Source organism: Ruminobacter amylophilus, from assembly GCF_900115655.1.
GTDB classification, from domain to species: domain Bacteria; phylum Pseudomonadota; class Gammaproteobacteria; order Enterobacterales; family Succinivibrionaceae; genus Ruminobacter; species Ruminobacter amylophilus.
Genome location: NZ_FOXF01000009.1, coordinates 1 through 57,671 on the forward strand (window position 1 = coordinate 1; position 57,671 = coordinate 57,671).

The following is a 57,671-nucleotide window of genomic DNA, read 5'->3' on the forward strand; positions in this document are numbered from 1 at the left end:
TTTTATAACAAAGCTGGACGTTTGGATAATTATATAAAAAACTAACATGTTATAAAATAATTCTATAGCAATAATTTTTTCTTAGAACATTGTTTACGTGGAACCTGCCGGAATATTAAATTTCCTCGTCAATTTCACTGTCATCGGAAAGAAGACAGTTTTCCGGCAGAGCATCCTTAAGATAACTGATGTAGGTATCCACCAGAGGGTTTGGAGTTATATCCTTGTGCTGCAGAATAACAATGTCCATATACCCCTTCTCAACCAGCGGAATAGCCTTGATTTCAGGATTCAGCTCCTGCTCAATAACACCTGATGAGATGGTATAACCGTTAAGACCTGTCAGCAGGTTGAACAGAGTTGCACGGTCGCTTACTCTTATCATTCTGCTGCCCTCAGGGTTTTTCATTACTTCTTCGGAGAAGTAGTCGGCACTGTAACCGCCCTGTTCAAAGCTCAGGAAAGGCATGTCCTTAAGATCCGCAAGTGTAACGTAGGGACGGGTACAGAGACTGTTTTTATTGCTGATAAACACGTGAGGAGTAAGTCTGGCCAGGGGAGTATAGGTAATGTTCTGTTCCTTGAGCAGTCGTTTCAGCAGACGGCTGTTGTTCTTTGAAAAGTAGATAATCCCCACATCAGCACTTAAATTATGAACGTCCTGAATGATGTCCCTGGTTCTGGTTTCGCGCAGACAGAAGTCATACTTCTCCATACCGAACTTTTCCACCAGACGGATGAAGGAGCTTACCGCGAACGAATAGTGCTGGGCGCTTACCACAAACTTTACCGTTGAATTCTTTTTCTTTTTGAAATGCTCCTTCAGCAAATCGGCCTGAGCAAGAATCTGTCTTGCATACCCCAGAAATTCCATGCCCTCATTTGTAATCTCAATACCGTGATTCGTGCGATTGAAAATTTTTGTGTCTACTTCCGACTCTAAATCCTTTATCGCCGTGGAAATGGTCGGCTGAGTCACGAAAAGCGAGGCAGCAGCTTCATTAATTGATCTGAAACTGGCCACAGCCAGGACATATTTAAGCTGAACTAAAGTCATAGGAACTCCGGAACTAATGAATCAAGTGTTAATCAAACCTTTTATATAAATATGTATGACATCATACCAAATTACAGCGATAACAAGCACAAATATTATCTTATAAAAAGAATTTTATAAATTTTTTAAATATTTTTCACAAAAACTTAACAATTTTTACAAATCTGATGTATAATGGTCACAACTTAAGCATACTTCTGTATAGAATGTTTGAGTTCGTTATTTATTTTTCATTTTTCCTCAAATGTTGATGATTTGCCGCCAGTTCACCTGGCGGTTTTTTTTATCCTTTTACACTCCTCAGAAAACGAAATACGCTCTGATTTCATGTTAGCATAAACCCCGGGTTCAGTTAAAACAATCCGACGGCACCCTGTTTCCTCCCCATTCAGCGACAGACGATCCCTGTTTTTCCGATATCAGTATTCCGGTAAATGTCTTTATCAATGACAATCTTCAGACCTATCCATAAAATATAAGTTATTCACAATACTTTATACACAATTTATATTATTAACAGATCCATTTCTCTAAAACCTGTATGTATATACAATATAAACGGTGTATATCAACTATATAATCTGAATAATTTAAAAGTTATCCACAATTTATTACTTTAATCTAAACAAATTATATTTTTATCTGAAAACAAAAAAGGTTTTTCTTTCGAAAAACCTTTTTCTGAAAAATCACTGATTACAGGTTATTTGTCCTGAATAACGGCATCGGTAATAGCCTTTAAATTGTAATTCATGATACCGAGATAAGTTGAGCACTCCCCGCCTGGAGCCAGTGTATCGGCATAAAGTTCCACATTAGAGATCTTCTTGTCTCCGGCAAGCTGATCAAGAATGGCATTATTACCGTTCTTTTCCATAAATACAGCCTTGACCACACCTCTGCTTATGATGTCCTTAAGCTCGGCAATTCTCCTGGCGGACGGTTCAGAACCTGTACTTAAACCGAATGGTGAAAGTATGCGCAGGTCATAGTGACGTGCCAGATATCCGAATGCATCATGGGTTGTAACGAGAACTCTGTTTTCCTTAGGTATTTTCTCAAAAATATCTTTGTACTTCTTATCCAGTGCGGTCAGACTTGCAGCGTATTTTGCGGCATTGTCCCTATAATAACTGCAGTTGGCTTCATCTCTGATGCACAGGGCTTTAGCAATGTTTTCAGCATAAATGACACCGTTCAGCGGATTCTGCCAGGCATGAGGATCTGTTCCGCCATGGTGGTGATGGTGATGATGACCGTGATGGTCGTGGTCGGCATCGTGGTCGTGGTCGACATCGTGGTCATGGTCGGCATCATGGTCATGGTCGGCATGATCGTGGTCCGCATCATGATGATGCTTTTCATGCTCTTCCTTAAAAGCCTGCTTCTCAATACCGTCTGAAACAACAACAATCTTCTGCCTGTATTTTTCCTGAGACAGGTATCTTTCAAGATAACCTTCAAAAGACAGACCGTTGATAATAATCAGATCGCTCTTTTCCATGTCAATCATATTGGCAGGAGTAAGATTATATGCATGAGGATCACTTCCTACAGGAACGATAACCTTTACATCCGCCCTGTCACCTGCAACATTTTCAGTAATATCCTGAATAATGCCGAAACTTGTCAGAAGTGTCATTCTCTCTCCTGCTTCAGCGGTATTGCCAAGCACCATGGCACTGAGCAGCGACATTCCAAACAGCCAGACTTTTTTATTCAACAGTCCTGATTTCTTTTTCATCTGTAATCTCCTTTAAAAGCAGTACTAAAACCTTTATACATACTGATACACGATGATGACCTGCCCGATTTCATGACATACACATAATTATGATTTCTGTGCATATCCAATAAAAAAACGGACCAACAATTCTATCACAACCAAACATGACGGGATCACACCGGATCTGAAAATAATTATGAAAAAAAGAATCCGACTCTGTATGAAGAATCGGATTCGTTTTCATTCAGCATGAGTCAGATTCGGTCTGACATCTGTCTGATTATTACTTCTTTTCCTTTACGATACGTACTTCAGCAGTGCTTAAAGCATCGTCAACTGACTGGCGGCCTGTAGTAGCGTTCTTGAGAGCAGTCTGCAGAGAACTCCAGAATCTGTTCATTTCAGGAACACTAGGCATGATATCACCCATCTTGGCGTTTTCCATGGTGGTGGCAATTCTAGGATCTGACTCCAGTTTTGCTTCATATGACTTTAATGCGGCTGCACCTAAAGGCTTGTCGTTGTTAACCTCTTCTAGACCTGCATCGGTGAGCAGATAGTTGAGGAGGAATTCCTTGGCCAGGTCCTTGTTAGGTGAAGCATGATTGATGGCCATACCGAGTACACCTACAAATGGCTTGCCTGGTTTTCCGTCGAGAGTCGGGAACGGATTAACACTGTAGTTTACCTTGCTGTACTGACCCCATGCCCATGCACCGTTGATAATACAGCCAACCTTGCCGGCAACGAAGCTTGATTCCATGATACCGTAATCGGCTCCCTTAGGAATATGCCCCTTCTTAACCATGTTTACAAGATAGTTAAGACCCTTCTTGGCGCCTTCATTGTTAACACCGGTCTTGGTTACGTCATAAACACCTTTTGCATCGGTTCTGAATGCGAAACCGCCGTTTGCTGAAAGCAGAGGATAGGTAAAGTATGCATTGTTGTAATCCCACATAATGGCATGCTTGCCTTCCTTCTGGAGCTTGGTATCGAGTTCGGCAAGTTCTTCGAAGGTCTTTGGAGCTTCAGGAACAATGTCCTTGTTACAGATCATGGCAATTGCTTCAATTGAAACCGGATAGGCATAATACTTGCCGTTAACCTTCATTGCATCCCATGCAACCTTCTGGAAACGGTTAAGTTCATCTTCAGTAGGAACGATTTCGGTAAGAAGACCTGCCTGAACCCATTCACCAAAACGGTCATGAGCCCACATGAAAATATCCGGACCGTTACCTGAAGCAGCATTCTGCTGGAACTTAACTTCTACCTGATCAGGATGACCAACGGTAACCTTTACACCGGTAGCTTCAGTAAAACGAGCACCTACCTTGGCGATACCGTCATAGCCCTTATCACCGTTAACCCAGATGGTTAACTGACCTTCTTCAATACCGGCTGCTGATGCCACAGAACTAACACCGAGAGTAACAAGGCCGATAATTGCGGATAAAATTGTCTTTTTCATTAGTCTTTCCTTAAATGATGAATGGGTAAATCCCCGAAATATTCAGTCAGGCGGATTGTGTCTTTTTTATATTTGTATTATCTTGAACCTGCGGTTGACACGATAAGTTTAAGCCCCGTTTCTGACATAGGCTATGTTAAACTTTTTAAGATTGATTGTGGAAGCCAATCATGATTTTTTGAAATTAAGTCTCATAATAACAAATATTAATGTTTATTTTATGTTAACAACACCTGTTTATTTCATGTTTTTAAATATAATAATTATCCTTATGTCTTTAACTAATTTCCTTATTCACGAACGCCTGATAAAAATAACAGACTTTTTCTAAAGAATAATCCGTAAATTCAAAAAACATGGAATAACGGCATGTCATAGAATTGTTATTTTTCTGCCGCTGTCTGAGTATGATTAAGCAGCATTAAGATGCAGGTACATCCAGATCACCAGAGGAATGGTGAATATGCAGAGAAAATCCGTAATGATATTCACTCCGGATGCCGTGCGGTAATCCTGATTGCTTATAAGTGCAAGCTGAGAAACTATTACAGCTGACGGAGCCGAAGTGGAAAGAAGAAGCGTGGTAAACACAAGTCGGTACTCACCCGCAATCCAGTCTTGAGGCCACAGAGAAAACAGCAGCATAATCAGAACCGGTATGCATAAAAGTCTCATTGCGGAAACCATAAAATTCCTGAATCTGAAGATGTCCGACAGTCTGGAATTTCCCAGCATCACGCCAATGGAAAACATTGCCAGCGGCCCGATGGTTTTGCCCATGCCGTTAAAAGCCGTCTGAAGAGGACCGCCGATATGTATACCGCAGAAAAAGAACACCAGCCCCAGTGCTATGGCAATGGTATTAACGTTAAGCAGTAGTTTTTTCCAGGTAAATCCGGAGCTCCCCTTAACCATCGTAAAACAGTGCGTCCAGATCAGAACCGTCTGAACGACAAGATATGCGCTGGCATACATGACGGCTCTCGGCTCCAGCACACTCATCACCAGAGGGACGGTAAGATTACCTGAATTTGTATAAATGATACTTGCCTGCTCAACATTGGAAAGTTTCATGGCAGGAGCCGCAAACCTTATGCCGAATATAGCCGCGGCATGAACCAGAACGGCCGCGCCGAAAGCCAGCAGCAGTCCGCCCGCCACATCAGAACTGTATTCAGTCTGATACGACATAAGAATTACGCATGGAGTTACCACATAAAGAAGCAGTCTGGTTATGCCTTTGGTCTCCTCGGTACCGATTATTCCGGCCCGCACTGAAGCAAAGCCCATAAGTATCATGATGAAAAAGGCACAAATCTGCTCTGCAAGCAGAAAAGGTAAATCCGCATTCATGGCCAAATCCTAAAATAATTATCCGTCACTGACACAAACATACTAACGGAATCCAAATAAAAAGAGCATAGCTCCGCTCAGTATCCTCAGTAAATTTCAGTCTTGCGGCCGGCAGCGCAGAATGTACTGCCGGCAGAAATCACGGAGCCAGACGGCTTATGTCCCAGCCTCCTTCGGCGTTTCTTTCATAAATGAAACGATCATGAAGTCTGCTTGGACGTCCCTGCCAGAATTCCACGCTGTCAAAACGAACCCTGTAACCGCCCCAGAAGGTAGGAATAGGCACTTTTCCTTCCTTGAACTTCTGCTTCAGCTCCATGAACTTGCTTTCAAGTGCGGAACGGGCTGATATTTTTGAACTCTGATGTGAAGTCCACGCCCCGATCTGAGAATCCCTCGGTCTGCTGGTAAAATACTTTACCACCTCGAGATATGACAGTCTTTCAGCTGTACCGGTAAAGGCAACCTGGCGTTCAAGCAGAAACCAGGGGAAAAGAATTGATACCTTTGGATTCTTTTCAATATGCTGAGCCTTGCGGGAACCGTAGTTGGTAAAGAATATCAGACTGTTTTCCTCATAGTTCTTCAGAAGAACCATTCTTGAATACGGCTGACCTTCCGGATCCACGGTAGACACAACCATGCCGTTCGGATCAGGCATTCCTGAATCAATGGCCTGCTTCAGCCATTTTTCAAACAAATCTATGGGTTTTTCAGTTAAATCGTCACGTGAAAGTCCGCTTTTGGCATAGTTTTCACGTAAAACCGATACATCAATCATTTAAATCTCCTCCATGCCGCTTCTTCTCTCCGGCGGCTTGACACAACTATATCGGACTGTAGGAATTTATGAATTCACACTCAATCCCGAAATGTTCGGCAACAATGTCGCCTAATGTCCTTATGCCGCACACTTCAGTGGCATGATGTCCGCAGACAAAGGCGGTAATATTCTTTTCCACCGCCAGATGATAATGCTGTTCGTGAACCTCACCGACAATCACGGCATCGATATTTTCCGGATTCTCTTCAAGCATGAAACCACCGCCGCCTGAACACACGGCTATTCTTTTCACGGTTCTGTCTTCATTCCCCATGATAAGAGGTGTTTTTTCGCAGAAGGAGGTCAGAGCCTGATTAATGGAAGCCACGGTTACAGGTTCGGCAAAAGTTCCTATCATTGCCACGCTTGAAGGGTCTCCGGGCTTGAGATAACTTTCAAATTCAGCTCCGACTGACTGCATCAGCTGAATGTTGTTTCCCACCACCGGATGCAGATCCAGAGGCAGATGATATGCGGCAAGAGACATTCCCTTAAGAGCCGTTACTCTTTTACCGAGAATTCCCGTAAGGCGCGGATCACCGCCCTTCCAGTAAATGCCGTGATGAACCAGAACCATATCTGCGCCTTCTGATTCAGCCCGGGAAATAAGATCCAGATTACCGGTTACACCGGTAACAATCTTACGCACCTCCTGACGACCTTCAACCTGAAGACCGTTGTAGCTGTAATCACTTATTTCTGAAACACGCAGATAGCCGTTAATGAATTCAATAATATCTTTGAGAGAGGCCAAGTTACTTCTCCTGTATAAAAGGACAGTCCGTGATCATCACGGACTGAAACAAAAAACAAAGGATTATCTTGATACGAGAATTGAATTGACCGAAGCGGCACTGTCTACGCGGGGCTTAACGGCTCTGAGAATTCCGTCCCTTTTTGCAGGTCCGACCAGAACGGTAAAATTACCATTGTTCGGAACAACCTTGTAACCGAATCCAGATCCAAGATCATTGATATATTGCTTAGGCACGCCTATTTTGGCTGCCTTCAGTCTGTTTCGAACCTCGTTAGCCTTGGCCAGCGTACTGAATGTGCCAATCTGCAGATAACGGCCTGAAGGAGTTGAATCGATCTTGCCGGCCGGAGCTGCTTCAGCGGCTCTCTTTTCAGCTTCAGCTCTGGCCTTTGCCTGGGCTTCAGCCCTGGCTCTGGCTTCCGCTTCGGCTCTTGCCCTGCGATCAGCCTCAGCCTGAAGTCTTGCAGCTTCCGCCTTTGCCCTGCGATCAGCTTCAGCCTGAAGTCTTGCGGCTTCCGCCTTTGCCCTGCGATCCGCTTCAGCCTGAGCTTTCGCGGCATCTTCCTGCGCCTTGCGTTCAGCGTTCAGGCGGGCTATTTCAGCCTGTTTTTCAGCTTCGATTCTTCTCTTTTCAGCAGCCTGAAGTTCCGCCTCTGTTACTGATGGATTCTGCTGTTCCGCATTCTGTGTCTTTCTGGCCTGTTCAGCCTGTTTTCTGGCGACATCCGCAGGAGTATTGCCGGTAACAGTCGGATTAGGCACGAATCTGCCGTTCTGTTTTACGTCAGCCCCTACTACAACGCCTGATTTTATTGATGCATCGGCATATTCTGCCGGTGCACTAGAGCCCTCATCTTCAAGCAGACTGCCGTAACCGAAATCCTCATCCATGGAATCATCCTCATCCACGGCATCTTCCGCATTACCGCCGTTGTTCTGATCCTGAGAATCCTTCTTTACGGGCTGATCAACAATCTCTCTCGGCTGACGGTGGTCACTGGCGTTATCATGAGGAAAGAACTTAGGCACGGACCATGCCAGCAGAATCAGAAGGATTACGGATCCTACCAATACCCGGGTAAACTGATTAATCACTTTATAGTACTCTTATGCAACTTGTAATTTATTAATTTTCACTGCTCTCTTGCGGCAGCTGTTCTACTCTGTATATTAAAACAGAATTGACTGAAAAAATCATTACCGCAAAATAAAAAATCTCATTTTTTAATGCCATGCCGTAAGCCTGACAGAAAGACCGCGGCATGGCTGAATATCATTTAAGCTTTCAGTTTTTTCAGCAGTTCCTCGGCGGTAACAAAAGAACCGCATACCACCAGCTCGCTGTCTGAAGGCAGATCGCCGAGAGCGGCGGTATACGCCTCATATGCGGTATCATAGGTTCTGATATCACCTTCAGACATGCCTGTTTTCAGAAGATTTTCCTTAACATATTCAGATGTTGAACCTCTTTCTCCCGGAAGAGAACAGATGTATATTCTGCTGAATACTCCGTTCAGCTCCTTGAGAGAACTGTATATATCCTTATCCTTAAGCATGCCTATTACGGCATATCTTGTTCTGCTTCCTCTCTGTCGCAGCATGCCTGCAAGATATTTCATTGCCGGAGGATTGTGGGCGACATCCAGAATCACGGTAGGATTCTCTGAAATTATCTCCACTCGTCCGTGAAGTCTGGTGGTTCTGATTCCTTCAAGAAGTCGTGACAAATCAGGATTAAGTCCCATCTGTTCCATAATGAAAAGAGCAGCCGTAAGTGAAAGAGGCGCATTGATAAGAGGCAGAGCCGGTACATGAACACCGCTTACGGTAAAAGGTTTAATAAGATTGAAGTGAGTACTGTCTGTAAACTCTACTCCTATTTCCTTTTCGAGACTTAACACAGCTGATTCAGGCAGACCGCGGTCCCTGACCTCCTTCATGATGGTGTTTCCGGCTTCATCACTTAAGTATCCGAGAAGAACACGGGCTGTTCCGGATTTTATGATACCGGCCTTTTCATGAGCGATTTCAGCTTCGGTGTTACCGAGAATGGCGCAGTGATCCATACCGATGCTTGGAATTATGGCGATATCACAGTCAATTATGTTTACGGCGTCAAGACGTCCGCCCAGTCCTACTTCAAGTACAACAACCTGACATTCAGCCTTTTTAAACACATAAAAAGCCGCGAGGGTCGTATATTCAAAAAAGGTCAGACTGATGCCCGTAGCCTCTACCGCATCATAAACGGCTGAAAAAGCTTCACACAGGGAATCCGAATCCGCATTGACGGAATTAACGGCAATGCGTTCATTGAAATTCAGTATATGGGGAGATGTGTACAGACCGCATTTTATGCCGGAGGCGGATAGTGCCGAGGCAAGCATTGAAGCGGTTGAGCCCTTGCCGTTGGTTCCGGCAACGGTTACAACCCTGCTTTTCGGAAAAGAATCAACTCCCATGTAGGAAGCAACCTTTCTTATACGATCAAGTCCGAGTTCAATCCTGTTCGGATTGATTGCATAAAGATATTTTTCCCAGTCCTGCAGACTGACAGGTTTTACGGATAATTCACTGCTACTCATTTTTTAATCAAATCCTGTCAACAATCAATATGAATGCAAGATGCGGGCAGTCATTTCCATGACTGAACATGGATTTGCCTGCCCGCATCGTTTAAAAACAAACTTTTGCCGTATGAACCATGCTCATACGATATGGTGATTAGAGCTTCTTGTCTCCTGCCTTTTCATCAACCTTCATCAGTATGGAGATAATGTTGGCCAGACGGTCACGCATTTCACGTCTGTCGATAATCATGTCCACTGCCCCCTTCTTGAGAAGGAACTCAGAACGCTGGAAACCTTCAGGAAGCTTTTCACGTACGGTCTGTTCAATTACACGAGGACCTGCGAAACCGATTAATGCCTTCGGTTCAGCAACATTGATATCACCAAGCATGGCCAGTGACGCACTTACACCGCCCATTGTCGGATTTGTAAGAACACTGATGAACGGAATACCTGCTTCAGAAAGCTTCTCAAGAGCTGCGGAAGTCTTGGCCATCTGCATCAGTGAGAAGAGAGATTCCTGCATACGTGCACCGCCGGAAGTGGCGAAACAGATCAATGCACGCTTTTCGTTAAGACATTCTTCAACTGCTTTAACAAAGCGGGCTCCCACAACAGAACCCATTGAACCGCCCATGAAGGAGAATTCAAAAGCGGCACAGACAACAGGCAGACCTTTAAGATTACCCTTGATAACAACCAGCGCGTCTTTTTCGTTGGTAGTCTTCTGGGCTGCACTGATACGATCCTTATAACGCTTGGTATCCTTGAATTTCAGAATATCCTTAGGTTCAAGATTTTCACCAATTTCAATGAGATCACCATTATCAAGAAATCTTAAAATTCTTTCTCTGGCTGCTATTCTCTGATGATAGCCGCACTTAGGACATACATTCAGATTCCTTTCAAGTTCAGCACGGTATACCATCTGATCACAAGATTCACACTTAGTCCAAATTCCCTCAGGAATATTGTGACGAACAGCCTTTTCCTTATTAGGAGTTATAATTTTTTCAAGCCAGCTCATTAAACAACCTTGTCAAATTCGTAAACAAATCTTAAAAATTTCGTCTATTATAATTCAATAAAACGGCAGTTGCACTCTATTTGTGATTTATACACGGGCCGTAACTTTAAATTAAGACTGACATCATTATTTTTAGTTCTTACGGTTAACTATTAACCAGTCAAAAACGCGTACTGCATCAAATATTTTCGTTCCTGCTCATACATTAACGTACATTTGGACAAAACAGTAAGGAAAAACTCTTCATTATGAACAAAATGCGAAACTGAATGTTTCCACTTACCGGCATCCTCGCCAGCGAAAAAGACGTAACGGCAGAAATACTTTATCACGGTTAAAAACGATAACTGGTTAACAAAAGAAAAACAAATTGAAGCATACCGTCCATTAATGAAAGATAACTCACAAAGTCCCAAAAATAACATGTGCTATCATTTCAAAATGCATAGGAATCAGAATTGTTTCTATTCTGTTCTGATTCCTATGAAAAACGCTGAAACAGAAGTCGCATGAGACGAAGCATACGTCCGACTGCGGATAAATAATAATTATTAAAGGATTTTTATATGGGCTCTATTATTGCGCTGTACAGAAAGACCCCGCTTATTATCAAACTGGTTCTCGGTCTTGGTATAGGTGGTATGCTTGGTCTCTTGGCACCAGAACGGTTCATGTGGGTAAAGAATCTGGGGTACATATTCATAAAGGCTCTGGAATACACTGCTCCGATACTGGTATTCATACTTCTTATAAACGCAATCACCAATTCCCACATAGGTGAAAAAAACGGCAGTACATACGGACTCAAGCGAGTAATACTGATGTTCGTAGTCAGTGCCGTAGCCGCCTCAGTACTCTCAATTCTGGTATGTTCGCTTTACAAGGTATCGGTGCCCCTGCACGACAATCCGGTGGTGAGAGACATTACGGATAAATCACTGTTTACCACATTTATCAAGGAAATCGTCTACAATCCTATAGAAGCTCTCATTCACGGCAAGTATCTTGCCATCCTGCTGTGGGCTGCTTTCATCGGTATATTTGTGCGCCAGACTGAAGCAACAACAAAACAGGTTGTAAACGATCTGGCCGCCATAGCAACAAAAATCACCAGGGTAATCCTTGAACTGGCACCTTTCGGCGTAATGGGGCTGATGTTCCACGACATGACCTCTGCAACCTCATCATCAGGCACCTCTCTGCTGATGTACAAGGATCTGATTATTCTTTTCCTCGTAATATCCGCAATCATGTTCTTCATTGTCAATCCGCTGATTGTAATGGTTCTTACCAGAAGAAACGCATTCAGACTGATGCCTGCTCTGGAAAAGAGTATCATCTATTCATTCTTCACCTGCAGTTCAGCAGCAAACATTCCTGTAAATCAGCAGATTGCCGAAGAAAAGAATGTAACCAGACAGCTCAGTACCGTAGCCATACCGCTCGGTGCAACCATTCACAAGCCGGGATCAATCATCACCATCAACATGCTTGCCCTTGTAGCCCTCTTCAGCTACAACCCTGCGGCAGACATAACCGTCATGCAGTATATTGAACTCGGGATTGTTTCCGTTATATCCTCAGCATGTATTGCAGGCGTGGCAAACGGTTCGCTGATGCTCATCCCTATCGCATGCCGTATTTTCGACATACCGGATCATATGATTCTCAGCATAATTGAAATCAATGTTCTTCTGACCTTTATTCGCGATTCATTTGCAACCACCCTGAACAGCTCTTCAGACCTGCTGTTCACTCTGGCCGTAGATGAACGTCACAAGACCAATACTGATGCTCTTGTTGACAATATCATCAATGCAAAGCACATCAAGCGCCGCGAAGAAAATGAAAATGCCATCAAAAAGGCTCTCAACGCATCTCAGAATACCGCTGCGGAAGAGGAATCAGACAAGTAATTCATACTAATGGATTAAAGGCTTTTAACAGAAATGTTAAAAGCCTTTTTTATTGTTTTCCAGAAAACAGATCTATGAATAAACACAATATCTATCACAAAAACCTATTAAAAAACTCAAAATTCTGAACAGTTTTCACACATTCATTCATAATTGTCCTTTGTTAAATAAAGTACAGACAATACTAGTTCAGCCCGTTAAAAGAGACTTCATCATGGCATACTGCAAAAAATGTGGCACAACTTTAAAAAGTTTTCCTGAAATATGTCCATTGTGCGGAACACCTACCGGAATGCAACAGCAGGTTGCAATCAGTTCGCCCCGTCTCTCCCGGACTCAACCAGACCATAAACTGAGCACCGCCAATCAAAAATACACGGATGAACCACAGAGAAGTACTGAATCAACAATACCCAATCTGAACGGAAACAAAGAAAATCCAGACTCAGCCGTGAGAAATTCTGACGTTGATGACAGATTCTTCATCTATCCAGACCTGGATAATATCAGGGACAATCGTAAAAATTCCTTGTTCAATAATGAAGATTTCAACGAAGAGTACTCCAACGACGATATCACTGATCAATCCGCCCAAAAACAAAAGAATAGTAACAAGATTTTTTCCGGTCATGCAGAAGAACAATACGACCTGCATGCCGTCAGGGACAGATTTACAGACAGTACGAAAAAAAATATATTCGACAGACAGATAAATGAGTTCGACAGAGATCCGGTAATTCTTAAAATGCTTGGAAGTATCAGAGTATTAAGAATTTTCATCATTATGAATATTATAGCCGCCGTAATTCAGGTTACACTTTTCATGGCTGTAAATGTACTGACAGTACTTTACGGATGCTTTGCCTGCTTAAAAGCCGATCTGTATGCGCAGACATCCAATAATAACCTGCTGAAAAAGTTAACTTCACAGTGTCGGAGTTTATTTCTGTGGCAGTTATGTCTAATGATTCTATCTTCAGTGCTCTTCTACTTTTTTCATTCTCAGGACACGAAAATTGACGGTTTATTATTCTTTTTGCTGTTTCTTATTCATTTGGCTCTGTTCCCTATGGTTTTTGCCACTTACGCAAGAGCCTTTACACTGTATAAAATGTTAACGGCTATGAGATATATGTCTGATTTTTCAGAACTTATAGATATTAACTATAACTATACCCGTCATCTGTTAGTTTTTTTATTGATAGTTTTTGGAAATTTTTTTACTCTATACCTGATTGTACGATAAATATAAGACATATCATATATAATAGCAGAGATTTTTCATTTGGACGGAAAATAACTGTTTTATCCTTCCTGCATAAAAGTTAAAGACCGTTACAGTGAATGCCGCCTGATGTCTGTCTTAAATTTACGGAGCAGACTTCAAAAGAGATTAAGATTGGAAAAGATAATGGCTTATTGCAGAAAATGCGGAATAACTATATCAGAGAATTATAAGAAGTGTCCGTTATGCGGCAGTCCTCTTGAGCCGAATGTTCCCGCCAGTCTGAGTCAGCCGGGAGGACTGGAGAATTCAGACTCATCAAAAGAGACATTGACTGAAATTACAATTGAGAGCTATGTTCCTGATCATAAAAAGAAAAATCAGTTTGCTGGTCCGGATTTTCTTACAATTCCGGAAATTCTGGAATTAAGCAAGGACCCCAATCTTCCGCGCATTCTTAAGATGCTCAAAATTATTACCACACTCATTACCATAAATATTTTTTGCTTTGTGTTCTTTATTCCGGTATTTCTGATAATCAATATTCCTGTAGCCGTTGCAGGATTCTTCACCACCTACAGCATTTTTAAACTTGTAAGAAAATACCGCATCAGCAATTACAAATTCGTTCAGCATATCAGAGAAACCTTAATCGAATACGCAGCACAGTTGATCATCATGATCCTGACAGCCTGCCTGCTGTATTTCTTTATCGAAATTCACAGGAGAGGCGATAATCATATAATCGCAGCGCTGTTGCTTACCGTGATGCTGAATATGTTTTTCATGCCGGCCCTGGCTCCTTTTTCATGGATAAACACTTTTAAATTAAAGGTAATTCTCAACACGGTTTATCTGAAGGTAAGATACACTGATACACGTGTCCCCGGTGAATCCGTAATATTTATAGTCCTGACCTGCACTGCATCATGCCTTATAAACATGTTTCTGCTGATGTTATTCACTTAGGAATCGAAACTGCATTAACCGATAGAAAACTCAGCATCTTTCAATCTTGCCTGACCTGTCACTTTAATTTTTTGTCATACCCGCGATAATAAGCAGTATCTGATTGAAACTCGGGATTGTGAAATTATGGCTTACTGCAAAAAATGTGGTACAACTTTAAAAAAATACAGTGAATTCTGTCCTCTGTGCGGAGCTCCCACCGGAATGAATCCGGAAGATTTTTCGGAAAGCGAAAAAAATAAATCCGCCCATGATTCCTCCGGGAAACGGGGTTTCAGAGAATTCTATCAGAAGTCCTATAAAAGCAAAAAGACTGATGACGTCAGAAAATCAAAAGTGTCAGACTATAGCAGCGATAATATTCAGCAGACTGACTTTCCTCAGAAAAAACAGACATCACAACCTGCATTTCAGGAAAAATCAGCTTCGCAGACCGTGCATCATGAAACACAGTCTCAGTCCGTTTCTGACAGTGGCAGATCATACAGTCGTACCGGCAGTGATTATTCAAATCAGCCAAAAAATGAATATCAGTCTGTTTTTACCGAGGACCATACATTCTCCAGTATTGATGGCGTTACCTCACAGACCGAAGAGTCCGGATACCATCAGCATTCTTTCAGCTCTGAACAATCCGGACATTCACAGAAAAAAGAAAATACCCGCATCTCTGGAGGCAGCAGTGATTTTCAGCAGACGAAACAATGGGATAACGGGTACGGAGAGTTCAGTCAGAACACCGGTTACACCTCTGAATTCCAAGATGCTCAAACAGATTACTCACCCCGGTATGACGAACATAACAGAATGAATCATAAAAACGCCGGTGCTGACAACACCTACCGCCGGCCGAATACCGAAAATCCTCACTACAATTATGTGCGTGCAGAGGACAGGGAAGAATACGAAAGACTTCTTAAGGAAGACAGTTTTCGCAGGGAAGCCTATCGCCACCATCCTTACTTCAGAACAACCGTCAGCAAGTTTCAGACCCTTTCGTTACTTATTATTTTTGATATATTATTCCAGTTCATTTTTCCGCTGTTTATTCTCTTTAATCCTTTTGTGGCGATATATGGATATCTGACGACAAATTATGCCTACAATTTCATGAATTCAGGATATATCACAGAACTGCGTAATGAGGTCTGGATGGTAAAAAACTTTTTTATCGCCCAGATAGTACTCATGGCCGTCGCATTCCTGTGGATAATGATCCCTGATCAGAATCCTTTGGATACCAACAGTGCTCCTATAATCATTCTGCATATCATTCTGTATATTCTGACACTGATAAACTGGCTGAAGTGCAAAAAGCTTGCCAAAATATTAAAGAAACTTCAGGAAAAACCTGAAATAACCGAGCCGGAAAAAGGAGCCTTTGACGGCATTGTTATTCTGGTGATATTTATGGGATTTATTATTATTGCTTCAGGTATCATAGTACTGGCAGCAGGAGATTAAAAGTGCCCGAAATCCATCTTGGAAGTAACAAACATGACAGTCTGTATATGTTGCGGGACAGCACTTATGATAATGACACTGTCTGTCCGAAATGCGGTAACCATATAAATGGTGACACGAATTCAGAAATTAAATAAAGAAACAACCTTTCCCCGTAAGAACTGACTGAAGATTCCGCCGTTTCCGACAAAACAATTCTGGACAGGCTTTATGCGGATCATGTAGACAGAACAGTTATATGGAAGGCTTTACCTTCTTCCTAATGTGCGAAAAAATACGACTGTCTCTCAGTAGATCCCCAACACACTGTAAAATCCGTCTGCCGGAAATTTCCGTTCCGGCAGACAAATCCGCTGCAAACAGTTTTTTCCGAAAACAAATCTTTTTTGCCACTTAAGCCTCAAATCCGCCATCTGATTATTGTCAACAGCGCACATGACTGACAGAATAGCGCGATTTTTATATACAAACGGATACTGTAAAGCCATGGCCTACTGTAAAAAATGCGGAACAACTTTAAAGAAAGTAACAGACTTCTGTCCTCTGTGTGGAGCTCCTGTAGGTGACTCTTTTAAAAATTCCGGCGAGAAAGAAAACAATAACCGGGCTGAAGAATCCGTTAAACATGATTTTCTCAATAATACCGGGGATATCTCCGCAGATTATGAAGATTTCAATAATGATTCAGCGGACACCACTGATAATTCAGGTCAGTCTGAAATAGATAATTCATATACAAGAACTGAAGAATTTGAAAAGCTTGGGGAAAAATTTTTTAAACTGGATAAATTTTTTGATTTTTCTTTTCTTACCGCGCTGTTTCTGCCGCTTTTTTTCATATACTTTCTGGTGTTGTTCATATGTAACGTAATCCTGCACTGCAAAGCGTATAAATACCTCAAAGACAAACCGTATTCCCGCATGAGCAAACTGATTAATGTGAACATATGGATGTTTGCCGTAATAATCATCCTGTTATTCGCTTATGGTGTAACGTTTGAAAAAGATATATTCACTGATTACATCTTGATTGAATTGCTTATAGTTTCGATTCCGGTTTATATCATACACAGCCACATTACCGAAATCTGCAGACAGTTCCGGGACAAGTCACCTGACACTGAATACAAAATAAAAAGCTTTATAAGCCATTTTGCAGAAGAACACACACTGACAGGATCTTTTGTCTCAGCAATCGTATTCGTTTATATGTTCCTGATCGTAGTATCAAATCTGGTGATATTCGCTGTGATAAACTGCTTCAAATCAGAAGACTCGTTTACCACGAAAACTCTGCCGGGAATAAGTTTCGTTAAGACTCAGGTTGAATTATGTCTCATACAAAACGGAGCCATGAACCATTTTGCCGCAGGAAAAGGTGTTCTGCTTGATACACCGAAAAACTGCAGAATACGGCACAAAAGAACTGACAGCTTTGAATATTCTGTTGATAATGACGGGACTCTCAGAGTAAGTTTTGGTTATCCTGCAGAGACCGACTACATCATCACACCTTTGTACACAGACAATCCTGAAAGAAGATTTGACTGGATAGCATCTCCAATGTCCGGATGTGCTGCAAAATACAACTGCCTTGAAGCGGATCCGAATACGTTTTAACACTGCTGAAGACTTTTGTCCAATCCGCAACGGCAAATCATGCCGGACAATTACGCCAACCGTCACAATATGAAAGATCGGCAGATGTATTCCTTTTCATTGTCTGATACCTTTTATTATGGACATAAAACGGAGATCTGATATGGATGACAGCAGAGAATACGAAAACACGGTCAATAACGAAGAGCTGAAAAAAGAACCATCTTCCTGCAATAATGCTCCCGAATTATCCTCTCAAAACTCTGACGATGACGTCATAAACAGACTGTATACAGAATACTCAGACTTCAACAAAGACAGGTTTCCATCCTTTGTGGATACCCCTGAATTTGAAAAATCAGCCGAAGACTTCAGCAGAATTAAACGTCTGCTGTACATCTGCTTCCCTGCCTCCTTATTTTTTCCTGTCTTTCTTATGTTTTACTTCTACACTCTCACAGTCGCTTTGTCTGCTGATTACCGTGCATATTCATTCATAAAAAATTACAGGACATCTGCTCTGTACAAGGATATTGTAAAACTCTGCCTTCTCCATCTCTGTGAATTCTGCGTGTCGGCTTTTATGTTCGGACTGATTATTCACGGCTGTTTCGGAAACTTTTACGGAAAGATATTCATCTTAACGGGAATAATCCTAATGATGATCAGCTGTTTCAGCTGGCCTCTCGCCTTAAAGACCTCGGAAAAATTCAGGAACAGGGAACCTGAAATACAGCAGAGCACTCCTATTGTCTCCGTTCCAAAGTATGAATTAGCAATAAAAATCTACGGTGTAATCATTGTAATGTTCAATTTTTTTCTGGCGGTATACTTATACAACTACTATGAAGGTCTTTATTTCAATACCAGATACCTGCCGGAGCTCGGTCCTGCACTCAGAGAATACAGACAATGTGTCCTCGATAACGGAGGTCTGAAAGAATTTGAAGAAGGTGTACCTCTGAAGAATTCTTTTCTAACAGAATGCGGCAGTATCAATGATTACAGAACTGAAAATATTACCGGTGTCCACGCTTTCAGGGAGAAACTCAGCGCATCGTTCTTTTTTCCCATGACGAGCTACACGGCGATACTGTTCTATCAGACGGTTAACGGAGAAAAGACACTGATATGGAAAGCTTCACCAAAATCAAGTTGTGCTGAAAAAACAAAATGTCTTGAGCCTGATCCAAATTTACTTTAGATTCTTGTACTGAAAAGAGGTTTTCTTCATGGCTTACTGTAAAAAGTGCGGTACCGTTCTGAAAAAGTATATTGAAATCTGTCCTCTGTGCGGTGCGCCTACAGGCATGGAGAAAACGGATGATTACGGATTTTATGCAGGTAAGGCTCAACATAACGGAAACGGTGAAAACGCTGACTTTTCTGATTCTTCCGAGTACCGCAGCATGAATGCTCAGACCGGAGACGCAATTACAGACGAGGAGTCGACCTCTCTGGAACAGGGAAATCAGAACAAAGAACAAGACAGCGGAGCGGGACTGCCGGCAGTCATACAGGATGTTTACCAATCCGGACAGAATGAAAAACGCAGGAAACCTGAATCAGACGGCAGAGCCTTTAATCCTGACGATATTTATTTTTACACCAGAACCGAACAATTCCAGAAAACAGTCAGAAAACACTCCGGACAGAAAAAAACTGTCTACCGCATACTGCTGGTAGGTCTTTTTATTTTTGCAGGTGCCGCAGTCTACACTGCCGTCTCCCTGTATGATTTTGACGTATACGGCTCCAGACTGGTTTTCCATAACATGCAGAATTTCAGGAAAAAGCCACTGTCAGATGTGGCGGAAACACTGCACCGGACCAGAAAATGTCTTTTGGACAGCGGAGCAATGAATTACTATGCTCCGAATACAAAGGTAAAAATTCCACATCATTCCAGCTGTCACATGTCCGGAGAAAACCAGAACGTGCAGATTAATGTTTCCAGCAGCGGAACCGTCACGGCTGTTTTCAGCTCTCCGGAAACAGACTACATTGTTGAACCGTTTTACGCGTCCGGTAAGGAAAAGAAAATAGTATGGAAAGTATCACAAACATCAGCATGCATCGCCAGATACAGCTGTGATGACGTGGATCCGAATACTCTGTAGCCGAAATCAGAACTGCGTACCGGTACTGCCGGCAGACGAAATCAGTTCGGAAGCTCTTCGATCTGCGCCTCTGTTCTGTTCTTAAGTTTTTCCAGCTTCTTCTGCTCTCTTCTTCTGGCAAAAAATGCCGAAATCATGGCACTGCATTCTTCTTCGAGAACCCCTGAAGTCACCTCTGGATGGTGATTATGTCTCGGATCCTGCAGAATGTTGAATACCGAAACATCTCCTCCCGTCTTGTAGTCACGGGCACCGTATATCACCCTGCCTATTCTGGCATGAATAATCGCTCCGGAACACATGATGCACGGCTCAAGAGTCACATACAGTCTGGTATCCGTAAGCCTGTAGTTGTCAAGCACACGCCCCGCTTCCCTGATGGCAGCAATCTCCGCATGAGCTGAAGGATCGTTCGCGGAAATCATTTTGTTGTGTCCGCGGGCAATAATACTGTTTCCGGCAACAATCACAGCCCCCACGGGAACTTCTCCGATATCCGCGGCAAGTTCCGCCTCTTTCATCGCTTCACGCATGAAATATTCATCCGAATGTTCCGTCACGTTTACCGGATTCTCATCAGCAGGTAAATTACCGTTGTCCGCCATTGTATGTTCCTCTGCATATAAAAAAACCGGTGCAAAGACATATATCCTTTCACCGGTCTGTTCCGATTGAATAAGATTACAGGGTTCCCTTGTAGTCAGGATCAAATTCACCCATTGCCGGCTTGTTCTGCTGCCAGTACGGAGAATATGAACGGAGTTCGCTGATGATTCCCGGAATCACTTCAATGACACGATCTATTTCAGCTTCCTTGGTAAAACGGCTTAAGCTGAATCTTACGGTACCGTGTGCAGAGGTAAACGGAATCTTCATGGCTCTCATAACATGAGAAGGTTCCAGAGAACCGCTGGTGCAGGCGCTGCCGCTGGTGGCGGCAATTCCGTACTCGTTAAGCTTGAGGAGAATACTTTCACCTTCAACATATTCAAAAGCGATATTGAGGGTGTTTGCGGTTCTGTTTTCCACGTCACCGGTAACAAAGCAGTTTGGAACGGCCTTGAGAATGCCGTACTGCAGACGGTCTCTCAATTCCTTAACGGTATCGTTCATCATAGGAAGATGCATTTTTGCAAGTTCACAGGCAACACCGAGACCTACGATATACGGAGCATTTTCGGTACCTGCCCTGCGGCCGCGTTCCTGATGACCGCCGTGCATGAAGGAACGGAATCTGGTACCGCGACGGAGATAAAGCACGCCCACGCCCTTTGGAGCATGAATCTTATGACCGCTGAAACTCAGCATGTCGATTTTGGTGCGCTTCAGATCAATATCAATCTTGCCTGCCGCCTGTACGCCGTCGGTGTGGAACTGAGCCCCCACTTCCTTGGCCATTTCAGCCATCTGTTCAACCGGGAAGATTGTACCGGTTTCATTGTTTGCCCACATTACGGAAACAATGGCGGTCTTGTCTGACAGAAGTCTGCGGTATTCGTCAAGATCCAGACGGCCTCTGCCGTCAACACCGAGATAATGAACCTTGTAGCCTTTCTTTTCAAGAGTTGCACAGGTGTCAAGAATGGCAGGATGCTCAACCGCGGTGGTAATCACCTCCCTGCGGTCCGGACAGGCGTTGAGGGCGCTCCATAATGCAGTATTGTCTGATTCAGTGGCACAGGAGGTGAAAATAATCTCATCGTCATGTTCGGCTCCCAGAAATTCAGCAACCTGATGTCTTGCCTTGTCGATGGCATGACGTACAGGCTCACCAAACTCGTGCATGGAGCTTGGATTGCCATAATATTCGGTAAAGAATGGAATCATGGCGTTATAAACCAGAGGATCGGTCTTTGTAGTGGCGTTGTTGTCTAAATAAATTCCCTGAGTCATAGTATCTGTCCTGCCTCTTTTAGTGATGAGATGGAGTACCTACGTTAACAACCTGAATGTATTCACCGATGGCTTCCATAATCTGCTGCTGAATCCATGACAGTGTCATATCGGTCATCATACAGCCGGTGCAGGCACCAGAGAGTTCAACTTCAACACGATCAGCGGTAACACGCTTGAGAACCACGCTGCCGCCGTCCTGAGCCAGAGCTGGCTTCATTCTTTCGATAATGTCCACCACGGTCTGATAGAAAGGAACCGCTTCGTTTTCAGGAACATTTTCATCTGCAGGAGCAGTCTGAACGGTAATTTCCTTTTCTTCTGTCTGAGAGGCTCTGTTGGCATGTTCACACTGTCCCTTGTAGTAGGCGTCACCTGCCATTTCATCAAGAGTCTTCTTGATGATTTCCTCAATCTTTTCAATACATGAACCGCATGCGCCGCCGGCCTTGGTATAGTTGGTAACATCCTGAACGGTGCTCAGATTGTTTTCCTTGATAGCTCTGACAATCTTGGCTTCATCGATACCGAAGCATTTGCAGACAAGAGGAGAATCCTCGTGGTCATGAACATATTCTTCACCCTTGTACTGAGCAACCGCTGCTTCAAGGGCTTCACGACCCATTACGGAACAGTGCATTTTTTCGGCAGGAAGACCATCCAGATAATCGGCAACATCCTGATTGGTAATCTTAAGAGCCTCATCAATGGTCTTGCCGATAATCATTTCAGTAAGAGCTGAAGATGAAGCAATGGCACTGCCGCAGCCGAAAGTCTGGAAGCCTGCGTCTTCAATAACGTCAGTTTCCGGATTAACCTTAAGCATCAGACGGAGCGCATCACCGCATGAAATGGAACCAACGTCGCCAATTGCATTCGCATTTTCAACAACCTTGGCATTTCTCGGATGGAAGAAGTGATCTTTTACCTTCTCTGAATAATCCCACATAAATAAATCTGCCTCTCTTAATTAAAAATTTCACAAAGTACGGTTCCGAGGAACTTCCGTATGCAGTGAATACACCGAAACACGCAGTCGTGGTACTTTGGAAAATTAAAAATCGTTCTTTCTCTAAACGCCTGAAATTATAAATCATTAATCACACTTTTATCTGATTTTTTTTATCACCAAGATAAAAATTATCATTTGACAAAAAAAAGATTTTTCCAGACGATGTATTTTACGTTTTTGAATACGCGATCTTTTACCGGAATCTTTATTTATGCTATATTTTCCGTTCACTTAATGAAGAAGGCGTCTGTCATGTCGTCCGGAATATCATGAGAAAAAAACAGTGTATTTTCATCTCTGTTTTTTTCCTGATTCACAGCATACATGATTGATGATTCTTTAACTGTTTATCTAATCAAACGGAACAAGACACCATGCTGAATGCCCAGGAAATCAAAATCATAACCAACGGATACCTGCATCTGCAGTCAAGAGTCATTTACACCGCCTATCTCTCCACCTATTCGGAGAACGGGGAAATCGTTCTGGACTACGTCATGGCTCTCAACAGCATTACCATCATCAGTCAGAACGGCGGTTACGCGTACCGTCCGAATGCCGAGGAAATCAACGGTTACATTCTTGAGCTTATTCGCTTCGGTCTGCTTGAACCTCTTGAAAAGCCGGCATCGGTCGTCAGCGGTCAGGTACCGTATTACAGCGGAATCCGCTGCCGTCTTCCCGCAAGATTTGCAGGAACATCCGAGGAAACCTCATTCCGTCTCTACCCCATGCATGCAGACTGGCAGCCGTCGTCCCAGTTTGCCGAGCAGGCTCAGTTCAGCGGGCTTTCGGACATTTCCTTCAACCTGACGGAACTCAATGAATTCGTAAGCTACTGGATTACCACCAGAGCGGTAAAGGATGATCCCCACTGGAATCTGGCATTCATAAATTTTCTGAAAAGAAAGAGACACGAAATCTGATTCCGCACGGAACGTTTTTTTGCCGTACCGGCTCATGTCATCTGTAGTTAATCAGCACCGTTTCTGTTATAATTGTCACGTTTTTGAACAATGGAAGTATTCTGATTATGCATGACAATATATTCGCGGCTCCCCGTGACCGTATCGGTGATTTTTCTTTTGATGATACTGTGGCAAACGTGTTTCCCGACATGATCAGGAGATCGGTTCCCGGGTATTCGAATATTGTCAGTGCCATCGGCATGTTCACTGCGAAATTTTCCCGTCCCGACACCAAGCTCTATGACCTGGGATGCAGTCTCGGCGCCTGCAGCATTGAAATGAACAGATACGCAGCCGAAGGCTGTGAAGTCATCGGCATCGACAATTCGGAAGCAATGGTAAGCCGTGCCAGAGAAATAGTAAAAGGCTATAAAGGCAACGGAAAAGTGAACATAATTGCCGGAGACATCACCGATTTCGAATTCGAACCGTCATCAGTCGTGGTGCTAAACTTTGTGCTTCAGTTCATCGCTCCGGAAAAACGCGATGCTCTCATGAAAAAGATTGCCGATTCCCTGGTTCCCGGCGGAATCCTCGTACTCAGTGAAAAATTCAAGTTTGCGGATGAAACCATACAGAACACCCTCTTCGACCTGCATCTTGATTTCAAAAAGGCCAACGGATACTCGGATCTTGAAATCAGTCAGAAGAGAACATCTCTTGAAAACGTGCTGATTTCCGATGAAGTTCCGACTCATATCGCCCGTCTGAAAAACTGCGGTTTTTCACACGCGTCGGTATGGTATCAGTGCTTTAATTTCGGCTCGATAATAGCCATAAAGTAAATTTGCAAAAGCAAAAAAAATCTGTTTACCAAAGCACGGCAAAACATTAAACTACGCATCAAATATTATCCGATGCACTTTATGGAGTATTTCTGATGTTTACCCCCTTCAATACCTTTCTGGAAACAATCGCTGGAGACCGGCAGCTCAGCCGCTGGCTCACCAGACTGCCGGCAGATCTGGAAGCTTTTCTGAAATCAGCCGAAGGGCAGGAATTCCGCAGATACGAAAAAATTCTGGAACGTACCAGATCACTGCATGCCGATACCCTGAACCTCAATCAGCCGTACGTGTCATTCGGCAGAGGAGAAGACATCACTCCCGGACAGCACCAGATGCTCAGGGCTCTCTACAGAGAAATGATGCCCTGGCGCAAGGGACCGTACGAATTTTTCGGAGAAAAGGCGGAATCAGAATGGCGCAGCTTCATGAAGTGGGATCGCCTGATTAAAGGAATCACTCCGCTTGCCGGCCGAAAAATCCTTGATGTCGGCTGCGGCAACGGTTACCACATGTGGCGTATGCTCGGCGAGGGAGCCGAAAGAGTAGTGGGTATTGACCCATGCGCTCTGTTCACTGCCCAGTTTGAACTGTTTAAACGCGCAGTTCCTGAAGACATTCAGAAGAAGATTCATCTGCTTCCCCTGGGTATTGAACAGCTGCCTCAGCTTGAAGCGTTCGACACGGTTTTTTCAATGGGAGTGCTGTACCACAGACGCAGTGCCGTTGACCATCTGATGCAGCTTCAGAGCCAGCTGGTACCCGGCGGTGAACTGGTTCTTGAGACCATGGTTATCGAGGGAGACGAGCAGACTGTTCTCATTCCGAAAGACCGTTATGCCAAAATGCCGAACATCTGGTATATACCATCGATCTCATCCTTGGAAAATTTATTGAATAGATGCGGATATATTAATGTAAAATTAATAGACGTATGCATGACAACCACTGAAGAACAGCGCCGTACGGAATTAATGATTACGGAGTCTCTGGAGGATTTTCTGGATCCGCAGGATCACACCAGGACCATTGAAGGTTATCAGGCACCTACAAGAGCCGTATTTACAGCCCAGAAAAAAGGTAGATAAGATATGTTCAGACATACAAAGAAATTATGCTCAGCCATTACACTGATACTTATGACAGTTACCGGCTGTCAGATGGCAAACGACACATCCGGCAGCACCACTCTCAATGCCATCAATGAACTGAGAGATCAGCAGGCAACACTGATTCCGGAGCTTGCCTCAATCAAAGAAGAACTTGCTGACCTCAAGGCATCAAGAACAGCCGAAATGGCCGCTCTCAATGAAAAAATCGAATCCGCGCACAGCAACAGAAAAGAACTTGCGGAAATCAACAGCAACCTGAATTCCCTGCGCACCACCATCAACAGTAAAATGAACAGTCAGGTAGAATCTCCGAAGGAAGTCAAAACCATGAATGCCGACAGTACAAAATTATCAGACGGAAAGATGATCTTCGGTGAAGTTGAATGGATTTACATCGGTGAAGCCGATGCCTCACTTGAAGGCCGTATTGATACCGGTGCCGCCGTATCTTCAATCAGTGCCGTTGATGTTGAGAAGTTTGAAAGAGACGGCAAGACCTGGTACCGCTTCGGTATTCCTCTTACCGAAGACAATACCATCACCATTGAAGCTCCATGGGTACGCAACACTCAGATTAAACAGGCCTCAACCAACGGTAACATTGAAGACAGACCAGTGGTAAAGCTTACCGTCAAGGTTGATTCCTACACCGGAAAGGCGGAATTCTCCTTAAAGAACAGAACCAGTATGGCCTACCCTATCCTTATCGGCCGTGAATTCATCAAGGATATTGCCGTAGTCGATGTTTCAAGACATCACGTACAGAAGAGAATTGAGGCAAACACGGTATTCACAAACTACAAGGATACCACCAAGAAGAATCTGGTTAAGAAAGACAGCAAAAAAGAAGAAATTCCGGCAAAGCCGGCCGACAGTCAGAATGTTCAGACTGCGGGCAACGGAGCCAAACCGGCCAAATAACAAATAATGAGTTTACAAATCTGAAGGTAACCGGTTTGCCTTCAGATTGTTTCTTTTATAGCAGCGGAATCATAAAAGTCACGTTTAAGGAAAACGTCGTACAGAAGTGATTCCTTGATGTTTTAGTATAAAAAAATTCAGGACATGCAATTATGATGAGTCGTGGAGTGTACTACCTTGTTATAGCCTTCCTTCTAATTACGGGCATAAGTTTAATGTGCTATCAGCACTTTACCTTCTCGGTGCCGTGGCTTCCCGGGAAAAAGAACATTGCCTGGGACATTGAAGCAAAGATTACCTTTCAGGCAAATAAGGAAAATCTTCCTGTAAGAGTTTCCTTTGCCATTCCGACACAGCAGCCCGGCTACAAGGTTGTGAATGAAACCACCGCCAGTCCGGACTACGGTCTCAACTACAAGGAAATTAACGGTCAGCAGCGTGCCGAATGGAGCAAGAGACTTGCTTCAGGCAACCAGACTCTTTACTACCGTGTTGAAGTTCTCGCCGATGAAGCATTCAAGAACACCCTGATGACGGTTCCTGAAGTTGCTGAAATACTTGAACCTGAACCATACTATTCCGCACTGATGCAGATTAAGGATGCGGCCTACTCACGCAGCGTGGATCCGTTCACCCTCACCAACGAGATATTCAAGGAACTGCACAATCAGGATCAGAACGCCAAGCTTCTGCTGAACAAGTTCAAGAAAGCTGACATCATCGTAAAGATCCTGAATCTTGCCGGCATTCCAGCACAGCAGGTTACCGCCATCAAGCTTGAAGACGGCAGAAGAAATCAGAAGCTTCTCACCTACATCGCCGTATTCAACGAAAACAATGAATACCATATCTTTGACCCTACCGCTGAAACCATGGGTATCGGCAAGGACGTGTTCATCTGGAATAACAACAACAGTTCCACCATCGACGTTACCGGCGGTGACAATTCAAACGTAAGCTTCTCCATCGTACGTAACTTCATCAGCGATCAGAAGGCTTTCGATCTCAAGCGTAATGCCACCACCTCTCAGGGCAAGGATTACGTAGACCTTTCCGTAAACACTCTTCCTATCGAAGAAAGAGCCGTGTTCAAGAGCGTACTGCTTATACCTATCGGCGTACTCATTGTGGTATTCCTGCGTATAATCGTCGGCCTCAAGACCTCCGGTACCTTCATGCCTGTACTGATTGCCATGTCATTCCTGCAGACCAATCTGTCTGTAGGTCTCATCGGCTTCCTTGCAATTGTGGGCATCGGTCTGATTATCCGTTCATGGCTGTCACACCTGAACCTGCTGCTGGTGGCGAGAATATCAACGGTAATCATAGCGGTTATCGGTATTATCGGTATTCTGAGCTTCATCACCTACAAGGTTGGTATCTCTGACGGTATCAAGATTACCTTCTTCCCTATGATTATTCTTTCATGGACCATCGAAAGAATGTCAATTCTGTGGGAGGAAGAAGGTCCGCGTGAAGTTATGAAACAGGGCTCCGGCTCACTGCTGGTTGCGGTTCTGGCCTACCTTGCCATGAACAGCGCCATCGTTCAGCACGTTACCTTCAATTTCCTCGGTCTCCAGCTGGTTATACTGGCCGCCGTACTGCTCATGGGTAACTACACCGGCTACCGTCTGAGCGAATTAAAGCGTTTCAAGCCGCTTGCCGAACAGATTAACTCACCTACCGGTCAGAAGCTTGAAGCTGACAGACTCAGACAGGAAATCAAAGAGCTGAAAAAGGATCTGTAATATGAATCTGTGGCCTTTTAAAAAATACTGCTCTCCATTTACCCTGGGGCGACTGGGGATAATGGGCATGAACCAGCGTAATGTAAACTACATCGGACGCTATAACGAAAGAGCTCTGTATCCTCTGGTGGACAATAAACTGCTGACCAAGGAACTGGCTCTTAAAAACAAGGTTTCCACCACCAATCTGATTGGCTCAATCAAGCATCAGTACGATGTGGAAAACTTCATTAAAATAGTTAAGGATCGCGACGGCTTCTGCATCAAACCGGCACACGGTTCCGGCGGTAAAGGCATTCTGGTTATCACCAAAACCGATGAAAAAGCCTTCTACAAGCCTAACGGACAGGCTCTGACCGCCATGGATATCGAAAGACACATATCCAATATTCTTGCCGGTCTGTTCTCTCTCGGCGGAAAGCAGGACTTTGCGCTGATTGAAGATCTGATAAATTTTGATGACGTGTTCGCCGATTACAGCTATGAAGGTGTACCTGATGTCCGCGTAATCGTATTCCAGGGATATCCCGTAATGAGTATGATGCGTCTGTCTACCGCAGCTTCGGATGGCAAGGCAAACCTGCATCAGGGAGCCGTGGGCGTAGGCATCTGTCTGCGTTCAGGCAAAGCAGTGAGAGCAGTGCAGTTCAACAATCCGATTGAAAAGCACCCTGACACCGGTGCCCTGCTGGCAAATCTTCAGGTACCGCAGTGGGAAAGCGTACTCAATCTGGCATCAAGCTGCTATGACATGTCCAGACTCGGTTATATCGGTACCGATATAGTTCTCGACAAGAAGAGAGGTCCGCTGCTTCTGGAATTAAACGCACGTCCGGGCATGGCCATTCAGACAGCCAACGGTGCCGGTCTGCTTCCTAGACTTCATTTTGTGGAAGCCTTTATCGAAAAGCACGGTTACCTTCCGCCTGAGGAAAGAGTAAAGGTATCTCAGGAACACTTCGGTGTTCATGCGGTTTAACCGAAAGACATTGCACCCAAAAGCCCGTTATCATACAGATATCGGGCTTTTTTAGGCTCAATGAACCGTGATTACGGTAAAACAGGACGCATTGACCGTATGAACGTACCAGTTCCTGCCGACCGTTCGCATGAAGCATCCGAGCTAAGAATTTCAATTCTGCACCACGCCATGACATCAGCGTCCGTAATGCCGGTATTTTTTCTGATTCTGCTTATTCCGAAAATCTTTCAATGTTCTCAGTCACAGAAACAGCGTCTCCTGTTTAATCTAGATATGCAGTGATATGGTTACGGGGCCGTCATTTTCAAGACGAATCTTCATATCGGCTGCAAATTCCCCGGTCTGCACCCCGGGCTTTACACTTCTGGCATACGCAACAAGTTCGTCATACATCTGTCTGGCCTCCTGCGGCGGCATGGCGGGATCGAAGCTCGGTCTGTTTCCACGATCGGTATCTGCGGCCAGAGTAAACTGGGATACCAGCATGAGATTACCGCCGGCTTCATTGACGTTCAGATTCATCTTACCTTCAGAATCGCTGAAAATGCGGTATTTAAGAATTCTATCGAGCATTCTGCGGGACTTTTCAGCCGTATCCCCCTTTTCAAAGGCAATAAAGGCGAGAACACCGTTTTTCATGGAAGCGATACAGCTGCCGTCAACCGTAATATCAGCGAAATTCACTCTCTGTAGCAGGGCTATCATGTTTATAAATCTCTCCATATAAAAAAATACCACACCCGGAGGTGTGGTACATTTCACCAAAATATTAACAGTATGTCAATATTACTGAATTACAGAGCAGCCTTAGCCTTTTCTACAAGAACAGTAAAGGTTGACTTATCGTTAACAGCGATGTTGGCGAGGATCTTACGATCTAATTCGATAGATGCCTTCTTTAAGCCACATACAAACTTGCTGTATGATAAACCGTTTACGCGAGCAGCAGCGTTAATACGAACGATCCATAACTGACGGAACTGACGCTTCTTCTGACGACGGTCACGATAAGCATACTGACCAGCCTTGGTTACAGCCTGTACGGCAACACGGTAAACACGTGAACGAGCACCGTAATAACCCTTGGCAGCCTTTAAAACCTTCTTATGACGTGCATGAGCGGTAACACCGCGCTTTACTCTTGCCATTTCCTAACTACTCCTCTGTTATGCGTAAGGTAATAAATTAACGATATTACGAAGATCTGACTTATGAATCATAGTCATAGCACGTAAATGACGTTTACGCTTAGTAGACTTCTTGGTCAGGATGTGACGAAGATTACAGTGCTTACGCTTGAAGCCGTTAGCGGTCTTCTTAAAACGCTTATGAGCACCCTTATCAGTTTTCATTTTTGGCATAATAAAAAAACTCCACATTGGAATATTAAAAACACATAATACGGGAGGCGTACATCAGTACAGCACTTTGGTTAACTTCCCCGGATTACTACCTTTTTTTCGGTGATAACACCATGACAGCCTGGCGACCTTCCATCTTAGAGGCAGATTCAACCACAGCAAGGTCTCTGTCGACACAAAGTTCTTTTTCAATACGCTTCATTACGTCGAGACCGATGTCCTGGTGAGCAATTTCACGACCGCGGTAACGCATGGTTACCTTAGCCTTGTCACCGTCTTCCAGGAAACGTATCAGGTTGCGAAGTTTTACCTGATAGTCGCCTTCGTCAGTTGCATGACGGAATTTAATTTCCTTAACCTGCACCTGCTTTTGCTTTTTCTTTTGCTCTTTCTGAGCCTTACTCTTTTCGTAAAGGAATTTACCGTAGTCCATTATACGACATACAGGCGGTTCTGCATTCGGACTGATTTCTACTAAATCAACACCTGCCTCAGTAGCCTTGTTTAAAGCTTCTGAAGAACTCATTATACCTAAAGCTTCACCATCGAGACCGATTAATCTTACTTCACGGTATCTAATTTCACCATTTATTCTGGTTTTATTAGCGGCCTGTTTGCCGGTTTTCTTAACGTTATTAATGGTATTACTCCTCTGCGCTATCAATTCCGCGGCTAATGATATCCTTTTTGATTAAAGAAATCAAGTCAGAAATTGAATAACTACCTAAATCTTCACCCTTTCTGGTTCTTACTGATACAGTACCGTTTTCAACTTCCTTGGCACCGCATACCAGCATGTAAGGAACCTTCATTAAAGTATGTTCTCTTACCTTGAAACCAACCTTTTCGTTTCTGAGATCAGACTTCACGCGGATTCCGGCTTCATCGAGCATATCGGTAACCTTGGCAACATAATCAGCCTGAGCATCGGTAATACCCATAACAACAGCCTGAACAGGAGCCAGCCAGGTTGGGAATGCACCGGCATATTCTTCAGTAAGAATACCGATAAAGCGTTCCATAGAACCGAGGATTGCTCTGTGAATCATAATAGGATTGTGCTTTTCATTGTCTTCACCGATATAGGTGGCTTCAAGTCTCTGAGGGAGGAAGAAGTCCAGCTGTACGGTACCACACTGCCAGTCACGACCCAGACAGTCATGAAGAGTGAATTCAATCTTAGGACCGTAGAAAGCACCTTCACCAGGCTGGTATTCGAAAGCGATGCCGTTTTCGTCAAGAGCCTTAGCAAGATCGTGTTCAGCCTTGTCCCATAACGCATCGTCGCCGATACGCTTTTCAGGTCTGGTTGAAAGCTTAACATCGATGTTCTTGAATCCGAATGAACCGTAAACATCATAAACGAACTTGATACAGTTACTAACTTCAGACATTACCTGATCTTCAGTACAGAACAGATGTGCGTCGTCCTGAGTAAAGCCTCTTACACGCATCATGCCGTGTAAAGAACCTGACGGTTCGTTACGGTGGCACTGACCGAATTCAGCCATTCTGATTGGCAGATCGCGGTATGAGTGCAGACGCTGATTGAAAATCTGGATGTGTGCAGGACAGTTCATAGGCTTAACAGCATAATCTCTGTTTTCAGAACTGGTGGTGAACATTGCTTCTGAGTACTTTGCCCAGTGACCTGAACGTTCCCAGAGCACACGGTCCATCATGAATGGAGTCTTAACTTCAATATACTTGTACTTGTGGAGCTTTTCACGCATAAAGTTTTCGAGAGTACGATAGATGGTCCATCCGTCGTTGTGCCAGAAAATCATGCCTGGAGCTTCCTGCTGCATGTGATAAAGGTCGAGCTGAGGACCAATCTTGCGGTGGTCGCGCTTTGCAGCTTCTTCAAGTCTCTTAAGGTATGCGTCAAGAGCCTTCTTGTCAGCCCATGCGGTACCGTAAATTCTCTGAAGCATCTTGTTCTTTGCATCACCGCGCCAGTATGCACCTGCAGACTTGGTGATCTTGAAGAATTTGCAGAAACGCATGTTAGGAACATGAGGACCGCGACACATATCAATGTATTCAAGATGATGATAGAGAGCAGGATGATCATCGTGAGAGATGTTTTCCTCAAGGATAAGCTGCTTGTACGGCTCGTTTCTTTCGCCGAAAACTTCATGAGCCTTATCCCATGTTACTCTTTCCTTGATTACGTCATATTCGGTCTTTGCAAGTTCATGCATTCTTTCATCAAGCTTTGCAAGATCTTCTTCTGTAAGGGTGTGGTCGAGATCAACGTCATAATAGAAACCGTTGTCGATTACAGGACCGATGGCCATCTTTGTTTCAGGCCAGAGCTGCTTGATGGCATGACCGAGAAGGTGAGCACATGAGTGTCTGATGATCTCAACACCTTCCTGATCCTTTGGAGTGATGATGCTTAAGGTAGCATCTTCGGAAATGAGTTCACAGGCATCAACAAGTTCCCCGTTAACTTTACCAGCAACACAGACTTTGGCTAAACCAGGGCCAATACTCTGAGCAACATCATAAACTGAAACAGGGTTTTCAAAATTTTTAATACTTCCGTCCGGAAGAGTAATAGCAGGCATTATCCTAACCTCTTCTGTACTGATACAAACCAAGTATCATGTACGCAATAAATACAACATCTTTAATAAACACCTGAAAGGACGCCGGCCGCACGGTCGGTTCATCCGGTGTTTGCATAAAAAGTCCCGTCTGATGCAGATGCTTACAAAAACACCCGACGATCAAACTTGTATAATATAATTACACACATGGATTTTTGCAAGTGTTTTAACACCTTAAATCAGGCTTTGCGTACGCTTTTTCATACTCATTTACCTGCACTCGCCGTAATCAGGCAATTCCTACTGAAACACTTTTATTTAACTGTTTCATTACACACCGTCATCCGCCGTGACGACCGTATCGTCATCCGCTGTCGCACGCACGTCTCCGTCCGCATTTCCGATAACGGCACTTTTTGTATATAATATATAATCAGGAGATTGTGCCTGATGCACTTCTCCGCTGATTTATCGGCAAAAGAAACACATAACATATAAGAAAATAATAAAATCCATGGATTCAAACAGCAACAAAGCGCCCATGTACAACAGTACGTACAAGGGAAGTTTAAAAAAAGAAATAATGCAGCAGTTACACCTTGCCATACCTATTCTCATAGGACAGCTGAGTACGTCCCTGCTGGGTTTTATCGACACCATCATGGCCTCAAATCTCGGGATGACGGATCTGGCTGCAATCGCCGTCGGCTGCAGTTTCTGGATTCCTTTTTCCCTGCTCTGCATAGGTCTTTGTCTGGGGCTTTCCCCGATTATTGCCCAGCTGCTCGGTCAGAATAATCCGGAAGAAATTCCGAAGTACACGCACAACGCACTGTTTCCTCTGATGATCGTAACGGCATTTTCCATGATATTCCTGCTGATAATGCCTTCCTTCATGCTTAAATACACCAATCTGGGACCTGAGGTCATTGACAAGGCGGTAAAATACATCGATCTCGTGGTTATAGCTCTGCCTGGACTCAGTCTCTATCACCTGCTTAAAAACACTGCAGAAGGCGTTATGGTAGCTATTCCAACCATGATTATCGGTCTGGTATCAGTTCTTATGAACATTCCTCTTAACTACATATTCATGTACGGAAAACTGGGAATCCCCGAAATGGGCGCCGTGGGCTGCGGCGTGGCCACGGCAATCATCGCATGGACATCCTTCGGGATTATCTACCTTTACTGCAGATACAACAGCAGGCTTAAGGATTTCAACATTCTCAGAAAAAAGGAAAATACCGATTTCTCAATCATCAAGCACGTATCCAGAATCGGTTTTCCGGTTTCCGTTGCCCTGCTGATTGAAAACTTCACCTACTACATTTTCGGCTACGCAACCGGCTTTCTGGGAACTCAGTATACGGCCGCGCATCAGATTGCCAGCATCATCAGCGTTATGGTATTCATGCTTCCTGTAGCAGTGTCTACGGCCGAGGCCATCAGAATCAGCAACAATCTTGCCGTCGGCAGCAAGAGCATGGCCCTGCTTTCGGTTAAAGCAACGGCAATAATCTCTCATGCCATTATCCTTCCGGTCTGTTTTTCAATTTTCTTCTTCCGTCATGAAATCATTTCATTCTTTACGGAGGATCCGGCACTGCACAAACTGGCCGCCCCACTGTTTTTTGCCATACTCGCGTTTCAGGTACAGGACGCACTGTTCGGAATCTGTCTGGGAATCGTTCGCGGATTCAAGGATACCAAAACCATGATGCTCGTGAATTTCGTGGTTCTCTGGTGCATGAGCGCGCCTCTTGGTTATCTGATCGGTTTTACCGATTTCTTCGGCAGAAAATACGGCCTCTATGGTCTGTGGGGCATTCTGGTTTTCTGCTACTGGAGTCTGACCATAGCCTTCGGCGCAAGAAGCATCTACCTCTTCAGACATCATAAATTCAAAATCTACCGTTACTGACAGAGCGGTACCCGGTTCAAACGCCTGAAAATTTGCTAAAAATCTCAAACCGATTCAGGCGTGTGTTCACGTTCCCGGAAAAATTAATATAATATTACCGGTGGTTAATCATCCACCTGTTTTTTATTCCCGTTCCTGAGTTTTTGTATTACGGAGATGACATGTCCAGCCGATATCAACTGATAAAACTTGCTTCTGTACTGCTTTCCCTTTCCGTCCTTTCCCTTTCGTCACAGGCCGCCGCCAGCGACCAGAACGAAACTCAGAAAACATCCTGCTTCAAAACCGACGGCATGAGTCAGGCCGCGGAAAAAGCCTATAAGGAATGTTTTAAGGCATACAGCGAAAGAGATGAAAATGCTCCGAAAATCTGTTTGAAATCAGCCGAAAAGCACCAGGATCCGCGTGTCTACTACCTGCTTGCCAGAATTGAAAGTGAAGGCATTCACAAGATGCCCAACCAGGGAAAATACATTGATCTCATGAAAAAATCTGCGGAAAGTTCCTTCCCTCCGGCTGACGAGGCCCTTGCCGAAATCATTCTTGATAACTACATTCAGCAGTTTCCTCACAACAAGGCCACCGGCGAACAGGGGCTTTTTTATCTTAACAGAGCCGCGGCATGCGGTAACGAAAAGGCTCAGTACATACTGGCAGAAATGAAACTGCATGACGACTATGATGAACTTGTACCCTACGACATCGGCAAAGGCAACAGGGAAATGCTTGATCTTCTGGAAAAAGGGAATGACCACGTACGGCTTTATGCTGCCAAATGGCTTCTTGAGAAAAAAGACATCATCGACAAAATATCCGCACAGCTAGAAGAGAGAAAAAACAGTAAGGGGATTGATGCGGTTTTCCTTTCCCACATCATAAACGAATATCAGAAAGATCATGATTATCCGGTAAATCTCATGGAAGCCGCCGCCCAGAAATCCGGGCTCAAACAGGCCTACCTGAATCTTTTTGAATTCTACCGCCACAATGATGACATAAGCAGCAAACTGAGAGGTCTTATGTTTGCCGAAGCATACAGAGTATGCCGTGGCATCCCGCCATCAGGAGAACAGAAGGATGAAATCAAAATCATGATCGAAAAGACCGGAGAAAAAATAGTTAACGACGCCCTGGAATCAGGCAGACAGACCGCTGTCAACGTCGGATGCAACTAAAAGCGGAAACGGATGTCAAAAACAGTATACCTGAGGCGGTGAAACGCACGGAGGACGTCAAAAGTTCCTGTTGCAAACACCGTTAAGCAGTATATACTAGATATCCGTGCAAACAGTGCGTGCTTAAACAGCGGAAAACTGCCGGCGTATTTTTCCGGTTAAAAAGTGCGCTCCGTACGGTATGAATACGAAAAATTCAGTAAATATCTCAGTAATTATCATTAAAATAAAAAGATATTTTGATTTAAGGTATTCTTTGACTGTAAGATTATGTAAGTTTTACAGCCTGTTAATCTCAAAGATACCTGAATACTTGGTAAGGATAAGGGAAACGGTGCTCATCCCTCCGTCACGAAACGACGGACTTTCGCACCCAGAAACATATATGAAAAAAGCAACAGTCAGATTTTTATCAGTCATCGGAATTACCCTTGTGATGCTATTTGAGGCGGGATGCGCCTACAGACCGGATCTGCATCAGGGAAACTTCACGGAACAGAAGGACGTTGACAAGCTCCGTGTAGGCATGACCCAGGAACAGGTAAAATTCGTGCTCGGAACACCTATGCTTCTTGATCCTCTTGATGACTCAAGATGGTACTACATCAACTTCGTCCGCGAGGGCTGGAATGCTCCTGAGTACCGGACTCTGATAGTTATCTTTGATGAAGACAGGGTTGTACGTGAAATCTCCGGCGATTTTCAGAAGCCGCAGAAATTCTATACTCCACTTACACAGTACTGAGACTAATCATCGGGGAAGCATATGAAAATCGGCTGGCTGATTCTTGCCTTTTTTGTCAGTGGTTGCGTTACCATACCGGAAAGAAACCCGGCTAAGCTTCCTCTGCATCTCAACACCTTCAAGGCATCAAACAACGGCATTTTCACCGACAGACCAGACCTTGACTACAAATTCAACGCCTATTCAAAGGAATGCGGTATCGCAATTTATCAGAGTGCCGACAAACTGGCGGAACTCTTTGCCTCAACACTTGACAGGAACTCCCCTGACTATCTGTATCTGCAGCAGTCAGGTTTTCTGTACGAATACAACCAGTGCATGACTCTTGCAAAAGACAACATCAGAGTACGTACCGTAGACTTCAAAAAATACATGGCTGCACAAAACGGTTCCGCAGCGAACGAAAAGACATCCGCATCAAAAACCGGCGAACAGACGGACAAAGCTCAGCAGAAGCCCGATAGTCAGAAAACCGGTACCGCAAATTCAGCGGACGCATCTTCAGCAATGAAAAACATACCGAAAAGAAGAGCTTTTCCGGTTAACAGGGATTTTCAGAACAGCTACAACAATCTGGCGGCAGCCAAGCCTAAGACTCCGGAAGATATTGCGGCCATTATCCTCGATTTCTATCTGATGAAGGATTATAACAGTGCCAACGCCTGGCAGAACGAACTGTCTGGAGTTCTTACCAGGGAAGACAACATTTCCCCGGAACTTTATGTAGCCAGATACTTTTTCAGGCATAAGGAAACCAGGGACATCGGATACAAAATGCTGGAAGACTACGCCGCATACGGCAGTGTCAGAGCGCTGGAAATTCTGGATACGGCATCAGGCATAAAATACCGAAACGAACATCCGATGTGCCAGAAAAAATACCAGAAAATTGTGGAAATGCATACCAGGGATGACGAGTAGAAAAATACTGTCTGCTCCGCGATTCACGCTCTTTTCAGTTCACCGGCAGGTCATTACCCCATAAAATCCGCAGTTCAGCCGTCACAACTGATAAATTTTTGGATAGGTTCACACACACCCGCCGTTCGTAATTGTATGATAGAACACGTGTGTTTAACGTATCAGAGGAGCCCTTTCAGGCTCATTCCTCCCCTGAACGTAAATGATAATTTGAATAATAACGGGACAGCAGATGTCAGAAAACAATACTAATAATACCAGCACCGGCAGCGGTTCAGAACCGGTTATCGACAATCACAAGCTTGAACAGGCCATTGTAAATCTCAATGAATCCAACACTCAGATCAATACCCAGAGAGTTATTCAGCTTCTCTGCAGCGCGAAACTGGTGGTTCCGTTCAATATTTCTGATGAAGACAAGGCTGTCAGAACCGAAGAAAAGAAAAACAGTCAGGGTGAAGTAATAATCAACAAGGGCGCATCCATAAATCTGGTGTTCCTGACCAATGAAGAACAGGAAACCTACTGCCCGGTGTTCACCTCCAAGGAAGAATCCGACAAAATGACCATTCCGTGCTCAGGCATGTTCGTTCAGCCTTTCATGGCACTCGCAAAGGCTGTTACTGCAGATAATCTCGGCATCAAGGGGATGGTTATCAATCCTTTCGGTATGGCCATGACACTCTCTGTTCCTCTTCTCAAGGACATTATCAAAAGAGCTGAGGAGCAGTCCAGAAACCGCAACTATACTCTCAAGGCGGGAGAAAAGGTGGTAATCACCGAACCGGATGCCTCAGCCAAGACGCTCACCGACATCGTTACTGCCGTGGTAAGAAACCACAAGTGTATCGAAAGAGCCTTTTTGAGAAAGATGATAAGGCCGCAGGCTGAAACCGCAAACAACTCCAGCTACCTGATTATTCTGGATTCCAGTGATCCTGATGAGGACATCACTCATCTTTTCAGGGATCTCGGAAAGCTGTGTACTCCTCACGTCAAGGACATGCCGCTGGATTTTCTGCGATACGATGAAGACAACAACTTCATTAAGGAAGCGCTTGCCGGAGCAAAACCTTTTTACCGCAAAAAGAAATTCGGAATTTTTTAATTCCGGATTTGTTGAAACGGCGGGCATAAACGCCGTTCCGTTCTGATTCTGTTAATTCATGGAAGTAAGATTATTTATGAAAAACGATGTTTTAATGGCTAAAGAATTAAGCTGGATCTCTTTCAATGAAAGAGTTCTGCAGGAAGCTCAGGATCCGAGTGTACCAATTATTGAAAGAGTACGCTTTCTGGGCATTTATTCCAGTAATCAGGACGAATTCTTCAAGGTTAAGATCGCCGAACTGAAAAGACAGGTCATGATTGACGAGGAAAACAATCAGAACTCTCCCGCAAGACAGCTGCTGAAGAAGGCTCTCGCCAGAGTAAAACAGTTGGGCAAGGTTTTCGACAAGACCTACAAGGAACTGATGGAAGAGCTCAAGACCCACAACATCTATCTTCTTGACGAAAATCAGATTTCCGAAACACAGCGTGAATGGGTCAGAAACTTCTTCCGCGCCAACGTGCTCAAACACATCAGCCCGGTAATCATCAATGAAAACATAGACCTGGTAACCTTTCTCAAGGATAAATATCCTTATCTTTTTGTAAAAATGAGCAAAAAGAATAAAAAGGACCAGTACGCTCTTATTGAAATTCCGACTGACAATCTGCCAAGATTCATTCAGATTCCGTCAGACAACAGGAAAGATAAGGTGCTGATGATTCTTGATAACGTAATCCGCATCGGCCTCAACCGCATTTTCCGCGGGCTTTTTGATTATGACGAAATCTGTGCCTACACCGTGAAAATGAACAGAGATGCCGAATATGACCTTTCCGCTCAGATTGACAGAACCCTGCTCGAAAACATGTCACAGAGTCTCAAGCAGAGACTTATCGCCATGCCGGTCCGCGTAGCCTACGACAGGGAAATGCCAAAGGGGATGGTTGAGCAGTTCATCAATCAGCTGCACATCAAAGACATGGATTCCGTAATGGACGGCGGCAGATACCACAACTTCAAGGATTTCATCAGTTTTCCGAATGTGGGAAGGGAATACCTTGAACACACCAAGCTTCCGGCTCTGAACTCCAACAGATTCGATCAGGCAAGCAACATGTTTCAGGCTATAGCGGCCGGGGACATTCTGCTTTACTACCCTTACCATTCATTCAGATATTTCACGGAACTTCTGCGTCAGGCATCTTACGATCCGGCAGTAAGATCCATAAAGATAAATATCTACCGCGTGGCCAGCAACAGCCGTGTTATCAACTCCCTGATTGATGCCGCCAACAACGGCAAGAATGTTACCGTGGTGGTGGAACTCAAGGCAAGATTTGATGAAGAGAACAATATCCGCTGGGCCAGCAGACTTACCGAAGCCGGCGTAAAGGTGCTGTTCGGCATGCCTAGTCTCAAGATTCACTCAAAGCTCTGTCTCATCACCAGAATCGAGAACGGAGGCATTGTCCGTTATGCCCACATCGGCACCGGTAACTTCAATGAAAAAACGGCTAAAATCTACACAGACTTCGCCCTCTTCACAAAGAACCAGGACCTTACCGAAGAAGTGGAAAAGGTGTTCGACTTCATTGAGTACCCTTACACCAGACCTAAGTTCAATCATCTGATGGTATCCCCTATCAATTCACGTAAAAAGATTTATGAACTGATTGAAAACGAAGTCAAGAATGTTCAGGCCGGTCTTGAAGCCAGAATCATTCTGAAGGTCAACAACCTCGTGGACAAAGCTCTGATCGATAAACTGTATCTGGCTTCCCAGGCGGGTGTAAAAATTGACATTATCGTCAGAGGCATGTGTTCTCTGCTTCCGGGTGTTCCGGGATTAAGCGACAATATCAAGGGCATCAGCATAGTTGACCGTTTCCTTGAACATCCTCGCATCATGTACTTCCATAACAACGGAGATGTTAAGCTTTACATATCATCAGCCGACTGGATGACCAGAAATCTTGATTTAAGAATTGAGGTAGGTACGCCAATCTACGATCCTGAACTGAAGAATCACATTCTTAACATTCTCAATATTCAGCTGAATGACAACATGAAAGCCAGAATCATCAATAAAGAACAGGACAACCAGTACGTTCAGAGAGGCAATCACAGGAAGATCCGCTCCCAGATAGCCATCTATGAATACGTACAGACTCATGAAAGAAACCTCAGTCTGCTGAATCCGATAGCTGACGAGAAAAAGACGGATAAAAAAACGACAAAGGTTAAAAAGGCTGATAAAAAGGCGAAATAAACACTGATGTCAGAGATTAATCCCGGTATCACGCATACCGGGATTTTCATTTAAGGATCCGACTGTTGAACTGCCGGCTAATCAGGAAGATAAGACCTTATACCGTTTCGCAGTTCCTTTTGCCAGTCACTGCTTTTTCCCCCTTGAATCCCCGAAAACTTTTGGTTCTATAATTTTAACGTCAGGAATCAAAGTGTCTTTAACCTGCATAAATATCTTTCCTGTAACGGATTATCTCCATGTGACGACATCATTCACGAAAAACAGAAGTTTCCGCAAGCTCGGCAAGATACCTGCCGTAATCACTGCATTTATATTTTTCCGCCAGTTTTCTAAGCTGACCGTTATCTATGTAATGCATTTCGTAGGCAATTTCATCAGGAGAACATATCTGGCAGTTGAGTCTTTTTTCCAGTGTTCTGATATACGATGAAGCATCCAGCAGAAGTTCCGGAGTTCCCATGTCAAACCAGGCTACTCCGCGACCGAGCAGTTCAACCCTGAGATTGCCGTTTTTGAGATAAATATTGTTTATATCGGTTATTTCAAGTTCATTACGGGCAGACGGAATAATGCTTTTAGCATATGAAACAACACTGTTGTCGTAAAAATACAGTCCGGTTACCGCATATTTGGAAACCGGATTATCAGGCTTTTCCACTATTGATACCGGTTCCTGTCTGTCGTTGAACTCAATCACTCCGTATCTTTCCGGATTGTTGACGACGTAACCGAATACCACAGCCCCGCTCTGAAGGGAGGCACACTTCTGCAGCAGATCAGGAAACTTGTGACCGTGATAGATATTGTCACCGAGAATAAGGCACACGCTGTCGCCGCCGATAAACTCCTCTCCGATAAGAAAGGCCTCGGCTATTCCGTTCGGACTGTGCTGAACGGCATACCTTATGCTGAGTCCCCACTGGGAACCGTCATCAAGAAGGCTGCGATAGAGAGACTGATCCCTTGGTGTGGAAATAACCAGTATATCCCTGATTCCCGCAAGCATGAGAATGGACAGAGGATAGTAAATCATCGGTTTATCATATACGGGAAGCAGCTGCTTGTTCGCGGCAATGGTCAGAGGCCAGAGTCTGCTGCCTGTTCCACCCGCCAGAATGATTCCCTTCATGATTTCAACCTCAATTAAGTCCGGATTACACGGAATGCTTCTGCAAAAAAAAACACCTGATTAATACAACAGGCATCCCGAAGATTTTCTCTCCGGAATGCCGTAAAAATAAAAGACCTGAACAGAGGTATTACAGATAAGGATCTTCCTTGTTCAGATAATTTATCACATAGTCTGCAACGCCTTCCTCAAGAGAAGTCATAGGCTTGTCATACCCTGCCTCGCGAAGCTTGGACATGTTTGCTTCAGTAAAATACTGATATCTGTCTCTGATGCTTTCAGGCATATCCACAAAAGTGATTTTTTCTTCAAGTCCCAGAGCATTCCAGGTAGCCTTGGCAAGATCATAGAATGAACGTGCCTTCCCTGTTCCCACATTAAACAGGCCGTTTACTTCAGGATGCTGAAGAAGCCATACGATTACGTTAACAACATCCTTTACGTATACGAAATCTCTCAGCTGCCAGCCGTCCTTATAGTTCGGATTGTATGACTTGAACAGCTTAACAGGTTCATTGTTCTTAACAGACGGGAAGATATGCGCGATAACAGACTTCTGACCGCCCTTGTGATACTCATTAGGACCGTATACGTTAAAGAACTTCAGACCAGCATACTGCTTTGGAGTGGCTCTTCCCTCGGCAATTTCACGTGCAACCTTGACATCAAAGGAAGCTTTACTCCAGCCGTACGGATTAAGAGGACGCAGGGATTTGAGATAATCAAGAGAAGCATTGTCATCAAAGCCGTTTTCACCTGAACCGTAGGTAGCTGCTGAAGATGCATAGATAAACTGTGCATTATTGTCTCGGCAGAAGCACCAGAGCTTCCATGCCAGCTGCTGATTATTGGTCAGTATTCTGTCAACATCTCTCTCGGTGGTTGTGGAAATAGCGCCCATGTTGATTACTGCGGTGATTTCAGACTTGTGAGCCTCCAGAAAATCATCCATCTGTTCCGGAAGAATGATTCCGCCGAGTTCATGCTTGGCAAGATTCTTCCATCTGTCGTCTGTTCCCAGCCAGTCAACAACGTAAACATCATGAATGTTCAGTTCGTCAAGCTTGGCTACAATGCATGAACCTATAAATCCAACACCGCCTGTAACGATAATCATAAAATTTTCCTCAATTCAAAAAACTGACAGTCACGGGCTGTCAACAGATTAAATTCCTTTAATTCAAAGAAATTACATCTTCTTCATGCAGACTTATATCAGCCGCATGTTTCCGTAAAAACTCATTAATGTCATCAGTACTGCCCACGCTGTCAACGGCAATATGATTGCAGAGCACTGCCCTGGCAAGTTCACTTCCGCCGTTTTTACCGCAGATAACGGCAATCAGGCAGTCACAGCCTGATTTGATGTCGTTGAGCTTTTCAATCTGATCGGCACTCAGAGAAGTGAAATCACTGTAAACAATCTTAACAGACTTGTGCTGCTTTCCTGCCTTGGCAATCAGAGCTGCAAGGTCATCGTCACTCAGCATTGAGCTTTCGGCTCTTGCCCTGCCGATATCGGAACAGGCGTTGCAGAGTTCCTCGAAGGAAACAGTGGCTGTCCCCAGTTTGCCCACCACAATACCGGAAGCCTTGTTGGCAAGCACCATGGCATCCTTGATCGCCATGCCTGCACCGATGGCCATACCGAGTGTGGCAAGGGTGGTATCGCCTGCACCTGATACATCGTAAACTTCACGAGCTTCGGTGAAGATATGATTAATCTTCTTTTCCCTTCTGGAAATATGAAGCATGCCGTACTCACTGAGAGTCACAATTAGATTGTCTATATCGTGAGTTTCCATGAGACGAACGGCACCTTCTGTAACTTCTTCATGGAAGGTTTCGCTCTTCGGAGAATATTTTCTGCCTGTAGCCTCACCGAATTCCTTGAGATTAGGTTTAATCAGTGTGGCTCCGCGGTACTTTGAATAATCAAGCCCCTTGGGATCCGCAATAACCGGTTTGTTCAGCTTACGGCAGATGCTGATAATCATCTGAGTGGTTTCAACGGTAAGAATACCCTTGTTGTAGTCAGAAAGAAGAACCACATCAGCCCCTTTGATGGCCTTCATAAGAATGCTTTCAAAACGGTCAAGAACATTGGCGATGATCGGAAGATTCTTTTCGTGGTCAACTCTGACAATATGATTGTTTCCGGCAATAAGTCTGGCTTTTACAATTGTAGGATAATCATTAAGACGAAGCAGATGGCTGTGCACTCCGATATTCTTGAGGAGTGATGAAATCTTGCGACCTTCCGCATCATTGCCGATAACTCCCAGAAAATCACACTTGCAGCCCAAGGAAGTAATATTGGCCACCACGTTACCTGCACCGCCAAGCATTTCCTTCTCATGATCGTATTTGAAAATAGGCACCGGAGCTTCAGGAGAAATTCGTTCAACTTTACCGTAAATAAAACGATCCAGCATAATATCTCCGATAACCAAAGGACTGATTTTACGGAGTTTTTCCAAACGTGTTGCAGACATGCGGTATATCCTCTTATTATAAATTGTTCATATTCGGACTGTACGGTCAGTCAGAGCAGGTCATCCCAAACAACTTAGCACATATTACCATATTATAAGGGATTTAATGCATTATAATAAACCACAAATGCACAGCGGTTCACTGCTTTGACTGTTTTTACGGACAATATGTCCGTTCCTGCCTGATTAAAAGACCGTATTCTGTTTAATTAAGAGAATAAACACATAAAAAAAGGAGTCATGACAAAACATGACTCCCTTAGATAATCCAGCTTAAATATTAAGCTTTAGGATTTGCCTTTGGTGCTGCAGTGGCAGCTGCGGCAGCCTGAGCTGCGGCCTGTTCTTCCTTACCGCCTACGGAACCTAAATAGGTTGGAAGCTGTAAGCCTGCCATCTTTGCAACATCATGAAGAGGCGGAAGACTCTTTACCATGCCTGACAGAAAATCAGCTGTTGAAGTCTTGCCGTCGCCTGAACCGTTGCCACGATCCCAAACGGTAACCTTATCAATCTTGATATTGCGAATAGCTTCAGTCTGCAGAGTAACGATGTCCTGAAGTTTTTCGATCATCAGGAGGGTTGAAGCCGCGTTAACGTCGTCACCGGCACTCTGAACGAGTCTCTTATAACCTTCTGCCTTAGCTTCAAGCAGAGCCTTCTGACCTTCTGCTTCAGCCTTATACTTGAAGAGGATGGCGTCTGCGTCACCCTGTGCAATCTGTCTTGCCTTTTCAGCTGCAGCTTCTGCTTCAATGATGATCTTCTGCTTGTCAATTTCCTGCTTGGCCACTTCAGCGGCATTCAAACGTTGCTTTTCTGCTGAGTACTGAGCCTTCTGAATTTCAACTTCAGCTTCACGCTTTGCAACTTCAGCCTTACGGAATGCTTCAGCTTCGATAACCTTCAGTTCAGCATTCGACAGAGCTATGGTCTGCTTAGCTTCGTTTTCACCCTTGATTGCCAGAGATTCCTGATCAGCAACGTAACAGCGCTTTTCAGCTTCAGCCTTCTTGATACCCTTCTGAGCGGAAGCATCGTTGTTGGCAACCTGAATATCCTTATCCTTTCTTGCTTCAGATTCACCGATAGAACCGAGCTTATCCTGAATGGCCACATCAACCTTAGCCTTGTTTACAGCTTCAGAAGCGGCTTTCTTACCGATACTTGCGATGTAGTCAGCCTCATCGGTGATATCGGTGATGTTTACGTTGATAAGATTCAAACCGATTTTGTTGAGTTCAGGTTCAACATTGATACGAATCTTGGTCTGGAAGTTTTCACGGTCACCGTTGATTTCTTCAATGGTTAAAGATGCAACGGTAAGACGTAACTGACCGATAATGATGTTACGGGCCATGTCTTCAATATCATCAACTGACTGATTTAACAGACAGTCTGCAGCGTTACCCATAATGTTTTCGTCAGGAGAAATCTGTACGGTAAAGCTTGATGGCACGTTAATACGGATATTCTGCTGTGACAGAGCACCGGTTAATGGAATATTGATGGTCATCGGAGTAAGGCTCATGTAGGCATAATCCTGAATCAGAGGCCACACGAAGGTACCACCGCCGTGAATACATTTTGATGAACGACCTTCACCGAACATGAAACCGTAAACTACCAGAATCTTGTCTGAAGGACATTTGCGGTATCTGTTGACCAGAAATACAATGGTTATGAACACTATGATTATACCAAGTGCCACCATCAGCATATAAGGCATATTTATATTCTCCTATGGTTATAGATTTATCCAAAAAAAATAGCTTAATAAAAAAAACAAATCAGTTTTCAATCTGTTTCGTAACTTCACTGATTGAAAAATCACTCAGTTCCAGACCAATCTTTTCAAGTTTCGGACTGATCCTGCACCTCATTCTCTCCACAAATATTTCATCAACGGCACTGATGTCAGAAAGAGATGAGTTTGCGATTAACCAGCGCACCTCACCGGCAACAATGTTGTCTGCCATATTCATAATGTCTTCATCAGACTGATTTAACAGACACTCCGCCGCGTTCTCAACAACCGGTTCACCTGACGCAATCTGCACAGTGTAACCGACTTTTGCCCCGTAACTCCCTTCTTTTGTCATAATTCTGTCTAACGCAAAACTTCCTTTCCTCGGTCTGAGATCCAGATAAGCAAAATCCTGAAGCACAGGCATCACGAACGCTCCTCCACCATGTATACAGTAGGTTTGTAAACCTTTTCCGGCAGAGTATCCGTATACAACCAGAACCTTATCTGCAGGACACTTGCGATAACATCTGGCAGCAAACAATCCTATTGCAACAGGAATAACAACGAAAACAACAATCATCAGAGTGGTCATAACCGAACAGACTCCATAACAAAAAACTTCATATCAGAGTACATAACACCCGCAAAAGTTCCATAATTCTGACAGGATATACATCACCTTCTCAGATGAAACTTCCGTAACATACCGGCATTCCGGTCTCCACGGTCTCTGAACACTGGGAAACAGCGACACCGGCAGTTCAGGTCATTATTCCTGTTTTGCAACCACCAGAAGATTTCCGTCACGGCTTGAGACAATCTTAACCAGAGAGCCGGTTAAAAATTCTGCTGAAGAGTCTTCCGCTACAGCATCTATGTACTTGCGGCGCCCCTGAACATCAACTTCAACCTTACCCATCTGATTAGGCTTGATGGACAGATAAACCTTGGCTGTCTTGCCTACGGCATTTGCTATATCCACGGTACCTTCACTCTGAAGTTTAAGGATTGTGGCTCTGAGCTTGTGTACGATATAGGCCATACCTAATCCTGCTACACAGGTAACGGCAAGAGCAAGTATTATCGCTACAGCACCAGGTTCATCAAATCTTGTAATTGTATACAGACCCGCGGTACCGCCAACCATCGAAAAAGAAGCGATGGACATCAGAGAGAAGAATTTGAATGAAAAATCTGAGGCTCCGAGATCACAAAGCCCTGTTCCCTCCGTATCAATGCCGACACCGATAAAAGAAAGACAAACCTGAATTACAAAAATAAGCGTACCCGCAAATATCAGCAAGGAAAAAATCAGATACGGCATATCAAAAAGCTGAGCAAATTCCATTGTCAATCTCCTAATTACAGATCTAACAAAACACACGAACAAACACACATGTGCGACTTTTTCAATCGTCGCTTTTTTTATGCATTCCATAATTAATACATGGAATGTCCTTCATATTTTTTCAAGAGATACTGTACGAAAAAATATGAATTTTCATGTCTGTATTATCAAATAAATGAATAATTTAATAAGTAAAAACCGAACAAGGAACAAGTAAAATTTCGAGAATTATCACATTATTTATGTGACGGTGCCATGAGAGCTTTTTCTGGGCTCTCACGACACCTGAATTCATGCAATTTCTGACGGCAGATTATCACTAAACAAGATTCTTGAAAAAGGGCTTCATGCGTTCCACCACGCCCTGACTGTGAGCTCCGTATGCAACCACGGCGATACAGAGAAAATATCCATTGATTATGGGATGAATACTCAGTAACCATGGATTTTCGACCAGCTGCCAGATAACACTCACAAAAATGGCGAGAGCTGCCACGTATCCGATTCGGTAGTTTTTAAATACCGTCCAGACAAGAAGAAAAGCCAGAGGCATCAGGGTATCGGTTATTTCCTCGGCAGTGAAATTCATTTTTGACAGATATGCAGAAAAATTGCTGTCGGTCATGGCTCCTGTCACGAGCGGCCTGAAAGCAAGCAATGCCAGAAACAGCCTGCCGATTTTTGCCGACTTCTGTCTGTTTCTCAGTTTAATGATTTCGGGAAACTTTTCCAAATCTTCAGGAGTGATCGCTTCCTCTCTGTTATCAGTGAATTCAGGCGACTCAGCGTCCTTGTGATGCGAAACTTTTGAAAGAGATTCAGATGATGAAATATCGCATGAATCTGATTCGCATGAGTTATCCCCGCCGGCGTTCTCCGAACTGATTTCCTGGCAATCCAAGGATTTCTGCATCATCTGCTTTTCCATTATTAAATGCCGACATACACTCTGAGAATAACGGCAATCCAGCTGACCGCCGTGTATGTCAGAGTCAGAAAAACAGCTGCTGACCCCATATCTTTGGCTCTTCCTGACAGTTCGTGATACTCGTCTCCGATACGATCCACAACTGCTTCAATTGCCGAATTAATGATTTCTGCGAGAAGTACCAGAAAAGGTCCGCTTATGAGAGCTATAAAATAAAGAGCCTTGGCCTCCTGTGCGTCACTGACAATCCAGAATGCAGATGCAAAAAGAATCACGGAAAGAATGCAGTCCTGCCTGAATGCCGCCTCGTTGATAAAAGCAGCCTTCAGTCCCTTTATACTATATTTGCCGGCATTAATAATTCTGGTAATGCCGGTTGCTCCTGTCTTAGCCATATTTATATTTTCCTTTACTTAACCACAAAATTTTCAAATCTTAACTGACAATAAAGCTCAACTTTCCTTTACGTAACGGACAATCAGCATCAGTTACATCTTCTGATTATCATACAACAAAAAGTGACATAAACATCTGTAAAAATTAAAAACAGTATGAAAGACAGGATAGTGAGCAAAAATATTTATACGGCAAAAACATTACTGACAGGAATTATCCGTTTTTCTTTTCCATAATCAGAGACAGCAGAGCATTGCATCCGTTAACAAGATCTTCGTACGTCTGCTCGAAATCACCGGTATACCAGGGATCAGCCACATCTTTCGGACTGTCCGTAAAATCCAGCAATCTGAAACATTTGTTTTCAGGATCTCCGTTTACAATTCTTTTCAGGTTTATTTCATTACTTCTGTCCATATACACCAGATAATCATATCTGCGGTAGTCCTCAATGCTCACCTGAGTTGCTCTGTGATCGGTAAACGGAATATGGTGTCTTCGTAACTGTTCCTGAGCAGGTGGATAGATTGGATTTCCTCTGTTCCCCCAGATTTCCTCACGACTTGTTGCAGCTGAATTGATTTCAAAACGATCTGATAAATTACGCTGATTGACAATATTTTTAAAAGTAAATTCAGCCATTGGAGATCTGCATATATGCCACTGATAAGTTCTGACGATCCAGCCTGGATTTTTTCCATCAGCTGACCGTAATATCTACTTCCGCTCACACTATCCAAGCTCATAAGTCCGGCCAGAATCATCTGCATATTCCGGGATGTCAAAATGTCCTGTCCATACGGTATCCGTTCATAATGGAAATACCACCTCCGGCCCCTTGCATAGTGTGAATCGGTATTCCCACCTTGCAAAGAGCTTCTATATACCTGCCTATCGTTCTTCGGGACACTTCAAAATGCTCCGCTAGCTCAGGTGCAGTTATCATCTCTTTCTGCAATAGTATCGACAATATTCCGATCAGCCTGTCAATCTCCATATGCTCACCTTTCCTGTTTATGCTAACAAAGCAAACATGACAACTGTATGTCTTGTTTATGATATATTTTTTCCTGTACCTTGATTTTATACCTAAGGTACAGGAAAAAAATAATATAAGCCCATTGTTCCGTATGTCATTTTCCCATTAGCCCAATTTAGCTTTTACGGTTGTTAAACGATCGCAAAAGTTGACCACCTGCAAACAAGAAAAAACAGACAACGGAGTGGTCATGAAAAAAGCCAAAAATCGTAAAATGCCGGAATATCTCGTAAGGAAAAAACGGTATTACAAGATGTTTGATTCAATCTTTCAAAATCAGATCAATGAACTTTCTAAACAAGGACAGTCAATCAGGGGAATAGCCAGAAAATTAGGAATTTCAAGGCAATCTGTTCGCAAATACATGAACGTAACGGCAAGTATGTAAATCTCCTTACTAAATCTGATTTTTTAAACAAGATAACGGATATTACAAAACTACCGGTTAAGTCAGCTGTTTTAACACAGAAGCAGTATGAAAAAATCATGAATTACCGGTTCAAATAATCCATATTTATCCATGATAAATTACGAGGCAAATTCTTTAGAATTTTTAAAATTCTCACAAGAATTTTCCGATATATTCGAAAGTCAGGTTTGATAAAAAAATTAATATAAGCTATGATAACAACTATTTGTTAATAATTGGGAAACGTCACTTAAATCAGGTGTATTTTTAAAAATCTGATTCACTATTTAATCTAAAAGTTAGTAAATAGATTTATCAAGGAGGCTATTTTTCTCTTTACTTTAAAGAGTAAACATAGCATTTGTAAGAAATATGAAAACAAGAGTTACAACAATGGTGAAGATTTTTATTCGTAAACATAAAAATCTTGCTTATATTTTATATTATTCTTTCTTTGTATTTTTTCTTTATAGATTAAGTGTTATCACTATTCGCGGAACAGGCCAATCTAAAACAATAATTTGTGCCTCATGGCTTACAGTGATTTTCTTTTTTGTTTTTAGCAATAAATCATTAAAATGGTGGATAGGATTTCCAATTGTTCTTATCGCTTGTCTTTAGGCCCCAGTCGCCGCTAAATACGGCCCCCCAAATTATTACCTATTAGGTTCTTTATTGGGAACAGACTCACAGGAAATAAAAGATTATATCTCAATAATAGAGTTAAGAGATTATCTAATATCTATCAAAATTATTACATACTTCGTTGTAACTATATTAATTAGCAGAATGAAGTACCTCTTCAAGATTCAATGGATGAATAAGTTACCACGAACTAACTATCAGGCAATTATTATTGCACTTTTAATAATAGTTGTTCCACCTCTTGATTTTTTTCATAATGTATACAATGCATACAATGAACTTAATGTCATGTCAAATAAGATGCTGCCACAGGACTGGCAGATTACTTCAGTATCTCCAAAATACAAAGATTATGTTCTTGTGATAGGAGAGTCTGCAAGAAGAGATTACATGCATTTGTACGGATACCCTATTCCAAATACACCATTTTTTGATTCTATAGAAAAAGAAGTATTATCAAACATCACTGCATCAGATTTTAATACCATATCATCACTTACAAAGACATTAAATCTAATTGATAAGAATAACCGTAATTACAAATATGGCCAACATATAATATCTTTAGCAAAATCAGCGGGATTTGAAACTTTTTGGTTAAGTAACCAAGGAAGAAACGGTCTTTATGATACCCCCGTATCTAAGATTGCAATTGAATCAGAACATGTAATTTTTCTAAAAAACGGCACGTTTGATGACACCCCCTTCTCAGACTCCGATCTTCTCCCTTTTTTTAAGTCATACATTGAACAATCACCCACAGTTCCCTATCGCCTGTTTGTTCTTCATCTTATGGGATCGCACATAGATCCTTGTAGTCGAGTTATTAATTATTCAAAAAAACTTCACTTCGAACACAACAAACATAATAAACAAATTGAATGTTATATTAATTCTATTAAGCAAACTGATGAATTATTGGGGGAACTTTATAATATATTGCAAAACAACAAGGAACATAGTGGAAGAAGTTTTTCCATGTTCTACATTTCTGATCATGCACTGAGTTATGACAAACACAAGAAGGTTTTTGCATATGAACCTAATAGAATTAAACAATATGAAATCCCTTTTGTAAAAATATCTTCAGATACCCAAAAAAATACTATATATACCTCTCGAAAAAGTGCTATATATTTCTTCGAAGAATTTGCACATTGGATCGGCGTAAAGAGCAAACTATTTGAAGATATGACTTTATTTTCCGACAAAATTTATACAGATATTGTGATTGATGACATAACTGCAAATGATAAAGAAGATGATAAGGCCTTAGATTTATCAAAATAATCTATCCTAATTCACACAGTCGGAGATGTCTATAAAAGTAGCTAGCAGAATCAACATGATTGCTTTATCGTATAGATTCCTAAAAATAAGCTTATGAGTATTCGTTAATTCTTTTGCCCCTCATTTGTGGGTGAGCGTAGTGACGGTATTTATTGAAAAAAATCGGAATACTCCTCTATCACGTGAAGAAATTTACATTTTAAATTTTATTTTAATCAGTAATATTGTGCAATGTTAGATACAATAATAACTCTAGTTAAAGACAAATTTAAAAAGCTCTCAACAGAATGGATCTTTTGATAGTTTTAAAAGATCGTAACCGATGCAAATAAGATTTTGGCATACAAGGAGCAAATCTCTCCAGTCAGCTCACCTGTCTGGATATCCAATTTTCTGTAACAGCCGTCAGCTTCGTCAGGTATGATTAAATCGCCGGTAAAGGTATCCTTCATCATATACGGATTTGAAAATACTTCATGATTTCCGAGAATGACGACTCTTTGCCGTTCATACCGCTTCTTAATGATACTGAAGGGGTTTGAGTCCTGTGTAGGTAAGTTCGTTATCTTCAATTCTGATTTTTATGGACCTCAAGTGATCCCTAAACATAGTCTTACACTTAATTCCGCAATCTTCATCCTCCATGTTCTGAATATACGCGTTGTCAACCTTGGTAAGCGTAATTACGGTATTTTCAGCTTTTTCTCTGTTAGCTGACCTCTGCATCTGTTCTTTGTCAAAAAAAACTATTTCTGGAGATACATAACTACGAATTTCCTCAGGATGTCTATCAATTAAAACGACAGACTCACTCCGAAGAGCAATAACATATCTGTTGTTTAGCTTTTTGTAAAGCTTAAACATATAGTCACTGCCTTCACTTCTGTAAGTTTGGCTGAGGAAGTAGTTTTCGATTCTTTCGGAAGTGAAACGATTTCTGGCGGCCCAATAAGTGTATACAATATACGAAGTATAAACTACCGGAATTACAAAAAAGATTAGTACTATGGCAATTACCATTGATATTGCAAGTATTTCAAACTTCTTCAAAAACTTCATTCTGAACATTCTGATGTTTCGGATAAGGTATGTATCTGTGCTAACTTCTGCATGTGATTTGGTATGCTGTAATTATCCTTCGGGAAATTTTCAGACACCTCATTTCTAATGAATCTAAATCAGATTGATAGTAAGACGATTAAGAATATAAAACCAATGAGGACGGAACCGATCTTTCAGAAGGCCTGCTTCACTACTCCTCAAATCATGCTGTGATAAAGTTATTAAGTCAATTTCAGCCTCTGTTGTGGATTCATAAAAATTCCTGTACCAAAATAAGCATTCATCAGCCGTATATTTGACAAACAACGTTTTATGCACAGCAGAAATACTTAAGCTTTACAGCTTCATTTCAGTGTTTCTCAATTCTGCTTCCTTTACATTTATTTGAACAGCCGCATAACAGTGAAGCCGGCATTGTTTAAAAGTCCGGACGGGAGCCGGCAGAATGTAAGACAAAACTGAAATCCTGACTCAGTTGTACATTTGCCGTCATAAAGCTGTCGCCACGGATTCAATGATTAATACAGGAAGTAAAACTTGGCTTGAAAGCTTGATTTTTGGCATAAAACATCCAAAAATCCCCGATTATTTCGCGGAATTTTGATAAAATACGGCTGTTAGGGGTGTGCTTTTTGGAAAGCACTCGCTGTTAGTTTCACCATGGGACATTGTTTTTTCATGAAGTCTTTTATTATCCTGCCGTTAATGATAATGCTGGGCATTATTCTGCTGACAGGGCCTAAGGCCTCTGCGGATGCCGGTATGACACAGGACAGTCTGATATACTGCTCAGAAAAAAACATTTCTCATATGAACCCTCAGCGGCATCCGATTTCCTCAATGGCCTCCTCCATTTCCTTTGCCGTATATGACCGTCTGCTGAGCATTGATCCGCAGACAAAATCCACTAGAAGTTCCATCGGCACCCTGGAAAAAATTTATCAGAACGACACCGTATACGTTTTTAATATTGCAAAGGATATTTCGTTCCAGTCAAACCAGTTCTTCACTCCAACCAGAAAACTCAACGCTGAAGATGTTGCGTTCAGTTTTGACCGAATGATTAACAAGGATAATCCTTTCTACAGACCTATTGAAGATTTTCCGTACATATCTCATATGGATATCGTGAATAATCTGATAAGCGTAAAAGCCGTCGGTCCGTACAAGGTTGAATTCAAAGTCAAACAGCCAACAAACCTTCTTCAGCCGTTTCTTGCCACCGACAACTCAGTAATTCTCAGCAAGGAATATGCCGATACCATAATTAAAAAGAACCTTCCCATAGATACCATCGATCACTATGCAATCGGATCCGGCCCGTATCAGCTGAACACTTTTGTCAGGGGCAGATATGCCAAACTGAAAAAATTTTATGATTATCACGGTCCGAAACCGCAGGTTCAGAATCTGATTCTGACCAATTCATACAGAGCAAACAAGCTTCTGTACAAACTTTTTACCGGCGAATGCCACATCATCAGTAATCCTACAGCCAGCCAGATGAGTTTTCTGCAGAAGGTTCCAGAGGATTTCAACATCCTTCAGAAAAACACCATTAACGGCACCTTTATAATCTATAACACGAAGAAACCTTATCTGAGCACGGGAGCCCTCAGAAGAACACTGTCATCAATGTTCAGTCTGGAAGAACTGAACAGTACCGTTTTCTTTGATCAGGGGCATTACATTGTCGAACTGTTCGATGAAAAACCTGCCAATTTTCTGAAAATTCAGAATAACTCCCCTTCGCCTGCTACCGGATCTTCCTCCATAGATGATGTGGAAAAGGAACTGCTCGGAGAGAACGTAAGCAAACCGCTGGTACACGAAAGATCCGACAAGTTCGTCAATCAGTTTAATGAAGATATTCCTGAATACGCCATTCCTAAAAAAGAGATTCCAGAACCAGGATACGAACTGTTTGCTCACGTACTGACAAGAGATGAATATCTTGAAGCCTATGAAACGCTTAAGCAGCAGGAAATTGAAATCACCATATTCCAGTCTAACGTGATTTCCAATACCGCCCACTCCAAGATTGCCCAGTTTCTCAAATCAAATTTTGAAAAAAAGGGAATCAAAGCCAGAATTAAGACATACAGAACAAATCAGGGACAGAACAGACTTAAAAAGGGACTGTTTGACATCGCCATCGTAAACGTATACTCAGATTCAGAAAGTCTTATCTATCAGATGATTTCCTGCAGAAAAAACAACCGCAGACGCTCATCACTGAATTCAAACATCAGCTATACCGGAAATTACACCGGCTGGTGCAATGATACTCTGGAAAACATGTACGAGGATCTTTCTTACCTTGATAAGAACGATCCCGACGCCATACGTCTGCAGAAGTACATTATGAACATACTGGTAAACGAAATGCCGGTATATCCGCTCATATACAACATTAATCTGTTCGTGGCCATGGAATACATTAAAGGACTCGAACCAACCCCTTACGGCGGTGTATCCTTTATCAACGCCTATATTGAAAAAAACAGGGGGACTGATAAATGATTGAGTTCATTTTCAAAAAGATGCAGCTTTTTCTGATCACCATGTTTATTCTGACTCTGATCCTTTTCTGGGCTCATATCAGACTCGGCGACCTGGAAATCAACAGAATAGTTCCCGACTACATTCATTATGCGACAGACCTCATCACCTTAAAATTCGGAAACAGCAGTGAAAGCGGCATGCCTATTATCGAAGAAATGAAGCTGTTCTTTCCCCCTACCGTTGAACTCCTGCTGCTGTCGCTGGTAATATCGTTCGGCTTCGGTATCTTTCTGGGAATAGTAGGCGGTCTGAACCATCACAGTTTTACAGATAAATGCATCTACGGATACTGTCTGCTGAGCAGTTCGGTTCCCGTATACTGGAGTGCACAGATTTTTATTCTGCTGTTCTGCATTTACATAAAAATATTTCCGACAAGCGGTAATATATCACTGCTCTACGACGTTCCCAGATACAGCGGATTCATGACCATCGATGTAATCATCTACGGAAACTACGACGTATTTATGGACATGCTCAAGCATCTGGCCCTGCCACTGACGGCACTGAGTATAGTGCCTTGTGCAACATTCGCCAGAATCACCCGCAGAGCTACAATAAATCTTACTCAGAAATACTTTATAAAAGCGGCATACTGCCGCGGTGAAAGCAAGTTTGACATCGGTGTTCATCATGTACTGAGAAACATTCTTCCGGACATTATCCAGAAACTGAATATTATTATCTGCAATCTGTACTCCAGCTGCATCCTTGTGGAAGTTATATTTGAATGGCCGGGTACCGGACTGTGGATTACCCAGAGTATTTCAAACTCTGACGGCAGAATCATTGAGGCAACTACCTTTGTGCTGGGAACCAGCTTCCTGATACTGAACATAACCCTGGATATTCTCAGTACCCTGGTAATCAACCGAACCCGTTTAACACACAGCTGATAACACAGGAACCGCCATGTTTGATTTAAACAGAGAAGCAAAAGAGCTCCAGTCTGACAAGGACATAGCCTGGCAGATATACAAAAAGAGCACTACGGATGTAATCGGTCTCTACACACTGGTTCTCTGTATCTGTGTTATTTTCATTCTGCCTCTGTGCGTCAACTTTGACCCGCTGACTCAGAATGTGGCCGAAAGACTGCTGCCT

52 protein-coding genes (1 of these 52 running past the window's edge) are annotated in these 57,671 nt (G+C 43.1%); 24 read left to right on the top strand and 28 right to left on the bottom strand.

Annotated elements, in window-relative coordinates:
* Positions 1-115: 115 nt before the first annotated feature.
* The 9 genes from BMY80_RS03715 to accD all read right to left on the bottom strand — a co-directional run bounded on the left by BMY80_RS03715 (position 116) and on the right by accD (position 10,787).
* Complete coding sequence (locus BMY80_RS03715) at positions 116-1,057, bottom strand: LysR family transcriptional regulator (protein WP_093141008.1); 942 nt, start codon at positions 1,055-1,057, stop codon at positions 116-118.
* Positions 1,058-1,760: 703 nt separating this feature from the next.
* Positions 1,761-2,801 (bottom strand): metal ABC transporter solute-binding protein, Zn/Mn family, encoded by a 1,041-nt coding sequence (locus tag BMY80_RS03720; RefSeq protein ID WP_093141011.1) that lies wholly within the window; start codon positions 2,799-2,801, stop codon positions 1,761-1,763.
* 265 nt (positions 2,802-3,066) lie between these two features.
* Positions 3,067-4,257 carry a maltose/maltodextrin ABC transporter substrate-binding protein MalE gene (malE, locus tag BMY80_RS03725; protein ID WP_093141014.1) on the bottom strand — a complete coding sequence of 397 codons (1,191 nt, stop codon included), beginning with the start codon at positions 4,255-4,257 and terminating at the stop codon, positions 3,067-3,069.
* 411 nt (positions 4,258-4,668) lie between these two features.
* Positions 4,669-5,610: an AEC family transporter gene (locus BMY80_RS03730; RefSeq protein ID WP_093141016.1), complete on the bottom strand. Its 942-nt coding sequence runs from the start codon at positions 5,608-5,610 to the stop codon at positions 4,669-4,671.
* A 139-nt stretch (positions 5,611-5,749) separates the two neighbouring features.
* Positions 5,750-6,391 carry a pyridoxamine 5'-phosphate oxidase gene (gene pdxH / locus BMY80_RS03735; RefSeq protein ID WP_093141019.1) on the bottom strand — a complete coding sequence of 214 codons (642 nt, stop codon included), beginning with the start codon at positions 6,389-6,391 and terminating at the stop codon, positions 5,750-5,752.
* A 46-nt stretch (positions 6,392-6,437) separates the two neighbouring features.
* Entirely contained in the window at positions 6,438-7,187 is a 750-nt protein-coding gene (locus tag BMY80_RS03740) for a Nif3-like dinuclear metal center hexameric protein (protein ID WP_093141022.1), read from the bottom strand.
* A gap of 63 nt (positions 7,188-7,250) precedes the next feature.
* Entirely contained in the window at positions 7,251-8,285 is a 1,035-nt protein-coding gene (locus BMY80_RS03745; protein ID WP_093141024.1) for a cell envelope integrity TolA family protein, read from the bottom strand.
* 182 nt (positions 8,286-8,467) lie between these two features.
* Positions 8,468-9,775: a bifunctional folylpolyglutamate synthase/dihydrofolate synthase gene (locus BMY80_RS03750; protein ID WP_093141027.1), complete on the bottom strand. Its 1,308-nt coding sequence runs from the start codon at positions 9,773-9,775 to the stop codon at positions 8,468-8,470.
* A 139-nt stretch (positions 9,776-9,914) separates the two neighbouring features.
* Positions 9,915-10,787, bottom strand: a complete 873-nt coding sequence (accD, locus tag BMY80_RS03755; protein ID WP_093141029.1) for an acetyl-CoA carboxylase, carboxyltransferase subunit beta — start codon at positions 10,785-10,787, stop codon at positions 9,915-9,917.
* Between the two features lie 566 nt (positions 10,788-11,353).
* Here accD and BMY80_RS03760 point away from each other — a divergent pair.
* The 7 genes from BMY80_RS03760 (at position 11,354) to BMY80_RS03795 (ending at position 20,080) form a co-directional block, all read left to right on the top strand.
* Positions 11,354-12,703: a cation:dicarboxylate symporter family transporter gene (locus BMY80_RS03760; protein ID WP_093141032.1), complete on the top strand. Its 1,350-nt coding sequence runs from the start codon at positions 11,354-11,356 to the stop codon at positions 12,701-12,703.
* Between the two features lie 214 nt (positions 12,704-12,917).
* Positions 12,918-13,949, top strand: a complete 1,032-nt coding sequence (locus BMY80_RS03765) for a hypothetical protein (RefSeq protein ID WP_093141036.1) — start codon at positions 12,918-12,920, stop codon at positions 13,947-13,949.
* 165 nt (positions 13,950-14,114) lie between these two features.
* Positions 14,115-14,897: a zinc-ribbon domain-containing protein gene (locus BMY80_RS03770; RefSeq protein WP_093141038.1), complete on the top strand. Its 783-nt coding sequence runs from the start codon at positions 14,115-14,117 to the stop codon at positions 14,895-14,897.
* Positions 14,898-15,023: 126 nt separating this feature from the next.
* Entirely contained in the window at positions 15,024-16,361 is a 1,338-nt protein-coding gene (locus BMY80_RS03775; protein WP_093141041.1) for a hypothetical protein, read from the top strand.
* Between the two features lie 486 nt (positions 16,362-16,847).
* Positions 16,848-17,981: a zinc ribbon domain-containing protein gene (locus BMY80_RS03785; protein ID WP_093141047.1), complete on the top strand. Its 1,134-nt coding sequence runs from the start codon at positions 16,848-16,850 to the stop codon at positions 17,979-17,981.
* A gap of 142 nt (positions 17,982-18,123) precedes the next feature.
* Positions 18,124-19,164, top strand: coding sequence for a hypothetical protein (locus BMY80_RS03790; protein ID WP_093141053.1), 1,041 nt, complete (start codon positions 18,124-18,126; stop codon positions 19,162-19,164).
* Between the two features lie 28 nt (positions 19,165-19,192).
* Positions 19,193-20,080, top strand: coding sequence for a hypothetical protein (locus tag BMY80_RS03795; protein ID WP_093141056.1), 888 nt, complete (start codon positions 19,193-19,195; stop codon positions 20,078-20,080).
* A gap of 41 nt (positions 20,081-20,121) precedes the next feature.
* On the opposite strand, the gene tadA is transcribed toward BMY80_RS03795, so the two are convergent.
* The 3 genes from tadA to nifU all read right to left on the bottom strand — a co-directional run bounded on the left by tadA (position 20,122) and on the right by nifU (position 22,922).
* The gene (gene tadA, locus BMY80_RS03800) at positions 20,122-20,685 is read right to left on the bottom strand and encodes a tRNA adenosine(34) deaminase TadA (RefSeq protein ID WP_093141059.1); all 564 of its coding nucleotides are present in this window, start codon (positions 20,683-20,685) and stop codon (positions 20,122-20,124) included.
* 76 nt (positions 20,686-20,761) lie between these two features.
* The gene (gene nifS / locus BMY80_RS03805) at positions 20,762-21,973 is read right to left on the bottom strand and encodes a cysteine desulfurase NifS (protein ID WP_093141062.1); all 1,212 of its coding nucleotides are present in this window, start codon (positions 21,971-21,973) and stop codon (positions 20,762-20,764) included.
* Between the two features lie 19 nt (positions 21,974-21,992).
* The gene (gene nifU, locus BMY80_RS03810) at positions 21,993-22,922 is read right to left on the bottom strand and encodes a Fe-S cluster assembly protein NifU (protein WP_093141066.1); all 930 of its coding nucleotides are present in this window, start codon (positions 22,920-22,922) and stop codon (positions 21,993-21,995) included.
* Positions 22,923-23,359: 437 nt separating this feature from the next.
* Between nifU and BMY80_RS03815 the strand changes: the two genes are divergently transcribed.
* The 6 genes from BMY80_RS03815 (at position 23,360) to BMY80_RS03840 (ending at position 29,501) form a co-directional block, all read left to right on the top strand.
* Positions 23,360-23,911, top strand: coding sequence for a DnaT-like ssDNA-binding domain-containing protein (locus BMY80_RS03815; protein WP_093141069.1), 552 nt, complete (start codon positions 23,360-23,362; stop codon positions 23,909-23,911).
* A 107-nt stretch (positions 23,912-24,018) separates the two neighbouring features.
* Positions 24,019-24,738 carry a carboxy-S-adenosyl-L-methionine synthase CmoA gene (cmoA, locus tag BMY80_RS03820; RefSeq protein WP_031579408.1) on the top strand — a complete coding sequence of 240 codons (720 nt, stop codon included), beginning with the start codon at positions 24,019-24,021 and terminating at the stop codon, positions 24,736-24,738.
* Positions 24,739-24,833: 95 nt separating this feature from the next.
* On the top strand, positions 24,834-25,826 hold the full coding sequence (gene cmoB / locus BMY80_RS03825) for a tRNA 5-methoxyuridine(34)/uridine 5-oxyacetic acid(34) synthase CmoB (protein WP_093141072.1): 993 nt from the start codon (positions 24,834-24,836) through the stop codon (positions 25,824-25,826).
* 3 nt (positions 25,827-25,829) lie between these two features.
* Entirely contained in the window at positions 25,830-26,771 is a 942-nt protein-coding gene (locus BMY80_RS03830; RefSeq protein ID WP_093141075.1) for an ATP-dependent zinc protease family protein, read from the top strand.
* Between the two features lie 152 nt (positions 26,772-26,923).
* On the top strand, positions 26,924-28,522 hold the full coding sequence (locus BMY80_RS03835; RefSeq protein ID WP_037319162.1) for an inactive transglutaminase family protein: 1,599 nt from the start codon (positions 26,924-26,926) through the stop codon (positions 28,520-28,522).
* A gap of 7 nt (positions 28,523-28,529) precedes the next feature.
* A complete protein-coding gene (locus tag BMY80_RS03840; protein ID WP_031579404.1) occupies positions 28,530-29,501 on the top strand; it encodes an alpha-L-glutamate ligase-like protein in 972 nt (323 codons plus the stop codon).
* Between the two features lie 270 nt (positions 29,502-29,771).
* On the opposite strand, the gene dtd is transcribed toward BMY80_RS03840, so the two are convergent.
* The 5 genes from dtd to thrS all read right to left on the bottom strand — a co-directional run bounded on the left by dtd (position 29,772) and on the right by thrS (position 33,438).
* Entirely contained in the window at positions 29,772-30,209 is a 438-nt protein-coding gene (dtd, locus tag BMY80_RS03850) for a D-aminoacyl-tRNA deacylase (RefSeq protein ID WP_093141085.1), read from the bottom strand.
* A gap of 89 nt (positions 30,210-30,298) precedes the next feature.
* On the bottom strand, positions 30,299-30,652 hold the full coding sequence (rplT, locus tag BMY80_RS03855; RefSeq protein ID WP_031579401.1) for a 50S ribosomal protein L20: 354 nt from the start codon (positions 30,650-30,652) through the stop codon (positions 30,299-30,301).
* An 18-nt stretch (positions 30,653-30,670) separates the two neighbouring features.
* The gene (rpmI, locus tag BMY80_RS03860) at positions 30,671-30,865 is read right to left on the bottom strand and encodes a 50S ribosomal protein L35 (RefSeq protein WP_031579400.1); all 195 of its coding nucleotides are present in this window, start codon (positions 30,863-30,865) and stop codon (positions 30,671-30,673) included.
* Positions 30,866-30,953: 88 nt separating this feature from the next.
* On the bottom strand, positions 30,954-31,529 hold the full coding sequence (gene infC, locus BMY80_RS03865) for a translation initiation factor IF-3 (protein WP_425441291.1): 576 nt from the start codon (positions 31,527-31,529) through the stop codon (positions 30,954-30,956).
* Positions 31,510-33,438, bottom strand: a complete 1,929-nt coding sequence (thrS, locus tag BMY80_RS03870) for a threonine--tRNA ligase (protein WP_031579398.1) — start codon at positions 33,436-33,438, stop codon at positions 31,510-31,512. Before thrS ends, infC begins: the two co-directional genes overlap by 20 nt.
* Positions 33,439-33,934: 496 nt before the next feature.
* Here thrS and BMY80_RS03875 point away from each other — a divergent pair, with 496 nt between their 5' ends.
* From BMY80_RS03875 to ppk1, 6 genes are all read left to right on the top strand, one after another.
* On the top strand, positions 33,935-35,344 hold the full coding sequence (locus tag BMY80_RS03875) for an MATE family efflux transporter (protein WP_093141088.1): 1,410 nt from the start codon (positions 33,935-33,937) through the stop codon (positions 35,342-35,344).
* A 161-nt stretch (positions 35,345-35,505) separates the two neighbouring features.
* The gene (locus tag BMY80_RS03880; RefSeq protein WP_093141092.1) at positions 35,506-36,519 is read left to right on the top strand and encodes an SEL1-like repeat protein; all 1,014 of its coding nucleotides are present in this window, start codon (positions 35,506-35,508) and stop codon (positions 36,517-36,519) included.
* Positions 36,520-36,904: 385 nt separating this feature from the next.
* On the top strand, positions 36,905-37,264 hold the full coding sequence (locus BMY80_RS03885) for an outer membrane protein assembly factor BamE (protein WP_177178485.1): 360 nt from the start codon (positions 36,905-36,907) through the stop codon (positions 37,262-37,264).
* A 21-nt stretch (positions 37,265-37,285) separates the two neighbouring features.
* Positions 37,286-38,185 carry a hypothetical protein gene (locus tag BMY80_RS03890; RefSeq protein ID WP_093141094.1) on the top strand — a complete coding sequence of 300 codons (900 nt, stop codon included), beginning with the start codon at positions 37,286-37,288 and terminating at the stop codon, positions 38,183-38,185.
* 232 nt (positions 38,186-38,417) lie between these two features.
* Entirely contained in the window at positions 38,418-39,293 is an 876-nt protein-coding gene (locus BMY80_RS03895; RefSeq protein WP_093141097.1) for an enhanced serine sensitivity protein SseB C-terminal domain-containing protein, read from the top strand.
* Between the two features lie 76 nt (positions 39,294-39,369).
* Positions 39,370-41,508: a polyphosphate kinase 1 gene (gene ppk1 / locus BMY80_RS03900; RefSeq protein ID WP_093141099.1), complete on the top strand. Its 2,139-nt coding sequence runs from the start codon at positions 39,370-39,372 to the stop codon at positions 41,506-41,508.
* A 250-nt stretch (positions 41,509-41,758) separates the two neighbouring features.
* On the opposite strand, the gene rfbA is transcribed toward ppk1, so the two are convergent.
* The 10 genes from rfbA to BMY80_RS12345 all read right to left on the bottom strand — a co-directional run bounded on the left by rfbA (position 41,759) and on the right by BMY80_RS12345 (position 50,554).
* A complete protein-coding gene (rfbA, locus tag BMY80_RS03905; protein ID WP_093141102.1) occupies positions 41,759-42,640 on the bottom strand; it encodes a glucose-1-phosphate thymidylyltransferase RfbA in 882 nt (293 codons plus the stop codon).
* 130 nt (positions 42,641-42,770) lie between these two features.
* Positions 42,771-43,757, bottom strand: coding sequence for an ADP-glyceromanno-heptose 6-epimerase (rfaD, locus tag BMY80_RS03910; RefSeq protein ID WP_031579387.1), 987 nt, complete (start codon positions 43,755-43,757; stop codon positions 42,771-42,773).
* A gap of 58 nt (positions 43,758-43,815) precedes the next feature.
* Entirely contained in the window at positions 43,816-45,135 is a 1,320-nt protein-coding gene (gene rfaE1, locus BMY80_RS03915) for a D-glycero-beta-D-manno-heptose-7-phosphate kinase (protein ID WP_051621879.1), read from the bottom strand.
* Between the two features lie 280 nt (positions 45,136-45,415).
* A complete protein-coding gene (locus BMY80_RS03920; protein ID WP_093141105.1) occupies positions 45,416-46,864 on the bottom strand; it encodes a flotillin family protein in 1,449 nt (482 codons plus the stop codon).
* A gap of 61 nt (positions 46,865-46,925) precedes the next feature.
* On the bottom strand, positions 46,926-47,477 hold the full coding sequence (locus BMY80_RS03925) for an SPFH domain-containing protein (protein ID WP_093141107.1): 552 nt from the start codon (positions 47,475-47,477) through the stop codon (positions 46,926-46,928).
* Between the two features lie 177 nt (positions 47,478-47,654).
* Positions 47,655-48,233, bottom strand: coding sequence for a hypothetical protein (locus BMY80_RS03930; protein WP_031579383.1), 579 nt, complete (start codon positions 48,231-48,233; stop codon positions 47,655-47,657).
* A 319-nt stretch (positions 48,234-48,552) separates the two neighbouring features.
* Positions 48,553-49,149 carry a hypothetical protein gene (locus BMY80_RS03935; RefSeq protein WP_143066445.1) on the bottom strand — a complete coding sequence of 199 codons (597 nt, stop codon included), beginning with the start codon at positions 49,147-49,149 and terminating at the stop codon, positions 48,553-48,555.
* 14 nt (positions 49,150-49,163) lie between these two features.
* Positions 49,164-49,556 carry a diacylglycerol kinase gene (locus BMY80_RS03940; protein WP_093141112.1) on the bottom strand — a complete coding sequence of 131 codons (393 nt, stop codon included), beginning with the start codon at positions 49,554-49,556 and terminating at the stop codon, positions 49,164-49,166.
* 214 nt (positions 49,557-49,770) lie between these two features.
* Entirely contained in the window at positions 49,771-50,274 is a 504-nt protein-coding gene (locus tag BMY80_RS03945) for a low molecular weight protein-tyrosine-phosphatase (RefSeq protein WP_342741910.1), read from the bottom strand.
* Between the two features lie 64 nt (positions 50,275-50,338).
* Positions 50,339-50,554, bottom strand: coding sequence for a helix-turn-helix transcriptional regulator (locus BMY80_RS12345; RefSeq protein WP_218140313.1), 216 nt, complete (start codon positions 50,552-50,554; stop codon positions 50,339-50,341).
* Positions 50,555-50,786: 232 nt separating this feature from the next.
* On the opposite strand from BMY80_RS12345, the gene BMY80_RS03955 reads away from it, so the two are divergent.
* Both BMY80_RS03955 and BMY80_RS03960 read left to right on the top strand, forming a co-directional pair.
* On the top strand, positions 50,787-50,984 hold the full coding sequence (locus BMY80_RS03955) for a helix-turn-helix domain-containing protein (RefSeq protein WP_093141117.1): 198 nt from the start codon (positions 50,787-50,789) through the stop codon (positions 50,982-50,984).
* An 837-nt stretch (positions 50,985-51,821) separates the two neighbouring features.
* Positions 51,822-52,940, top strand: coding sequence for a phosphoethanolamine transferase (locus tag BMY80_RS03960; protein WP_177178486.1), 1,119 nt, complete (start codon positions 51,822-51,824; stop codon positions 52,938-52,940).
* A gap of 519 nt (positions 52,941-53,459) precedes the next feature.
* Here BMY80_RS03960 and BMY80_RS03965 read toward each other — a convergent pair.
* Positions 53,460-53,990, bottom strand: a complete 531-nt coding sequence (locus BMY80_RS03965; protein WP_177178487.1) for a hypothetical protein — start codon at positions 53,988-53,990, stop codon at positions 53,460-53,462.
* Positions 53,991-54,764: 774 nt separating this feature from the next.
* Between BMY80_RS03965 and BMY80_RS03970 the strand changes: the two genes are divergently transcribed.
* The 3 genes in view from BMY80_RS03970 to BMY80_RS03980 are tightly spaced (at most 16 nt apart) and all read left to right on the top strand, a layout consistent with a single transcriptional unit that may run on beyond the window.
* Positions 54,765-56,525, top strand: a complete 1,761-nt coding sequence (locus tag BMY80_RS03970; RefSeq protein WP_177178488.1) for an ABC transporter substrate-binding protein — start codon at positions 54,765-54,767, stop codon at positions 56,523-56,525.
* On the top strand, positions 56,522-57,463 hold the full coding sequence (locus BMY80_RS03975) for an ABC transporter permease (RefSeq protein WP_031578966.1): 942 nt from the start codon (positions 56,522-56,524) through the stop codon (positions 57,461-57,463). The genes BMY80_RS03970 and BMY80_RS03975 overlap by 4 nt, the downstream gene beginning before the upstream one ends.
* Before the next feature lie 16 nt (positions 57,464-57,479).
* Positions 57,480-57,671, top strand: partial view of an ABC transporter permease subunit gene (locus BMY80_RS03980; RefSeq protein ID WP_093141127.1) — the beginning only. It continues 708 nt past the right edge of the window; the window shows 192 of its 900 coding nt (coding positions 1-192); its start codon is at positions 57,480-57,482; the stop codon falls past the right edge of the window.

Excerpts from the sequence above, each read along its gene's own strand:
- BMY80_RS03715 (WP_093141008.1), bottom strand. The coding sequence starts at position 1,057 with ATGACTTTAGTTCAGCTTAAATATGTCCTGGCTGTGGCCAGTTTCAGA.
- BMY80_RS03720 (WP_093141011.1), bottom strand. The coding sequence starts at position 2,801 with ATGAAAAAGAAATCAGGACTGTTGAATAAAAAAGTCTGGCTGTTTGGA.
- malE (WP_093141014.1), bottom strand. The coding sequence starts at position 4,257 with ATGAAAAAGACAATTTTATCCGCAATTATCGGCCTTGTTACTCTCGGT.
- BMY80_RS03730 (WP_093141016.1), bottom strand. The coding sequence starts at position 5,610 with ATGAATGCGGATTTACCTTTTCTGCTTGCAGAGCAGATTTGTGCCTTT.
- pdxH (WP_093141019.1), bottom strand. The coding sequence starts at position 6,391 with ATGATTGATGTATCGGTTTTACGTGAAAACTATGCCAAAAGCGGACTT.
- BMY80_RS03750 (WP_093141027.1), bottom strand. The coding sequence starts at position 9,775 with ATGAGTAGCAGTGAATTATCCGTAAAACCTGTCAGTCTGCAGGACTGG.
- accD (WP_093141029.1), bottom strand. The coding sequence starts at position 10,787 with ATGAGCTGGCTTGAAAAAATTATAACTCCTAATAAGGAAAAGGCTGTT.
- BMY80_RS03760 (WP_093141032.1), top strand. The coding sequence starts at position 11,354 with ATGGGCTCTATTATTGCGCTGTACAGAAAGACCCCGCTTATTATCAAA.
- BMY80_RS03765 (WP_093141036.1), top strand. The coding sequence starts at position 12,918 with ATGGCATACTGCAAAAAATGTGGCACAACTTTAAAAAGTTTTCCTGAA.
- BMY80_RS03770 (WP_093141038.1), top strand. The coding sequence starts at position 14,115 with ATGGCTTATTGCAGAAAATGCGGAATAACTATATCAGAGAATTATAAG.
- BMY80_RS03775 (WP_093141041.1), top strand. The coding sequence starts at position 15,024 with ATGGCTTACTGCAAAAAATGTGGTACAACTTTAAAAAAATACAGTGAA.
- BMY80_RS03785 (WP_093141047.1), top strand. The coding sequence starts at position 16,848 with ATGGCCTACTGTAAAAAATGCGGAACAACTTTAAAGAAAGTAACAGAC.
- BMY80_RS03790 (WP_093141053.1), top strand. The coding sequence starts at position 18,124 with ATGGATGACAGCAGAGAATACGAAAACACGGTCAATAACGAAGAGCTG.
- BMY80_RS03795 (WP_093141056.1), top strand. The coding sequence starts at position 19,193 with ATGGCTTACTGTAAAAAGTGCGGTACCGTTCTGAAAAAGTATATTGAA.
- tadA (WP_093141059.1), bottom strand. The coding sequence starts at position 20,685 with ATGGCGGACAACGGTAATTTACCTGCTGATGAGAATCCGGTAAACGTG.
- nifS (WP_093141062.1), bottom strand. The coding sequence starts at position 21,973 with ATGACTCAGGGAATTTATTTAGACAACAACGCCACTACAAAGACCGAT.
- nifU (WP_093141066.1), bottom strand. The coding sequence starts at position 22,922 with ATGTGGGATTATTCAGAGAAGGTAAAAGATCACTTCTTCCATCCGAGA.
- BMY80_RS03815 (WP_093141069.1), top strand. The coding sequence starts at position 23,360 with ATGCTGAATGCCCAGGAAATCAAAATCATAACCAACGGATACCTGCAT.
- cmoA (WP_031579408.1), top strand. The coding sequence starts at position 24,019 with ATGCATGACAATATATTCGCGGCTCCCCGTGACCGTATCGGTGATTTT.
- cmoB (WP_093141072.1), top strand. The coding sequence starts at position 24,834 with ATGTTTACCCCCTTCAATACCTTTCTGGAAACAATCGCTGGAGACCGG.
- BMY80_RS03830 (WP_093141075.1), top strand. The coding sequence starts at position 25,830 with ATGTTCAGACATACAAAGAAATTATGCTCAGCCATTACACTGATACTT.
- BMY80_RS03835 (WP_037319162.1), top strand. The coding sequence starts at position 26,924 with ATGATGAGTCGTGGAGTGTACTACCTTGTTATAGCCTTCCTTCTAATT.
- dtd (WP_093141085.1), bottom strand. The coding sequence starts at position 30,209 with ATGATAGCCCTGCTACAGAGAGTGAATTTCGCTGATATTACGGTTGAC.
- rplT (WP_031579401.1), bottom strand. The coding sequence starts at position 30,652 with ATGGCAAGAGTAAAGCGCGGTGTTACCGCTCATGCACGTCATAAGAAG.
- rpmI (WP_031579400.1), bottom strand. The coding sequence starts at position 30,865 with ATGCCAAAAATGAAAACTGATAAGGGTGCTCATAAGCGTTTTAAGAAG.
- thrS (WP_031579398.1), bottom strand. The coding sequence starts at position 33,438 with ATGCCTGCTATTACTCTTCCGGACGGAAGTATTAAAAATTTTGAAAAC.
- BMY80_RS03875 (WP_093141088.1), top strand. The coding sequence starts at position 33,935 with ATGGATTCAAACAGCAACAAAGCGCCCATGTACAACAGTACGTACAAG.
- BMY80_RS03880 (WP_093141092.1), top strand. The coding sequence starts at position 35,506 with ATGTCCAGCCGATATCAACTGATAAAACTTGCTTCTGTACTGCTTTCC.
- BMY80_RS03885 (WP_177178485.1), top strand. The coding sequence starts at position 36,905 with ATGAAAAAAGCAACAGTCAGATTTTTATCAGTCATCGGAATTACCCTT.
- BMY80_RS03890 (WP_093141094.1), top strand. The coding sequence starts at position 37,286 with ATGAAAATCGGCTGGCTGATTCTTGCCTTTTTTGTCAGTGGTTGCGTT.
- BMY80_RS03895 (WP_093141097.1), top strand. The coding sequence starts at position 38,418 with ATGTCAGAAAACAATACTAATAATACCAGCACCGGCAGCGGTTCAGAA.
- ppk1 (WP_093141099.1), top strand. The coding sequence starts at position 39,370 with ATGAAAAACGATGTTTTAATGGCTAAAGAATTAAGCTGGATCTCTTTC.
- rfbA (WP_093141102.1), bottom strand. The coding sequence starts at position 42,640 with ATGAAGGGAATCATTCTGGCGGGTGGAACAGGCAGCAGACTCTGGCCT.
- rfaD (WP_031579387.1), bottom strand. The coding sequence starts at position 43,757 with ATGATTATCGTTACAGGCGGTGTTGGATTTATAGGTTCATGCATTGTA.
- rfaE1 (WP_051621879.1), bottom strand. The coding sequence starts at position 45,135 with ATGTCTGCAACACGTTTGGAAAAACTCCGTAAAATCAGTCCTTTGGTT.
- BMY80_RS03920 (WP_093141105.1), bottom strand. The coding sequence starts at position 46,864 with ATGCCTTATATGCTGATGGTGGCACTTGGTATAATCATAGTGTTCATA.
- BMY80_RS03925 (WP_093141107.1), bottom strand. The coding sequence starts at position 47,477 with ATGACCACTCTGATGATTGTTGTTTTCGTTGTTATTCCTGTTGCAATA.
- BMY80_RS03930 (WP_031579383.1), bottom strand. The coding sequence starts at position 48,233 with ATGGAATTTGCTCAGCTTTTTGATATGCCGTATCTGATTTTTTCCTTG.
- BMY80_RS03935 (WP_143066445.1), bottom strand. The coding sequence starts at position 49,149 with ATGATGCAGAAATCCTTGGATTGCCAGGAAATCAGTTCGGAGAACGCC.
- BMY80_RS03940 (WP_093141112.1), bottom strand. The coding sequence starts at position 49,556 with ATGGCTAAGACAGGAGCAACCGGCATTACCAGAATTATTAATGCCGGC.
- BMY80_RS12345 (WP_218140313.1), bottom strand. The coding sequence starts at position 50,554 with ATGGAGATTGACAGGCTGATCGGAATATTGTCGATACTATTGCAGAAA.
- BMY80_RS03955 (WP_093141117.1), top strand. The coding sequence starts at position 50,787 with ATGAAAAAAGCCAAAAATCGTAAAATGCCGGAATATCTCGTAAGGAAA.
- BMY80_RS03960 (WP_177178486.1), top strand. The coding sequence starts at position 51,822 with ATGAATAAGTTACCACGAACTAACTATCAGGCAATTATTATTGCACTT.
- BMY80_RS03970 (WP_177178488.1), top strand. The coding sequence starts at position 54,765 with ATGACACAGGACAGTCTGATATACTGCTCAGAAAAAAACATTTCTCAT.
- BMY80_RS03975 (WP_031578966.1), top strand. The coding sequence starts at position 56,522 with ATGATTGAGTTCATTTTCAAAAAGATGCAGCTTTTTCTGATCACCATG.